Below are 57,326 nucleotides of genomic sequence, written 5' to 3' on the forward strand. Positions count from 1 at the left end.
GGCGTCCGAGCGGGCCGAGGCGTCCTCGAGCGGACCGGGGTCCTTCGCCATCGCTTTCCTCGACGCCCTCGCCGCGATCGAGCCCGCCGACCTCGAGGGCCGGGTCGCGGCGTGAGCGGGCACGACCTCTCGCTGCACCTCGTGACCGACCACCGGATGCCGTTCGCCGAGGTCGCGGACGTCGTCGACGCTGCCGCGAGCGCCGGAGCCGGAGTGGTGCAGTTCCGCGACAAGACGGCGAGCGGCCGCGACCTCTTCGATCGTGTCCTGGCCCTCGCCGACGTGATCTCCGGACGCGCGACCTTCGTCGTCGACGATCGTGTGGACGTCGCGCTCGCGGCCCGGGCGATGGGCGCGCGCGTCGACGGCGTCCACCTCGGTCAGAGCGACCTGCCGGTCGTGGCCGCGCGTCGGCTGCTCGGCCCCGAGGCCCTGATCGGGTGGACCGCCCACACCCCCGCGCACGTGGCGGCCGCGGCCGAACTGCCTGCGGGCACCGTGGACTACCTCGGGGTCGGGGTCATCCGCGCCACCGCGACCAAGCCCGACCACCCGCAGCCCCTCGGGATCGGCGGTTTCGCCGGGCTGGCGGCATCCACCCCTCTCCCGTGCATCGCGATCGGCGGGGTCGAGGTCGACGACGTCGCGGCGCTCCGGCGGGCCGGGGCGGCGGGAGTCGCCGTCGTCTCGGCTGTGAGCGGCGCGGACGACCCGGCGGCGGCGACGCGCGCGCTGCGCGAGGCGTGGGCATGATCCCCCGCGTGCTGAGCATCGCCGGGACGGACCCGACCGGGGGTGCCGGCATCCAGGCCGATCTGAAGGCGATCTCCGCATTCGGCGGCTACGGGATGGCGGTCGTCACCGCCCTCGTCGCGCAGAACACCCGGGGGGTCCGCCAGGTGCACGTGCCGCCGACGGCCTTCCTGGCCGCACAGCTTCGCGCGGTGAGCGACGATGTCGAGATCGACGCGGTGAAGATCGGGATGCTGGGGTCGGCCGACGTCGTCGCGGTCGTGACCGCGTGGCTCGCCGAGGCGCGCCCGCCGGTGATCGTGCTCGATCCCGTCATGATCGCCACGAGCGGAGACCGTCTGCTCGACCCCGACGCCGAAGCGGCCGTGCGCGACCTGTGCCGTCTCGCCGACCTCGTCACCCCGAACCTGCCCGAGCTCGCTGTGCTCGTCGACGACTCCGTCGCTCCCGACTGGGAGGTCGCGGTCGCGCAGGCGCGGACACTCGCGACCCGCGCGGACACCGCGGTGCTGCTGAAGGGCGGGCACCTGTCGGGTCCGGACAGCCCGGATGCCATCGTCGACGCCACGGGCGTGCACCCGGTGCCGGGCCGCCGGGTCGACACCCCGCACACGCACGGCACCGGATGCTCGCTGTCGTCCGCGATGGCGACCCTCGCCGGACAGGGCCTCGCGTGGCCCGCGGCGCTCGCACGCGCCAAGCGATGGCTCACCGGCGCCCTCGAACACGCCGCCGACCTCCACGTGGGGCGCGGCAACGGCCCGATCGACCACTTCCACGAGTTGCGGCCCCACCTCGACCTCGGCACGTCGTGGAGCGCCCAGCGGTGGGCGGCCACCGCAACGGTGCGCGCGGACGTCGACGCCTGCGCGTTCGTGCTGGGTCTGGCATCCGGCGACCTGGAACGCTCCGTCTTCGATCGGTACCTGGGCCAGGACCTGCTCTACCTCCGCGAGTACGCCCGTGTGCTCGCGCACGCCGCGGCACTGGCCCCGACGACCGAGGAGCAGCGCTTCTGGGCGACCGCGTCGGCGTCGTGCCTCGCCGAGGAAGCAGCACTCCACGAGAGGCACGTGGATGCCACCGGCCTCGCTCCCGCACCCGCCACCACCGCCTACACCGACCACCTGCACGCCGTCGCGGCTCGAGGTTCCTACGCGGTGCTCGTCGCGGCGGTGCTGCCGTGCTTCGCGCTGTACACCGACATCGGCGCGCGCTGGCGCGGCGGGTTCGCGCCCGACCACCCCTACGCCGATTGGCTCACGGCGTACGGCGACGAGGCGTTCGCGGCGTCGTCCGCCACGGCCGCGGACATCGCGGATGCCGCCGCCCGGACGGCGTCCCCCGCCGTCCGCGCCGCGATGGCCGAGGCCCACGACCGGTCGATGACGCTGGAGCTGGCGTTCTTCGAAGCACCGCTGCGGGGCGACGGAGGTGTGCCGAACTCCTGAGTCTCGGCGTCGACGACGCCTCTCAACGCATCGCGAGGGCCGCGAGCGGCTCAGATATCCGGAGTCCGGCCCGACCTGCGGCGGAGCGGATCAGCCGCTCTTGCGGCGGAACTCCCGCTTCGTGACGGCTCCGTGGGTGCCCTGCACGGCCGAGTGACCGTCCAGGTGAGCCTGACCCGACCGCTGCTGCCCGTTCTTCTTGGCCAGGGCTTCCTTGAACTTCCGCTTCATCTCGTCGGCTGCCGTGGCATCCGGGGTCTCGTCCGTACTCATGTGCCCACCCTAGGCACGTCCGCACAGTGGCGCGCCGCCCGATGTGCCCCACCCGGGTGAGACGGGCGCGGTGCGGGTGAGCGGGGCATCCGCGCGCTCACTTCACTTCCTCGTCGGCGGCGTCGACCGTCGGCGCTTCGGGAGCGTCCTTCGCCGGCCCGATGCCCACGGGGACACCCGCCTCCGGATGATGGAGGTCGAACGCCGGTCGCTCGCTGCGGATGCGCGGGATCGCGGTGAAGTTGTGCCTGGGCGGCGGGCACGACGTCGCCCACTCCAGGGACGCGCCGTACCCCCAGGGGTCGTCCACCGTGATCGCGACGCCGCGACGGGCCGTCAGCCACACGTTGAGCAGGAACGGCAGCATCGATGCGCCGAGGATCATCGCGCCGACGGTGGAGAGCTGGTTCTGCCAGGTGAACAGATCCTGCGACGAGTAATCGGCGTAGCGCCTGGGCATCCCCTCCACACCGAGCCAGTGCTGGATGAGGAAGGTCATGTGGAACCCGACGAACAGCATCCAGAAATGCACTTTCGCGAGGCGCTCGTTCAGCATGCGGCCCGTCCACTTCGGCCACCAGAAGTAGAACCCGGCGAACATCGCGAACACCACCGTCCCGAACACCACGTAGTGGAAATGGGCGACGACGAAATACGTGTCGTGCAAGTGGAAGTCCAACGGGGGCGACGCCAGGATGATCCCGGTCAATCCACCGAAGACGAAGGTCACCAGGAACCCGATGACGAACATCATGGGCGACTCGAAGGTGACCGATCCTCGCCACATCGTGCCGATCCAGTTGAAGATCTTCACACCCGTGGGCACCGCGATCAGCATCGTCATGAGGGCGAAGAACGGCAACAGCACCCCACCGGTCGCGTACATGTGATGCGCCCAGACGGCGACCGACAGGGCCGCGATCGCGATGGTGGCGTAGACGAGCGTCTTGTACCCGAAGATCGGCTTGCGACTGAACACCGGCACGACCTCGCTGATGATGCCGAAGAACGGCAGCGCGATGATGTACACCTCGGGGTGCCCGAAGAACCAGAACAGGTGCTGCCACAGCAGCACACCGCCCGCCTCCGGCAGGAAGATCTGCGCTCCGAGCACACGGTCGGCGGCGGCGGCGAACAGGGCGGCGGCCAGCACTGGGAAGGCCAGGAGCACCAGGATGCTGGTGATGAGGACGGTCCAGGTGAAGATCGGCATCCGCCACATCGTCATGCCGGGGGCGCGCATCGTCAGCACCGTCGTGATGAAGTTGACGGCACCCAGGATCGTGCCGAAACCGCTGATGCCGAGACCGAGGAACCAGAGATTGCCCCCGACCCCCGGATGGAACGTCGCATTCGCAAGCGGTTGGTAGGCCGTCCACCCGAATCCGGCCGACCCCTGGGGCGTGAGGAAACCCGAAACGGCGATGGTCGAGCCGAAGAGGAACAGCCAGTACGCGAAGGCGTTCAAACGCGGGAACGCCACGTCGGGCGCCCCGATCTGCAGCGGCAGCAGCGCGTTGGCGAAGCCCGCGAACAACGGCGTCGCGAACATGAGCAGCATGATCGTGCCGTGCATCGTGAACAGCTGGTTGTACTGCTCTTTGGTCGGGACGATCTGCATCCCGGGCTCGAAGAGCTCCGCGCGGATGATGAGCGCCATCAGGCCGCCGAGCATGAAGAACAGCAGCGCCGCGATGATGTACAGGAACCCGATCGTCTTGTGGTCGGTCGAGGTGATCCAGCGGACGACGACGTTGCCCTTCGCCTCGACGCGGCTGCGGTTCAGCAGCGCAGCCTGCGCCGCCGGCATGGTCGCCGGACGCGTTCCAGCCCTTTCGGTGGTCTCGCGGGTGGTCGCCATTCGGAGCCTCTTTCGTCCGGTGCAGGACGGGCGGAGGCGAGGGAGGGAGATTCGCCGAAGACCCGTGCCCGGACGTTAGGAACCGCGCACGCTCACCGGCGACGCCCTTGCCGCGAAGGGGGCCATACGGTATCGACTGCGCGGACCGGCCGCGCGGTCGTCAGACGTGGCGCACGCGCTGCTGCAGCCGGGTGCGGATGTCGAACAGCTCGGTGCCGCCGACCTCGCGCGCACCCGGGATGCCGCGGAGCAGCAGCGTCGTGAGGGCGCTGCGCTGCACCAGCACGACCGGGGTGCCGCGGACCTTGCCGAGGACGGTGACCGCGTCGAGGATCGCGTCGTCGGGCAGCACGACCATCGCGCCGCTGAACCGGACGCCGGCGGCCCGGGCGATGACGCGAGCGCGCGAGACGAGCTGCGTCACCGGCGCACCGATGACGTTCGGCCCGGAGATCTCGCCGCGGCGCACGCCCACCGGCCCGCCGAAGTCCTCGCTGAGCATCGCGTACAGCCCGCTCGGACCGAGCACGAGGTGGTCGATCTTCTGCTCCGGATCGACGCCGTCGCGGTCGGCGAAGACGTCGTGCCAGACGGTGTACCCCATGCCGAGGTCGGAGACGAGGCGCGCGGTCTCCTCCTCGGCGAGCGCATCGGCGAGGATGTGCCGGATCTCGGGCGGTGCCGACCGCACGAGCGCGGGGTCGTAGGGGTCGGCGACCTCGACACCGCGACCCACCCACTCGCGGATCAGCGAAAGGTACCGTTCCCGCCGCCACCCGCCGGGGTGACCGTAGGCGCGCGCCCGGGGCCGGGTGTCGGGACGGGGAGCGGCGGATGCCGTGGCCCCACCCCACTCGGACGACGCGTGTCCGCGCCCGCGGTCGTAGGCGGCGCGGGCCTCGGGGGTGCCGACCAGCTCCCACGCACGCTGCACCTGCACGAACATCGCGGCGTCGCCGCCGGTGTCCGGGTGGGTCTCGCGCAGGCGGACGCGGTAGGCGCGCCGCAGGCCCTCGTCGTCGACGTCGACGTCGACGCGGAGCACCTCGTACGCCGAAAGCGACATGGGACTGTCGAACACGCCTTGATCCGTTCCGCCGCTCGGGCGCGGCATCCCTCAGGTTATCGGCCGCCGTCTGTGCGGACACCGGGATCGGCCCGAGGTTTCGCTGACCGCGGCGCGCCTCCGGCACAACCCGGCCCCACCACCCCACCCGGCACCCATCGGCCGATTCCGCAGGAGTTGTGCGGGACCGGCCCCTCCGCACAACTCCGGCACAACCGCACAATGCGCCGCATCCGCGCGGGTGGATGCCGATTCCGCAGGAGTTGTGCCCGGGGTCAGTTCCGCTCGTTCCGGCGGGCGTAGGCGGCGGCATCCCGACTGGAGAGGGCGAGAAGCACGAGGATGTCGAGGCTCACCGTGACGAGGGTCGTGCTCACCGTGATCTCCTCGCCCAGCTCCCACCACCCGACGAACGCGGCGACGATCGAGACCGTCGACACGAGCATCACGACCACGCGGGCGAGGTTGCTGCCACGCAGCAGCAGGATGCCGAACACCGCCTGCACGAGGGCGACGGCGCCGACGATGCCCAGGAACAGACCGGCGTCCACGCCCAGGTCGGACATCGTCAGCGTCGAGGATTCGTCGGCATCGCCGTCGGCGGCGGCGGAGAGCACCTGCAGCCACGGAGGAAGATCGAACGCGACGGTCAGGCCCCACACGATCCCCGCCACCGCGCGCAGCAGCACCAGCAGTCCCCCGGCGACCGTCGCCGCCGGCCGGCGCATCGCCGGGTCGTGGACGACCGGGGCGGCGAGCGGTTCGAACGCGACCCTCTTCTGCGGATGCCTCTCGCTCATGGCCGCACCTCCCCCGCGGAGCTCCCGGTCACGGCATCCGTCCGCTCCGCGGGGGTGAGGGCGGCGACGCCGCGGGTGTCCAGGATCGGCAGGTCGCCGTCGGTGGTGATGCTGTCGCCGCCGCCGTTGCGCGAGTGATAGCCGGTGGAGAAGTCGCGGATGACGTCGACGACGACGCCGGGGACGGTCTGCACCGTCGCGACGATGTGGTCGCGCTCGATGTCGGTGTCGGCGTCGATGCGGTGCGTGACCTGCAGCGTGAACAGGGACAGTCCCACGGCCCGGTCGAACGTTCCCGCGGCGAGCCAGTCGACGCGACGGCCGCCGGGGAGGAGCCATCCGTCCGGACACTTCCACAGACGCACGTGGTGGCGCTGCGCGGGAGAGCCGGCGACCTCCTGCTGGTAGGCGAGGTCCTGCATCCGTCCGAACAGGAACAGCGGGCTCACCGGCGCCGTCGGGTAGCTGCGCCGAGTGAGGGTCGACGCCACGATGCGCCACGAGGAGACGAGGCCGACGGGGTCGGCGGGGATCCAGCCGGCGGCCGCCATGGCGGCCTCGACCTGCGCGCGCTCACCCTGGAACGCCAGGTTCACCGGGTCGCCGAGCAGGCCGTCCGACGTGCGGGTGCGTCCCATGAAGTAGTCGGGCACGTAGATCGCGGTCAGGATGCGATGCAGCCGCGGCAGCACGAGGTAGGCGAGCAGACCCCAGAAGACGATCGCCATGACGATGCCGCCCCAGCCGATCGTGAAGGTCTGCGTGAAGCTGAGGTACGCGAGCCACACGGCGGCGAGACCGGCGAAGACGAAGAAGAACCCGTCGAGCAGTCGCCCGATCGACCAGCGCCTCCGTCCGCTCATCGCACTGTCACCACAGCGAGGGTTCGGGGTCGTGGGCGAACGCCTCGGCGACGCGGTGCGGAGGCAGGTCGGTGCGGTGTGCGGGCGACCACGACGGCGAACGGTCCTTGTCGACCAGCTGCGCGCGGATGCCCTCGGCCATGTCGGGCTGCGTCGTCGCGAACCACATCACGAGCCCGTACTCCTGCGCGAGTGCCGCGCGCAGGGACGGCAGTGCCCGCGCGCGACGGACGGCCTCGAGCGTGACGGACACCGCGGTCGGGGCTGACGCCTCGAGGAGATCGGCGGTCGCGTGCGCCTCCGGCTCCGCACGCCGGCGCAGCCGGTCCAGGATGCCGTCGAGGTCGTCGGCGGAGAAGGCGTCGTCGATCCACGGACGCCAGGTCTCGAGCTTCGATCTCTCGGGGCTCTCGTCGAACAGCAGCACGAGCTCCGTCGGGCTGGACGGGTCGGCCCGGTACTCCAGCGCCTCGTGGAGGGCCGCCAGGTGCGCGACGGGCACGAGGTGGTCGGCGAATCCGGCGTACAGTGCGTCGGCGGCATCCATCGTCGCGCCGGTGAGGCCCAGGTATTCGCCTACGCGGCCCGGTGCGCGCCCCAGCAGCCAGGATCCGCCCACGTCCGGAGTGAAGCCGATGCGCGTCTCGGGCATCGCGAGCTGCGAGCGCTCGGTGACGATGCGGATGCGCGCGTGGCCGGCGAGTCCGACGCCGCCGCCCATCGTCACGCCGTCGGCGATCGCGACGATCGGCTTCGGGTAGGTGGCGATGCGGTGGTTGAGGGCATACTCCTCGCGGAAGAAGGTGTGCACCTCGTCGATGCGGCCCGCCACGACGAAGTCGTAGAGCGCCCTGACGTCACCGCCGGCGCAGAACCCGCGCTCCCCGGCACCGTCGAGCAGCACGAGATCGACGTCGGAGTCGTGCTCCCACCGGTCCAGGGCGACGGCGAGCCGGCGGATCATGCCGAGATCGAGCGCGTTGATCGCGCGGGGACGGTTGAGGGTCAGGTGGCCCACACCCCGCCAGGCTCGCGCGATGACCTCGTCGTCGTCGGATCGCTGTGCGTTCACGCTGCCACGTTACACAGGCCGCGAGATGTGTTTTCGGCCCCGGATCGGGGAGGATGGGGAGAACGCCCGCCGAACGAGAGGTACTCGATGCCCCAAGGACAGGTGCTGGAATTCTCCGGGCTGACCAAGCGCTTCGGCGCGGTGTCGGCCGTCGACGGCCTGACCGCGCGCGTGGAGCCGGGGCTGGTGACCGGATTCCTCGGCCCGAACGGCGCCGGGAAGACGACCTCGCTGCGCATGCTCCTCGGGCTGGTGCGGCCCACGTCCGGCTCGGCGACGATCGGCGGGCGCCCGTACGCCGAGATCGCGCAGCCCCTGCAGACCGTCGGCGCCGCGCTCGAGGCATCCAGCTTCCACCCGGGGCGCTCGGCCGCGAACCATCTCAAGGCGTACGCCCGCGCGGCCCGTCTGCCCCTCTCCCGCGTGGACGAGGTGCTCGGACTCGTGGGCCTCGCCGATGTCGCCGGTCGCCGCGTCGGCGGATACTCGCTCGGCATGCGGCAGCGCCTCGGGCTCGCGACCGCTCTGCTGGGCGACCCCGGCGTGCTCGTGCTCGACGAACCGTCGAACGGCCTCGACCCCGAAGGCATCCGGTGGATGCGCTCGCTGCTGCGTCACCTCGCGGAAGAGGGCCGCACGGTGCTCATCTCGTCGCACCTGCTCGCGGAGGTGCAGCAGACCGTCGACGCGCTGCTGATCATCTCGCGCGGACGCCTGGTCTTCCAGGGCGGCACGGAAGACCTCGCCGACCCCGACGAGTTCTCCACCGTCGTCGACTCCCCCGACCGCGACGCCCTCTCCCGACTGCTCGACGAGCGGGGCATCGAGTACCAGCTGCTGCGCAACGGCTTCACCATCCGGCACCACGAACCCGTCGAGATCGGGGCGCTGGCCGCCGGTGCCGGCATCTCGCTCTCGCACCTGCAGAGCAAGGGCGCGAGCCTCGAGGACATCTTCCTCGAGCTCGTCAGCGGCGTCCGCACGCACGCCAGCGCCGCGGGTCCGGTCATGACTGCCGGCACGGCGACGGCGGTGGAGGAAGCTCCGGATGCCGAGACCACGGGGCCCGAGCCCGAGCCCGCCGGCCTCGCGCCCGCGACCGACCCGGCACCCTCGACGGACCTCGTCCCCGTCCTCCCCGCCCCGCGGGGCGCCGCCCCGCCGGCAGCGCCCGACGACGACCCCGGCCCCCGGCCGTCGTACGCGGTGGCCTCGACCGGCGTCATCGACATCGTGCCCGTCGCCGACGCGCCGGACGACGACTCCCGCGCCGAGAACACGGAGGTGTCGCGGTGAGCCTGGTGGCATCCACTCGCTCCGAGTACACGAAGCAGTTCAGCACCGCCGGGTGGTGGGTGCTGGCCGTGGTGCTCGTCGTCTACGTCGGCTTCACGGCGGGTGTGCTCGCGCTGGCGTTCGGGGGCGTGGCATCCGGAGCCCTCCCCGGGGCCCAGGGCACGGTGCCATCGACCGACAGCCTGGCGCCGCTCGTCTACAGTTCGGCGAGCGCCGTCGGATACGTCTTCCCGCTGCTGGCGGGCACGCTCATGGTGACCACCGAGTTCCGGCACAAGACCCTCACCCCGACGTTCCTCGCGACACCGCGCCGCGGTGTGGTGCTCGGCGGCAAGTTCGTGATCGGCGTCCTCGTCGGACTCCTCTACGGCGTCGTCGGCTCGATCGCCGCGATCGGGGCGGGCGCCGGGGTGTTCGCGGCGTTCGGTCTCGACACGCAGCTGACGTCGTCCGACACGTGGGTGCTCGTGGGCCGGATGCTGCTGGCCTTCGCGCTGTGGGCCGTCGTCGGGATCGGTGTCGGCACCGTCGTACGCAATCAGGTGGCGGCGATCGTGATCGTGCTGGCGGTGACCCTGTTCGTCGAGCCGATCGTGCGCACGATCGCCGGCGTCGTCGACGGCCTCGACGCGGTGGCGCGCTGGTTCCCCAGCGCCGCGAGCGATGCGCTCGTGGGTCAGACGATCTTCGGCGCCGTGGGTGCCGGTGGTTCGGAGCCGCTCAAGTGGTGGCTCGGGGGCCTCGTCCTCCTCGGCTACGCCGTGGTACTGGTGGCGATCGGCCTCGTCACGACCTGGCGGCGCGACGTCGACTGACGCGTCAGGAGACCAGGTCGGCGACGTCCTCGGGCTCGGATGCCACCTCGAGACGCAGCGCCTTCAGCAGCGCCACACCGTGCTTGGTGGTCAGGACGAGGCGTTCGAACTCGTCATGTCCGCTCAGGTCGATCACGACGCTGGACTTGCGGCGACGGATGATCACGAAGTCGTTGCCGCCCGCGGACTTCCATGTGCCGGCTGCGACCGCGACGGGGAGGTTGGTGCCGGGGTTGGGGACGCCGCGCAGCCACGTCCACGCGTCATCGGTCAGCTGCACACGGTCGATCGTCTCGCGCGGCACGACGATGTTGCGCTTGCGGAACGACAGGGCACGCTCGGTCGGCGAGAGCACGACCTCGAGCTGCGTCGAGTCGAGCAGCAGGGTCACCATGGCATCCATCCTGCCAGCGCAGCCGGGCGGGCACGGTCCGCATCGCTTACGAGAGCGCAACGATCGGTCGATGGCGCCGCCGCGTCCGCGTGCGTGACCGGCGGCCCCGATGTCGGGGCGGAGGGATAGCCTGGAGCGATGAGCACGGGCAGCGCTGCGCCGCAGGCCGCACCGGCCCGGGGCGTCTCGATCGACGACCTCCTGGCGCGCGTGCGCGACGGGCACCGGCCCGACGTCGACGAGACCGAGCGACTGCTGCAGGCTCCGATCGACGTGCTGTCGCGTGCGGCCGGCCTCCTGCGCGACGAAGGGCTGGAGCGCGCCGGCCGCCCGCACGTCATCACCTACTCGCGCAAGGTGTTCGTTCCGCTCACGACCCTGTGCCGCGATCGCTGCCACTACTGCATCTTCGTCGACACCCCCGGACAGCTGAACCTGCTGCGCAAGCCCGCGTACATGAGCCCCGAGCAGGTGCTGACGGTCGTGCGCCAGGGACAGGCGCTCGGCTGCAAGGAGGCGCTGCTGACCCTCGGCGACCGCCCCGAGGAGCGCTGGCCCGAGGCGCGGGCCTGGCTCGACGAGCACGGCTTCGCCTCGACGATCGAGTACGTGGCGCACATCGCACGCCTCATCACCGCCGAGACCGGCATGCTCGTGCACGCCAACCCCGGTGTGATGCACCCCGACGAGCTGGCGACGCTGCGCCCGGTGTCGCCGTCGATGGGCATGATGCTCGAGACCACCTCACGGCGCCTCTACGAGGAGCCCGGTCAGGTGCACTTCGGCTCCCCCGACAAAGACCCCGACCTGCGTCTGCGCGTCATCGACGACGCGGGGGTCGCCGGCATCCCGTTCACCACCGGCATCCTGGTCGGCATCGGCGAGACCGTGCGCGACCGCGCCGAGTCGCTCGTCGCCCTGCGCGACCTCGACGACCGGCACGGCCACGTGCAAGAGGTCATCGTGCAGAACTTCCGCGCGAAGCCCCGCACGGCCATGCAGGGCGCTCCGGATGCCGACATGCACGAGTACCTCGCGGCGGTCGCCGTCGCACGGCTCGTGCTCGGCCCCGACATGCGGATCCAGGTGCCGCCGAACCTGTCCGACCCGCGCGAGCTCGGACTGCTGATCGCGGCCGGGATCGACGACTGGGGCGGGGTGTCGCCGCTGACGGCCGACCACGTCAACCCCGAACGCCCGTGGCCGCACATCGACGACCTCGCCGCCCAGACCGCGGCGCACGGCTTCACCCTCCGCGAGCGGCTCACCGCCCACCCCGAGTACGTCCGCGACGCAGCGGCGTGGATCGACCCCGCGCTGCACGCGCCTCTGCGGGCGTTGGCGGATGCCACGGGCCTCGCGGCCGACGTGATCCCCGGGGGCGCGCGCGAGGCGGCCGCGGCGCCCGCGACGGGAGGAACCCCGGTCCCCGCGGCATCCTCCGCTCGCCGCGCGTCCTCGTCTTCCACGCCAGACCCGGGTGTGCGCCGCCTCGCCGACGCCGCAGCCTCCGACCCGCTGGCGCTCGACGACGCCGACTGGACGCGGCTGCTGCGCGCCACCGGCGCCGAGCTGGACGCCCTCACCGCGGCGGCGGACGACGCGCGCCGCTACACCGTCGGCGAGCCCGTCACCCTCGTGCGCAACCGCAACCTCACCTCGACCGGCTTCCGACGTGCGGGACGCACCGGCACCGGCGAGTTCGACCTCGCGGACGCCACGGCGATCGCCGCGGATGCCGCGGCGCTCGGGGCCACCGAGATCTGCATCCAGGGCGCCCTTCCCGCGAGCGAGGATCCGTCGGGGTATCTCGACCTCGTGCGGGCCGTGAAGCGCGGGGCTCCCGGCATCCACGTGCACGCCTACCGCCCGCTCGACGTGCGCGATCTGGCCGACCGCGCGGGCCTGGGCCTGGCCGGCGCGCTCACGGCGATGGCCGACGCGGGCGTCGACACCGTTCCGGGCACGGGCGTGAAGGTGCTCAGCGAGCGTGTGCGCGGGCTCGTCGCCCCGGACGACCTCGAGATCGACCGCTGGGTCGAGAGCATCACCGCCGCCCATCGCGCCGGATTCCGCTCCACGTCGGTGCTGTTCTACGGCCACGTCGAGACCGCGGAGGAGCGGATCGCCCACCTGCGGCGGCTGCGCGCGATCCAGTCCGAGACGCAGGGCTTCGCCGAGTTCGTTCCGATCCCGCTTCCGGGCGGAGACGTCCCGCTCGTGGCCGGACGTGCGCCGCTCGACGAGCACCGCGCCATGGTGGCCGTGTCGCGACTGCTGCTGTCGGGGTCGATCGCGCACGTCCAGATCCCCTGGACGCGCGTCGGCCGCGAAAGCGCGGCGGTGCTCCTGCGCGCGGGCGGCGACGACCTCGGCGGCACGCTCTACGACGGCGCCGTGCTGCCGGACGCCGGGATCGAGCAGGGGCTGGAGCTGCCGGTCGCGGCTGCCGAGCGCATCGCGCGGAGCCTGATGCGCCCGTTCCGTCTGCGCACCACCGACTACGGCGTGGTGTCGGCGGGAGTCGCCGCGTGAGCGTGGTCGACGTCGTCGTCGTCGGCGCGGGATTCGCGGGGCTCGGCATGGCCGGGGCCCTGCGTCGCGCCGGGCGCGACGACGTCGTCGTCATCGAGCGCGCGGGCGACGTCGGCGGCACGTGGCGCGACAACACCTACCCCGGCGTCGCGTGCGACGTGCCCGCCCACCTCTACAGCTACGCCGCGCACCCGCACGCGGGCTGGTCGCAGACGTTCGCGCAGGGCCACGAGATCCAGCAGTACCTGCGCGACGTGGCCGCGGGCGTCAGCGACCGCCTCCGACTGCACACCCCGCTCGTGGGTGCCGAGTGGGATGCCGACGCCTCGCTGTGGCGCATCGACACCGGTGCCGAAGTCCTCCGGGCCCGCTCCCTCGTCCTCGCGTGCGGACGACTGACCGAACCCCACGTGCCGGCGATCGTCGGCCTCGAGTCCTTCCCCGGGCCGTTGTTCCATTCCGCGCGGTGGGATCACGACGTCGATCTCGCCGGTGCGCGGGTGGCCGTCGTCGGCACCGGGGCGAGCGCGGTGCAGCTCGTGCCCGAGCTGGCGCAGCGCGCCGCCCACGTGACGCTGTTCCAGCGCACCGCGGCGTGGATCGTGCCGCGCGGCGGCGGCGAGATCCCGCCCGCCGAACGCGACCGCCTCGCTCGGAACCCCGGCGCGCTCGCTCGCCTGCGCGCCGAGCTGTACGCCGAAGGCGAGGCGCGGTTCGCCTCGCGCTCCGGCGATGCCGCCGCCTCCGCAGCCGCCCGCGACGCCGCGCTCGCGCACCTGCACGCCCAGGTCGCCGACCCGGATCTGCGCGCGGCGCTGACGCCCGATTACGCCTTCGGCTGCAAGCGCGTGCTGCTCTCGGACACGTTCTACCCCGCCGTGGCATCCGACCGGGTCACCCTCGAGCCCAGCGCCCTCGACCGGGTCGACGGGTCGACGCTGACCGCCGCGAGCGGGCAGCAGCACGAGGCCGACGTGCTCGTGCTGGCGACGGGTTTCGCCTCGACGCAGCAGCCGTACGCCGACCTCGTGCGCGGCGAAGACGGAACGCTCGCCGACCACTGGTCCGAGGGCATGACATCGTTCGGGTCGACCGTGGTCGCCGGGTTCCCCAACTTCTTCGTCCTCAACGGCCCCAACGCGAGCCTCGGGCACAACTCGGCGGTCCTCATGATCGAGGAGCAGGCGGCCTACGTCGTCCGCGCCCTCGCCGAGCGCGACCGCCGCCCCGATCGCGTTCTGCGCGTGCGCCCCGAGGCCGAGGCGGCCTACACCGACGAGATCGCCGCCGCCGCGGCATCCACCCCCTGGATGACCGGCGGATGCCGCAACTGGTACGTCGACGAGCGGTCGGGGCGGCTGACGCTGCTGTGGCCCGGCACCGTCCAGGCGTTCCACGAGAGACTGACCGGTACCGACGGGTCGGAGTTCGAGCCCGCGCACACCCCCGTGCGCGGCTGACGCATCGCCCCGCGCGGCTCACACAGAAGGAGAGTCATGAGCGTTCCGCTGAGATTCGGATACAAGGCCTCGAGCGAGCAGTTCGGGCCGAACGAGCTGCTCGAGTTCGGCGTGCTCGCCGAGGAGATGGGCTTCGACTCGGTCTTCCTCTCCGACCACCTGCAGCCCTGGCGGCACGAGGGCGGTCACGCCCCCAACGCCCTCCCGTGGCTCGGCGCCCTCGGGGCCCGCACCGAGCGCGTGATGCTCGGAACCTCGGTGCTGACACCGACGTTCCGCTACCACCCGGGGGTCATCGCTCAGGTGTTCGCGACGCTCGGTGTGATGTTCCCCGGCCGCGTCGCGCTCGGTGTCGGAACCGGCGAAGCGCTCAACGAGGTCACCCTGGGTCTGGAGTGGCCCGAGCCGCCCGAGCGCTTCCAGCGTCTGAAAGAGGCGATCACCCTCATCGACAAGCTGTGGACCGAAGACCGGGTCACCTTCGAGGGCACCTACTACTCGGTGAAGGATGCCACGATCTACGACCGCCCCGAGCAGAAGGTGCCGATCTACATCGGCGCCTCCGGTCCCGCAGCCACGCGTCTGGCCGGCCGAATCGCCGAGGGCTACATCACCACGAGCGGCAAGGATCCGTCTCTCTACACGGAGAAGCTGCTCCCGGCCCTCGACGACGGCCTCGCGAAGGAGGGGCGGACACGCGACGACATCGACACGCTCATGGAGGTGAAGGTCTCGTACCACCCGGATCACGAGACCGCGCTCGAGAAGACCCGCTTCTGGGCCCCGCTCGCGCTCACCCCCGAAGAGAAGATGAGCGTGCACGACCCGCTCGAGATGCAGCGCCTGGCCGACGAGCTGCCCATCGAGCGCGCGGCATCCCGGTTCATCGTGTCGACCGACCCCGACGAGCACGTCGAGCGCATCGCGCACTACGTCGATCTCGGCTTCCGCCACCTCGTGTTCCACGACCCGGGCGACGACCAGGAGGAGTTCCTGCGCACGTACGGCGCCGAGATCCTGCCACGGCTGCGGGCACGGTTCGCCTGAGGGCGGGGCTCGCACGGGTCGGCGCTGCCCGCCGGTGCGGGCAGCCCGCCGGCGCGGGCAGCCCGACGGTGCGAACAGCCCGCCGGTGCGGACAGCCCGCCGGCGCGGACCGAACTCCGGAGAAATCGCGCCGTTATGCCGTATCTGCGCCGAAACCGCTAGCCCCAGCCGGAAATCTCCGGAGTTCGGCACACAATGGAGGCGATGAGCACTCCTGAGAACCGCGACGGCTGGACCGTCGTCGTGCCGGTGAAGCCCGCCGCGCTCGGCAAGACGCGGCTGACCGCCGTGAGTGCCGACCGCGAGGCCCTCGCGCGCGCGATCGCACTCGACACCATCGCGGCCGCCGCCGCGACCCCCCACGTCTCGCGCGTGCTCGTCGTGACCGATGACGCCGAGGTCTCGGCGCTGGTGTCACGGTGGCCCGCCGTCGACGTGATCGCCGAGGGCGACGTTCGCGGCCTCGACGCCGCGATCGCGCTGGGTGCCGACGCCGCCGGCCAGGGCGCACCCCGGGCGGCGCTGCTGGGCGATGTTCCGGCGTTGACGCCGCACGACCTCGACATCGCGCTCGAACTGGCGGGCGCGGTCGAGCGGGGCCTGGTCCCGGATGCCGAGGGCACCGGCTCCACCCTCATCACCGCGCGCCCGGGCGCCGTGTGGGTGTCGGCCTTCGGTGCCGACTCCGCCGCCCGCCATCGGCTGCTGGGGTGCACCGACCTCACGGTTGCGCGGGGGTCGACGCTGCGGCGCGACGTCGACACGGCCGCGCAACTCGCCGAGGCCGTGGCCTTGGGTGTGGGGCCGCGGACGGCGGCGGTGTTGGCGGCTGCGGCGGCCTGACGCGTCACGCCCCGAGCGCCGCCTCCGCGATCGCGGCCGAGGCATCCTCGTCCCGCATCCACAGCGGCGCGACCACCGCGCGGATCCCCGAAGCCTCCACCTCCGCAGCCGCGGCCGCATCCTCCTCGGCGAGCAGCCAGGCGTCGAGCACCCCCTCGGCCGACCGCGCACCGTAGTGCCGGGCGACGGCCGCCGCCGACGTCTCGACGCCGATCGCCGTCAGGCACACGTCGGCCATGCCGCGCACGACCCGCCCGCCGATGATCGGCGACACACCGACCACCCGCGCCGTCGTGGATCGCAGGGCCTCCCGGATGCCGGGAACCGCGAGGATCGGCCCGATCGAGACGACCGGGTTCGACGGGGCGAGCAGCACCACGTCGGCCTGCGCGATCGCCTCGACGACCCCCGGCGCGGGCCTGGCATCCAGGATTCCGGGGTTCTCGAACCGCGTCGGGATCAGGGTCGCGCGGTAACGGGTCCACCACTCCTGGAAGTGGAGGCGCCGACCGTCCTCGACGTGCACGTGCGTGTCGACCTCGCTGTCGGTCATCGGGAGCAGCCGGATGCCGAGCGGCCAGCGCTGCGCCATCCGACCGAGGACCTCGGTCGGGGTGAGGCCGTCGCGGAGCCACCCGGTGCGCGCGAGGTGGGTGCCCAGGTCGAGGTCGCCGAGCGTGAACCACGGCCAGCCCGCGCCCCACGCCTGCAGTTCCTCGTTCACCCGCTCGGTGTCACCCTCCCGACCCCAGCCGCGCACGGTGTCATTGACCCCGGCGAGCGCGTAGGTGATCGAGTCGACGTCGGGCTGCAGCCGCACCCCGGAGAGCCACAGGTCGTCCCCCGTGTTCACCACGACAGTCGCATCCGGCGCCCCGAGTCGGCGCAGAGCGGCGCGCACACCGAGGGTGAACTTCGATCCGCCGACACCGCCGGCGAGCACGACGACGCGAGGCTGGAGATTTTGCATCCCTCCAGTCTTCCACTGGGCCGAGGCAATGCGGATGCCACAGCGCCCACCGCAGGGCCGCGCACAACTCCTGCACCTCGAACGCCCGCGCCCCCACCGGCCGCGGAATGCCGCCGTCCGACTCCAGCCCGGCCCCGTTCTTCAGGAGTCGTGCTCGGCGAGACGCAGGCCCGGACGGCCGTCGCCTGCCTACTGCGCGAGCAGCGTCGGGTCTGCCGCTCCGGCCGCCGCCTTCGCCGCCGCGGGTAGCGCGTCGACGATCTGCTCCAGCGCGAGGTCGTCGTGGGCGGCCGTGAGGAACCAGGCCTCGAACACGCTCGGGGGCAGAGAGACACCGGCATCCAGCATCGCGTGGAAGAACGGGGCGTACCGCCACGACTGCTGCGTCAGCGCCGTGGCGTAGTCGCGCGGCACCTCCGCGAGGAACGCGACGCCGAAGAGCGAGCCCGCCCGCGGGACGGTGTGCACGATCCCCTCCGCGGTCAGGGCTGCGTCGAGGGCGTCGGCGACACGGGATGCCGACGCATCGACCGCCGCGTACACCTCGGGCGTCGCCAGCCGCAGCGTCGCCAGGCCCGCGGCGACCGACAGCGGGTTCCCCGACAGCGTCCCGGCCTGATACACCGGCCCGAGCGGAGCGAGCTGGTCCATGACGTCGGCGCGGCCGCCGAGGGCCGCGAGCGGCATCCCTCCGCCGACGACCTTGCCGAACGTGAGGATGTCGGGCAGGTACGTCTCACCCTGCGAGGCCTGCAGCCCCCAGAAGCCGGCGGGGTGCACGCGGAAGCCGGTGAGCACCTCGTCCATGATCAGCAGCGCACCGTGGCTGTGCGCGATGTCGGCGAGCGCAGCGTTGAAGCCGGGGAGCGGCGGGACGACGCCCATGTTCGCGGATGCCGCTTCCACGATGATCGCGGCGATGTTCTCGCCGTGCACCTCGAACGCCTCGCGGACGGCGTCGAGGTCGTTGTACGGCAGCACGAGCGTCTGCGCGGCGATCGGTGCCGGCACTCCGGCGGATCCGGGGAGCGCGAGCGTCGCGACGCCGGAGCCCGCAGCGGCCAGCAGCCCGTCGGAGTGCCCGTGGTAGTGGCCGGCGAACTTGATCAGCAGGTCGCGGCCGGTGACGCCACGGGCAAGGCGGATGGCCGTCATCGTCGCCTCGGTGCCGGTGGAGACCAGGCGCACCTTCTCGACCGGCGCCAGGTCGCCGACCCGCACGCGATTCGCGATGAGGTCGGCGAGCTCGACCTCGGCTCCCGTGGGCGCACCGAACGACAGACCCCGGGATGCCGCCGACTGCACGGCCCCGACCACTTCGGGGTGCGCGTGACCGAGCAGGGCCGGACCCCACGAGGCCACGAGGTCGACGTACTCGCGACCCGCGGCATCCGTGATCCGGGCACCGGCGGCGGACTGGACGAACCGCGGCGTGCCGCCGACGGACCCGTACGCGCGCACGGGCGAGTTCACACCGCCCGGAATGACGTCTTTCGCGCGAGCGAACCACTGATCGTTGAGGTCTGACATGGGTTGCTCATCCTTTCGATGTGCACAACGCAGGAAAATCGGATGCCACTCGGCGCCGCCCGCTCTGCCCACCCCATTTTTCCGGAGTTGTGCAGCATCCGGCTTCGCAGGTCGGTGCGAATCTCCTTCGTCGTGTCCGCGAGAGAAGGAGCGGGACGGCGGGCAGACCGGTTTACAGGTCGGCGCGCAGCCAGTGCGCGGCCTCGAGGGCCCAGTACGTCAGGATCGCGTCCGCGCCGGCACGGCGGATGCCGAGCAGACTCTCCAGCACGGCGCCTCGGCGGTCGATCCAGCCGTGGGCGGCGGCGGCCTCGACCATCGCGTACTCCCCCGACACCTGATACGCCCACACCGGCACATCGACGGCGGTGCGCACGTCGGCGAGCACGTCGAGATACGGCAGCGCCGGCTTCACCATGACGACGTCGGCACCCTCCTCGACATCGAGCAGCGCCTCCCGCACGCCCTCGCGGCCGTTGCCGGGGTCGAGCTGGTACGAGCGGCGGTCGCCCTTCAGCTGCGAGTCGACGGCCTCGCGGAACGGGCCGTAGAACGCCCCCGCGTACTTGGCCGAGTAGGCCAGGAGCAGGGTGTCGGTGAAGCCCTCGGCATCCAGCGCCTGACGCACCGCTGCGACCTGGCCGTCCATCATGCCCGACAGCCCGAGCATGGCCGACCCCGCTCGCGCCTGCGCCAGACCCATCGCCGTGTAGCGTTCGAGGGTCGCGTCGTTGTCGACGGCCCCGTCGGCCTGAAGGACGCCGCAGTGCCCGTGATCGGTGAACTCGTCCAGGCACAGATCGGTCTGCACGACCAGCGCATCGCCGATCTCGGACACCACCGCCTCGGTCGCGACGTTCAGGATGCCATTCGGATCGTCGGCACCCGAGCCCACCGCGTCGCGTTTCTCGGGGACGCCGAACAGCATCACGCCGCCGATGCGGGCGGCTGCGGCCTCGGCGACGGTGCGGCGCAGCGAATCGAGGGAGTGCTGCACGACCCCGGGCATCGCGCCGATCGGCACCTGCTCGGAGATGCCCTCGCGCACGAACAGCGGCAGCACCAACTGCGACGGAACGAGATGCGTCTCGCGAGCGAGACGACGGATGGCGGGCGTGCGGCGAAGGCGTCGCGGGCGGTGCTCGGGGAAGCTCATGCGGGGGTCTCGGACTCCGGGGAGAGGGTGAAACGGGCGACGGCATCGATCAACGAATCGACGGTCTGCCGCTCGGCGACGACGTCGACGTTCAGGCCCGCGCGCTTGGCGTCTTTGGCGGTGCGCGGTCCGATGGCGGCGATGACGGTGGATGCCGGGATCTCGGGGAACTGTTCGACCACCTGCTCCGCGACCGATCCGCTGGTGACGAGGATGGCGTTGATGCGGCCCGAGTGCACGTCGGCGGCGATCTTCTCGGTGACGGGGACACCGACCGTGCGATACGCCACGACGCTGCGGACGTGGTGTCCGGCCTCGATGAGCAGACGCGTGAGCACCGGCTTGGCGATCTCGCTCCGCAGCGTCAACACGCTCCGCGGCTCCGCCTCGAGGTCGATCATCTGCTCGGCCATGCCCTGCGCCGAGTTGTCGCGGTCGGGCACGAGATCGACGCGATACCCCACGGCCTGCATGGCGGCGGCGGTCGTCTCACCGACGGCGGCGACCTTCGTGGTGGTGGGGATCACCGCGCGGTACGCGTACAGCACGTCGACGGTGGTCGCGCTGGTGAGGGTGAGCCAGTCGAACGCGCCGTTGGCGAGATCGGTGAGCGCCTGCTCGAGGGTCGCCTGGTCGTTCGTGGGAGCGAAGTTGATCAGCGGGGCGATGACCGGGACGGCCCCGCGCTGACGAAGGCTGGCGGCGACGCCGTCGCCCCAGGGACCACCGCGGGGCACGAGAACGCGCCGGCCGGCGAGCGGCTTGTCTGGGGTCGGCGTGTGCCGATGGCCTTCATTCATGTGGTCGACTCTCGTGGTACCAGGTCGGCCGCCCCACGTTCGAGCAACCGACGCGCGGCTTCTTGGCCCGCTCGCGTCGCACGCGCGATGGGTCCCCCGTCGTCGGCAGCATTCGCACCGTTGCCACTGCCAGGTTCCCCACCATACCCCGGCTCCACGCGCACGGTCCGATCGATACCGATCCGATGCGAGCCGTCGAGTGCGTAGACGATGGCCCGCAGGCGCAGGTCGCCGTCGGTGAGGGCCGCGTGCGTGGCCACGGGTGCGTGGCATCCCGCGTCCAGCACCGAGAGGACGGTGCGCTCGGCGGTGATGGCCACACGGGTGTCGACGTCGTCGAGCGCCGCGAGCGCGGCGAGGATCCCGGGGTCGATGTCGGTGCGGGTCTCGATCGCCAGTGACCCTTGTCCGGGCGCGGTCGGCCACTCCGCGAGCCCCAGGTGCTCGGCCCGCAACCCCCCGAGGTCTCCGCCGAGCCGCGAGATTCCCGCGGCCGCGAGGATCACGGCATCCAGTTCCCCGTCCCGCACGCGCGCCAGACGCGAGTCGACGTTGCCGCGGATGTCGTGGATGTCGAGCCCGGGGTTGTGTCGCAGGGCCTGCGCGATGCGCCGCGGCGATCCGGTCCCGACCTTCGCCCCCGCGGGCAGCGTCGAAAGCGGCGTGCCGTCACGGGTCACCACGACATCGCGGGCGTCCTCACGCGGCGGCGTGGCCGCGATGACCAGTCCCTCGGGCTGCAGCGTCGGAAGGTCCTTGAGGGAGTGCACGAGGAAGTCGCAGCGGTCCGCCGCGAGCGCCTCGCGCAGACCGTTCGCGAAGACCCCGCGGCCGCCGAGCTGCGACAGCGATGCGCGGTTGACGTCGCCCTCGGAGACGATGGGCACGAGTTCGACCGGGCGCCCGGATGCCTCGGCCACCGCGTCGGCGACCATCTGCGACTGCGCCACCGCCAGCGCGCTGCGCCGCGTACCCAGGCGCAGGGCGGCGCTCACTGGAGGATCTCGGGGATCTCGTCGAGGGTGACGCGACGGCCCGTGTAGAACGGCACCTCTTCACGGACGTGGCGGCGGGCCTCGGTGTACCGGAGGTCGCGCATCATGTCGACGAGGTCGGTCAGGTCGTCGGACTCCATCGGCAGCAGCCATTCGTAGTCACCGAGGGCGAAGGATGCCACGGTGTTGGCGATGACGCCCCTGTACTGCGAGCCCTTCTTGCCGTGCTCGACGAGCATCTCGCGACGCTCCGCCTCGGGCAGCAGGTACCACTCGTAGCTGCGGACGAACGGGTACAGGCAGAGCCAGTCCTTCGCCTCGATGCCGCGGAGGAAGCCCGGCACGTGCGAGCGGTTGAACTCGGCGTCACGGTGCACGCCCATCGCGTTCCATGTCGGCAGGAGATTCTTCAGCAGCTCGGTGCGGCGCAGGCGCCGCAGGTCGCGCTGGAGGGCCTGCGGGTCTTCGCCGTACAGCCACACCATCAGGTCGGCATCGGCGCGCAGGCCGCTGACGTCGTAGAAACCGCGGATCGTGACGCCGTCCGCCTCGATGAGCGCCGTGAGATCGGCCAACTCGGTGGCGTCGGCGGCGACGACGGGGTTCTCGGGATCGCGGCGGAGCACCGCCCACAGGGTGTACACGGAGGAGGAGTCGTCCTGGGCCATGCCTCAAGTCTCGCGCTGCGGGCGCGGGCCGCCAAACCCGTTGACTCGCCGGTGGACCACCGCGAACCCGCGGCCGGCCCGGCCGGTGCGCGGGGCGGCGATCCGTTGCGCTCAGCGGCGTCTCGGAGCCCGCGTTCGCCGGTGCGCGTTGGTACTGTGCCACGACGGCATCGGGGGATGCCGGTCGGAAGGGTTGCCCGATGTGGCTGTACCAACTCCCCATGCCGGTGGGGTTGACTCTGTTCACCCTGCTCGTGGTGGGCGGTTCCTGCGGGATCCTGCTCCTGCTGCGTCGATGGGTGAGCAGGGTGGCTCCCCAGGGCGACGAGTGGGACCGCGTGCTCAGCTATGCCGTCGGCGCCTACGGGGTGTTCTACGGCGTGACCCTCGCCCTCATCGCCGCCGCCGCGTACGGCAACTTCACCGAGGTCGACGGCATCGTGCTGCAGGAGTCCTCGTCGCTGGCCTCGCTCTACCGCACCGCGACGTTGCTCCCCGAACCGCAGTCCACCGAGCTGCAGGAGCAGATCATCGCCTACACGCGCAATGTCATCGACGTGGACTGGCCGATGCAGCAACGACTCGAGATCCCGTTGGAGACGGATGCGAACATCTCGGCGATGCAGCAGGCCATCGGGGGCGTGCAGCCGACCAGCCCCGCCGAGATCCTCGCCGTGCAGCAGTCGCTCGACCAGTTCCAGCTCCTCGTGGAGAGTCGGCGGGACCGCATCGCACTGACCCACCTCGCACTGCCGGGCGTGCTGTGGATCGTGCTCAGCGTCGGAGCCGTCCTGAACGCCGTGCTCATCGCGCTCATCGAGGTGCGCAATCTCCGGGTGCACCTGTTGATGGCGGGCATGCTGGCGCTTTTCGTCGCTCTGCTGCTGTACGCGATCGCCGGCTTCGACCACGCATACGCCGGGCCGATCGCCGTGACGCCCGAGTACTTCCACGATCTGCTGGACGGTCTTTTCGCGAAAGCGCCGTAGTTCACGCGGCGGCCTGCGGCGCCCGGATTCCGTGGGCGCGGCGTCTGGCGCGCGGCGGCTCAGCGGGTGTAGGCCCGAACCAGGGCCCAGACCGTGAACCCGACCGCGGCTGCGACGCCCGCGACGACGGCCGCCGCCGCGCCCGGATTGCGCCGGGCCGATTCGCGCGCCTCGGCCACGCGCGCGTCGAGGGCCTCGCTCACGCGGCGCGGCACGTTCGCCTTCACCTCGATGGCCGCAAGGGCGGCCTTCAGCTCGGCGCGCGCCTCCTCGACGGGGTCGGTGATGCCCAGCGGCACCGCCGTGCGCGGCACGGGAACGGGGCGCTCAATACTCATCGCCAGCCTCCTTCACGATGCGGACGTCCTGGGCGATGGCCTGACCCGGATTCTCGCCGCTGGACAGCTTCTTGAAGCGCAGGTATCCCAGGAGCGCGAGAATCGCGGTGATCACGATCATCACGCCGAAGACCACGAGCGCCGACAGCCACACGGGCCACCACGACGACAAACCGGCGATCACGAAGGTGAAGAACACCGGGACCGCCCAGAAGACGACGATCAGCGCGCCGACGAACCATCCCGCACCGATGCCGGCGTCCTTGGCCGTCCGCTTCGCCCACGCCTTCGCGCCGTTGATCTCCGCGACGACGAGGTTGCGCACGAGCTCGGGGATGTCGCCGATGAGCGTGAACAGGCTGTCGTCGGCGCGGTCACGGAAACCGCGGGGAGTCGTCATGCGTCAGCTCTCCGACGGCGTGGAGCTGCTCTTGGTCGCGTCCGCGCCCTTCTCGGAGCTCTTCGCTTCGTCGACGGAGTCCTCGACGGCGTCGACGACCTCGGCAGCCGAGGCCTTCGCGGCGCGGCCGGCGCGCTGAGCGCGCTCCGAGACGGTGCCGGACTGGGAGACGGCACCGGTGACCGACTTCGCGCCCTTCCACACCACTCCGGGAACGGAGCTGAGGGCCGAGACGCCGAACGCCTTCACCTTCTCGACCTGTCCCTGGACGACGGGCTGGTCCCAGACCCTCTCGGCCTGCGCCTTGATCTGCTCGTACCGTTCGCGGCCCGCGCGTGCTCCGAGCACGTAGCCCGCCACGAGTCCGACGACGAGTGCTGCTTTGCCCCTCATGGGGTCTCCTCACGCTCGATCAGTGCTGGTCGAGTCTCACGATAGCGATGTATTCCGGTTCCGGCATCCGCCCTTGACATCCCCGTGACATCCCTCGACCATCGCGCGTCGCGTCGTCAGCCGCGCCGCCAGAGGGCGGCGCTGCGCACGCGATCCGCCTCCGCCCGCGCGTCCGGAATCACCTGCGCGAGACCCGTTCCCGACAGCCAGGCGCCCGTGGCCCCGAGTCCGGGCACCGCGCGCACCGCGCCGCGCGCCGCGGCCGTCTGCGCGGCCCGCCCGATGGCGGCCCCCGGCTGCGACTGGACGTAGCGCACCCGGTGCCACGCGCGCAGGGCCGACGCGTCGAGAGTCACCCCGAGGAGGGCCGACGCCTCGGACAGAGCCAGGGCGGCAGCCGCCTCGTCGTCGAGCGGTGCGGTCGCCGGCTCCTCTCCCTGCGCTCCGAACGACAGCCGGAGCACGTGGATGCCGGGCTCAGTGGCATCCCGTACCCACTCCCACTTCGCGGTCGAGTGCGTGAGCGCTTTGGCCACGTGGCTGCCCGGCACGGTGAGGACGCCCGTTCCGCGCGGGAAGGCGTCGAGGACCGGAGCGTGGACGACGAGGGTCACGACCTCGACGACCGGCGCGACCGGGTCGGCCGCGTCCAGGGTCGGGACGACGGGGGAGAGGAGCGCACGCGCCTCCCCCTCGGGCAGCGCGACGATGACCGCGTCGGCCGAGAGGGACTCCTCATCGGCGGAGGTTCGAACGCTCCAGCCTTCGTCGGCGCGGGTCAGCGCCTCCACCGACACGTCGGTGCGCACCTCCACGCCCAGGTCCCGGAGTCGGGCGACGAGCGCGTCGACCAGGCGCCACATCCCGCCGGCGATGCCCTCGACCGCGCCGCCGGGTGCGGCGGCCCGCGCTGGCCTCGCCACCGCCGGCGGGATGTCGGATGCCGGAGCGTCCGGCGGAGCGAGCGTCGGTCGCGCCGCGCGCAGTTCGGCGACGGCACCGCCCAGCGAGCCGGTACGGGTCAGAGCGGCGTTCAGCCCGGGGGCGGCCAGGTCGACGTCGATGTCATCGGGACGAGCAGAGTAGACGCCGCTGGTGACGGGGGCGACGAGTCGGTCGAGCACACGAGAGCCCATGCGCGAGCGCACGAGCGCGCCGAGGCTGCGCTGGTGCCCGATCGTCAACGGCGGGCGCAGCCGATCGACATAGGCACGCCACGCTCCCGCCCAGCCGATGACGCGTCGCACCTCCGGTGCCCAGGGGTTGTCCGGGATGCCGAGGACCCCGCCCTTCGGCAGAGGCGCCGCCCCGACCCCGGGAACACCCGACACCCACGCTCCCGCGCGGTGGGGGGAAACGATCCGGTCGGTGAGCCCGAGCTCTTCGAGGAGCTCGCGCACGACTCCCCCTCGGGTCGCGAAGCTTTCGGCCCCGACGTCGAGGGTGAGCCCGCCGACCTCGGCCGCGCGCACGACGCCTCCGAAGGATCCGGAGGCCTCGAGCACGGTCACTCGCATGCCGACCTTCGCGCACTCCAGCGCTGACACGAGTCCCGAGACCCCACCACCGGCGACGACGACGTGGCTCTCGTGGGCGTGCTCGGCGAGCCGCTCCAGGGCGTCGCTCATTCCGACTCCCCATGCGCGTGCGCGACGATGCGAGTGAGAACGGCGGGGTCGGTGTCCGGCGGCACGCCGTGTCCGAGGTTCAGGATGTGAGCGCGGGCCGCGCGGCCCCGCGTCAGGACGTCGTCGACGTGTGCGGCCAGCACCGGCCAGGGCGCACCGAGGAGCGCCGGGTCGATGTTGCCCTGCAGCGTCGTGTCGGGCCCGACGATCGCCGCGGCCTCGTCGAGGGGCATCCGCCAGTCCACGCCCACCGCGTCGGCGATACCGCCGAGGCGCATGTCGCCGAGGAACGGGCCGGTGCCCACGCCGAAGTGGATCCGCGGCACCTGCACTCCCTCGAGCGCCGTCCGCGAGTGCGGGGCGACGAACTCGAGGAACGCGGCGCGCGAGAGCGAACCGGCCCACGAGTCGAAGAGTTGCACGGCCTGCGCTCCCCCGTCGATCTGCGCCTCCAGGAACGCCCGCGACACCTCGGCCAGCCACCCGGCCAGTCGGTGCCACGACGCGGGGTCGGCATGCATCATGCCGCGAGCGCGCAGGTGCTCCTTGGAGGGCCCGCCCTCCACGAGGTACGCCGCGAGCGTGAACGGTGCGCCGGCGAAGCCGATGAGCGGGACGCCGTCCCCGAGTTCGGCGGTCACCAGCCGGACCGCCTCGCGCACCGGTTCGGCCGCCGCCGCCACCTCGGCGGGATCGATCGAGGTCACCCGTTCCACGTCGGCGGCGGTGCGCACCGGCTCGGCGAACACCGGTCCGCGCCCGGGCTCGATCTCGACGTCGACACCGGCCAGCCGCAGCGGCACCACGATGTCGCTGAAGAAGATCGCGGCATCCACCCCGTGGCGGCGGATCGGCTGCAGCGTGATCTCGGCCGCGAGATCGGGGGTCAGGCAGGCGTCGAGCATGCGGGTGCCCACCCGCAGATCGCGGTACTCCGGCAGGGAGCGCCCGGCCTGGCGCATGAACCACACCGGCTGCCGCTCGGGACGGTCGCCGCGAAGGGCACGGAGAAGGGGCGCGTCGGGGGTGGCCATGGCATCCATCCTTCCACTCGGCCCCCTTCTCGCCCGCGGGGAGGACACCGGATGCCTCGACGTCGAGAGGCGGCCCGGAATACCCCGCAGGGGCCGGGCGTAGAATATTCATGTGCTGCTCTGCGTGAGCGCGAGTCACAAGACCGCGACCTTCGACCTCCTCGAGCGGCTCAGCGTACCCACCACACCCGTCGCCCCCCTGATCGCCGCGCATGACGAGTGCGTGCAGGGAGCGGTCGTCGTGGCCACCTGCAACCGCTTCGAGGCCTACGTCGACATGGACGAGCCCGTCACGGCCGCCGTCGCGGTGGGCGTGGAGGCCACGCTGAGCGCCATCGAGGCGGCCACCGGCGTGCCCGCGAGCGAGCTCGAGGGCTCGTACACCGTCCTGGGCGGCGGCGATGTCGCCGAGCATCTGTTCTCGGTGGCATCCGGTTTGGAATCCGTCGTCGTCGGCGAGGGCGAGATCGCTGGTCAGGTGCGCCGCGCGCTCACCGAGTCCCGGCAACTGGGCACCACCTCCGGAGAGCTCGAGCGGCTGTTCCAGCGCGCGTCCGAGGCTCAGCGCGGAGTGAAGAACGCCACCGCGATCGGCCGCGCCGGCCGCTCGCTGGTGCGCCTCGGCCTCGAGCTCGCCGACAGCCGCATCGCCGACTGGTCGACGCAGCGCGTGCTGCTGGTCGGCACGGGCGCGTACGCCGCCGCGACCGTCGCCGCTCTCCGCGACCAGGGCGCCGAAGACATCTCCGTCCACTCCCCCTCGGGCCGTGCCGCGAAGTTCGCCGCGAAACACGGCTTGCGTGCGGTGTCGGCCGAGACCTTCCCGACCGCTGTCGCGCACGCCGACCTCGTCATCACGTGCACGACGAGCGAGAACCACGTCGTCAGCGCCGCCACGTTCGCCGCAGGACGCACCGCGGCCGAATCCGCCGCCGACGAGACCTCGCGCGGCTGCCCCGTCGAGCACACCGGCCGCCGGCTCGTGATCGACCTCGGACTGCCCCGCAACGTCGACCCTGATGTGGCCACCGTGCCCGGTGTCGACCTTCTCGACCTCGAGACCATCCGCCTCCACGCTCCGCTCGAAGAGTTGCAGGCCACGGATGCCGCGCGCGACCTCGTCCGCGACGCCGCCCGCCGCTTCACCTCGGTGGGTGAGCGCAAGAACATCACGCCCGCCGTCGTGGCGCTGCGCGCCCATGTGTTCGGCGTGCTCGACGCCGAAGTCGCCCGTGTCCGCGCGCGCGGTGACGAGGGCGGGCAGACCGAGCAGGCGCTGCGGCACCTCGTCGGCGTGCTGCTGCACACACCGACCACACGCGCGCACGAGCTCGCCGAGACCGGCCGCGCCGACGAATACGTCTCGGCGCTGTCGGCCCTGTTCGGCATCGAGGTGTCGGATCCCGATACCCCCGCCGCGCGCATCGCCGACGCGGGTTGACCGCATCTCCGCCCCGTTCCCGTCCCTGCGCTCTCGCCGCCCCCGCGTGACCCGCGCGAGAATGAGGGCATGAGCCTGCGCATCACCGACGACCCGGCCGCCGACGACCTGCTCTCGACGAACCCCCTCGCGCTGCTGATCGGCATGCTGCTCGACCAGCAGGTGGCGATGGAGACCGCGTTCGCGGGACCGCTGAAGATCCAGCAGCGCGTGGGAGCGATGGATGCCACGACCCTCGCGCACGAAGACCCCGAGGCCTTCGCGGCGGCGTTCTCGCAGACGCCGGCGGTGCATCGCTTCCCCGGATCCATGGCGAAGCGCGTGCAGTCGCTGTGCGCCGCGATCGCGGAGGACTGGGGCGGGGATGCCGCCGAGCTCTGGACACGGGACGACCCGGACGGCGCGACGGTTCTGAAGCGGCTGAAGGCTCTTCCCGGCTTCGGCGAGCAGAAGGCCAAGATCTTCCTGGCCCTGCTCGGCAAGCAGTACGGCTACGACGGTGCGGGGTGGCGCGAGGCGTCGGCACCGTACGGCGAGGACGGCTCGTTCCGCTCGGTCGCCGACATCACGAGCCCGGAGTCGCTGGCAAAGGTGCGCGAGTACAAGAAGGCCGCGAAAGCCGCCGGGAAAGCGGGCGGCTGACCCCTCCTACACCATGTGAGTGAAAAAGGAGAGTTCTCTCATCTTTCTTTCGCGCCCCGAGAGCCGTGGTTAGGGTTTCAGGGTTCGTTGCAGGTTTATTCGCGATCGAAGGGTGGGCTCTCGTGAAGTTCGCAATGGGTTCCGACACGCTGGGTGTGCTGGGTAAGGCCACCTCGGGGTCGAGTGATGAGCTGTCACTGCTGGTGCGTCAGCTGTTCGAGGCGGCCGAGCCGCTCGAGGGACAGTTCCAGGGCGCGGGTCGTGCCGCGTTCGACCGCTTCAAGTCGCGCACCGACGCGATCTCGGCCGAGTTGAAGCTGGCCCTCGACGGCGTCTTGGGCGGTATCTCGGGCATGGACCGTTCCTTCCAGGAGGGTGAGTCGTCCATGGTCGACCAGACCACGAGCCTCGAAGCCGGATCCTCGTTCGACGCCGCGCGCTTCGGTAGCCGCTGAGAATCGGAGAGGACTGACTCATGGTGAACCAGGGAGACCGCCGCGACTACTCGATCGCGGCCTCGCAGAACGCCCAGGACAACTTCAACCGCGTCGCCGCGCAGCTCGAGTCGTTGATCGACCAGCGCGACCGCGACGTGCAGGCCGCGATGGCCGACTACTCCGCCGACGGTGTGTCCGAGGACTACCGCGGCAAAGAAGTTCGCTGGAAGAACGCCGCCGCCGAGGTGCGGGGCATCATCCAGACCCTGCGCTCGTCGCTCGAGCGCAACGACGAGTCCGCCCAGACCGCGCTGAGCAAGGCTCGCGCGGCCGTGGAGTCGATCGGCTGACGATCGCCACACGGTGCCGGACGCGATGAGCGTCCGGCACCGATGGTTCCGTGCGCGTGGGGTGTGCGTCGCGCGTGATCGTCGAGATATGAAGGGGTGCTGTCGATGACGAGCTGGCGTATCGAGCCGTCCGGTGTGGTTGCCGTGCTGCAAGACGTCAACGTGGATGCCGAAGCCCTCGGCGCCGCGCTGAACACGCTCAGTCCCGCTCTCGAGGGAGCAGTGACCGCGACCCAGTCGGGAGCGATCTCCGAGGCGGTGCAGGCCTACTTCCAGCAGGAGGAGGGCCCGCGCATCCAAGGGATGAGCGCCCGCATCGGCGCGGCAGCGCAAGGCGTCGTGTCGGCCACCGAAGCCTACATCGCGGGTGACACCGAGATGGCGGCGAACGCCCAGACGGCGGCCGTCCACGCCGTGTACCCGCCTTCTCTTCCGCACGGGGTGATGTGATGCCGGATCCGATCGACTACGAGGCCATTCCGGGTGCCGACATCAACCCGGATGCCATCGAAGAGAACGCTCGCACGATCAGCACCGTCTCGGGTCAGGTGTCCGAGCACGGCTCCAACGTGCACTTCAAGTGGCAGGGCATGGCCGGGGTGTACGAGGCCCCGGAGTCACCCACACTCCTGGGGTTGATGGCGCCGGTGTCGTCGCAGGCGACGCAGGTCAGCGACAACCTCGCCGAGGTGTCGGCCGCGCTCACGGCGTTCGCCGCTGATGTGCGTCCGATCAAGGCAGAGCTGGATTCGCTGCGCGCGCAGGCGAAAGCATTCGTGGACTCCGTGCAAGGCGGCGTGCAGGTGCGCGAGATCAACCCCGCGTGGACGGCCGCGCAGTCGCCCTACGGCGGCGCGACCGCGACGCCGACCTATCAGGGTTCGTGGGGCTCGTCGACAACGACGTCATCGAGCGCTGCGACGCCGGAGATGTACCGCACGGTCACCAAGGAGTGGCACGAGTCGCAGGAACACGTCGACCGCAACAACGAACTGCTGTCCGCGGTCAACGCTCAGCAGATCAAGCTGTGGGAAGCAGAGCGTGCATGCGCGAACCGCATCCGGGCGCTCTACGGAGCTGCACCGCTGCACGCTGCGACATCCGAGGACGACGCGCTGGGCTACGGCATCGCCGAGATCCCGGAGGGCACCGAGATGCCCTGGGGTGCTGAGGTCGAGCGCACCGAGGGGTGCGGTGAGGCGACGGCGAAGTTCGTCTTCAAGGATTTCCTGTGGGAGGGCATCGCCGTCGGCGGCATCTGGGGCACCGTGCAGGGCCTCGGGACTCTCGTGCTCGGCTACAACCCCGAGACGGGTGACTTCTTCTCCGGCGACGCGTACGGGGCGGCGTGGGGCAACCTCGGCATGCTGCTGTTCGCGGGCGCCGCGAACACCGGCGTGCTCGCCCCCATCTTCCAGACCGACTCCCTGATGCAGAACATGGGCATGGACGGCTTCCTTCCGCAGGAGGTGCGCGACTTCAAGGCGCAGGCCGATGAAGCCGCCATCAACACCGGCAAGGCGCTCATCGCGTGGGACAAGTGGCAGGACGACCCGGGCACCGCGCTCGGCGAGTCGGTCTTCAACGTCGGCACCGCGCTGATTCCCGTGGGCGGCGCGGCCGTGGCCGGTGTGAAGACCGCGTCGACGGCGGCATCCGTGGTGTCGAAGATGGCCAAGGTCGTGGACTTCGTCGATCCGGCGGCCCTCGCGATGAACGGCGCGATGCGCCTCGGCGGTGCGGGGCTGAACAGTCTCGACGGCATCATCGGTCGCCTCGGTTCGAACGCCACCGACGGCTTCCACCTCAACACCCCCGACATGCCGTTCGTCGCCGACGACGCGGCCTCGGCACTGCGCGCGCTCGACGACGCCGGGGTAGATCTCGACACCGTGACGGCGCGCGTCGAGGACGGCGTCCCCGTGTACGAGTTCCCGCCGACGGATGCCATCCCCTCGGGCCGCATCGAAATGCCCGCCGGATCTTTCGACGGCGTGGGCGGTGGCGACGTGCCCGTGCGCACGGACGCGGGGACGGATGCCGGTGTCACGGCACCCGTGCGCGAGCCCGATCTCATCGGCGCCGGTGGCGTCCGCGGCGAGACGGGTCCCGGTCCGGTGAACCCGATCGTCGAGGACGCCCCCGTCCGCACCGAGACCGGTGGAGCGGGTGAGTCGACGGTCGTGCGCGACCCCTCGACGGAGACCGGCGGCGGCAGCAACCACGCGGGTGGTGAGGGCGGCGGTCACGGTGGCTCCGACACGGGCAACGGCGGTGGCCCGGGCCGCGGCGACGACGCCGGACGCGGCGACGCGGGCCGAGGCGACGACACGACCAACGTCGGCCGCGGCGACGGCGGGTCCGGAGACGACGGCGCGGGTGCGGATCGCGGGGACGACGGAGCCGCCCCCCGTGGACAAGACGGCCAGTCCGACCCGCACAGCACCACGAACGGCGGGGCAGCCGACACTCCGAACGTACCGCCCCACACCGGCCTCGACATGCCGCCTGCGCACACGGGCGCGGATGCACCTCCGCTTCCCCTCGACAAGCTCGACGCGATCAACGACGAATTCCGGCTCCCCTCGGGAGCAGTCGACCCCGCGCGCATGGACGAATGGGCCATGCGGGTTTCCGACGCCTACCCCGCGCTCACTCCGGACCAGGCCAAGGCGATCTACTGGTACACCACGAACGAGGGCTACGACGCGATCAATCCGTACCTGCGAAACTACGGGGACGCGCCGCAGAACGTCGACCTTCTGGAGAGCAGGATCGCAGACTTGACGCAGGGGCTCGCCAACCTTCCCGCGGAGGCAACGCCCGGGCACTACTTCTCCCGCGGAGTCACCATGACCCAGAACCTCCTCGATCAGTTCGAGACAGGGCGGACGTGGAGCGACCCGTCATTCATGAGCACGACGACGGACCCGGGTGTCGCACGCGACTTCGCACTGCAGGCGCTGAGCAAGGGCGAGACACCGGGGATCATCACCATCGACGGCATTACGCCCTCGTCGGTCTCCCCGCTCTCGAGGTACGCCAACGAAGCCGAATTGCTGTACCAGCGCAGCACAACCTTCGACGTCCTCAGCAAGTTCCAAGACGGCAACGGCATCTGGCATGTTCATCTGCGGGAGGTGCGTGAGTGACGGATCCCGGTATCCCGAGCGAAGCGGAGCTCTGGGCACAGCTCGAACGGCACGTCGCGAAGACGCGGGGATCCGTCGGCATCGAAAAGATGCTGGGCGGCCGGTCCAACAACGCTCAGGGTCGATGGACGCGGGCGGCTGTGGACTTCCTGCAGTCCGTCGCCGCGGTGACTCAGGTGGAGAACCGTGGCGACGTGGAGTTCCGCATCGGCGGTGACGACGGTGTGGACGTCCTCATCGATATCTCCGAAGTCCAGGTGCGGAGCGAGGAAGGGCGCCTGTCCACCATCTTGTCGAGGTCGGCGGCCGCGGTCGTCCTCGGTGAATGGGCCCACACGAGGTGGGGCGACAGGTGGACCGCGACCCTGAATTCGTTGGTGGAGCCCCGGCGCGTCATCCACATCGATGAAGGCGAATTCTTCCCCGGGCTCAAGCACGTCGCTCAGAACCCTTCGGGAACGGGCCCGTATCTCTCGGCCTCCTCCGACGCGATGGCCCGGCGCGGGGGACAAGCGGAAGACGTCGGCGACGACGGCGTCGCGCATGCTGTCCTGCAATTGATCGCACAGACGGAGACCCCACGATGAGTACCGCACCCGGTTTGGCCGACGCCCTCGGGGCGCTCCCGCGTTACCGCGGACTGTGTTGGAGGGGTTTCCCTCGGGAGATCACCGCACCGATCCCCCTCGATACGGTGCTCCCCGCGACACGCGACGTCCGACTTGCCACCGGCAATCTGGGCAGCGTCGGTGCGATTGTGATCGTGAGCGCGACTGGCCGGGACGTTGCTCCGCTCTCCGCGTTCCCGCAGGACGAAGAGATCGCCTTCCTGCCCGGCACGACACTGGTCCCCCTCGGTCCCCGGCACATCATCGACGGCATCCCCGTCCAGGTGATCGGGGAGTCCGTCCCGGCCTCCGACCTGGTGGTACCCACGGATGAAGTGCTGGAGGGAGCGATCCGGATCGCCCGGGGTCTGGGCCCGGTGGCCCTGGACCGAGCCACCCGGTTCGGCTGGCGCCCTCAGGGCGATGTCTGAGATCCGACGACGCGATTTCGGCAGGGAGCAACAGGCGCGAGCTGCCGAAACGATCCGCGCCACGGGCACCTGGGTCCGAACGAGCGACGGGTGGTTCGCCTCGACATCGACGATGGCCCCCGGCGAACGAACGGCCGACGTCTTTCTCTACGACCGCGAGGGACTCGGCTATCGAGCCGTGCCGACAGCCGAGGTCGCACAGGTGGAGTACGTCGAAGCCGAGGGACTTTACGAAGGGCACTGGATCCCGCTGGTGTCCACCTGGAAGCAGGATGGAACCCGGGTGCACGGGCCCGTGCCGAGGTCGAGCGCCGACTACTCGGCCGTCCTCTACGTCTACAGCAGCCCGGACTGGCATGCGCTCGTGGCGTTGCCCCGTGCGGAGGTGCACGACGATCGCGGCGGCAACGGCGGTGTCTCGTTCCTGGTGCCGATGTCTGACCTCAGCGACTACCGGGAGAAGGTGATCCTCCTGTGATCGACCCCCGCAACGAGCGGGCACGCGCGCAGCAGCGCGACGAAACGCTCGTGACGATCCGCGCCGAAGGCCTCGGCGGATACCGCTGGTTCGAGGATGCGACCAACGCCACAGACATCGTCGCGATCCAGCGCACGGAGAGCGGCTGGGTGGTCTTCGCAACGGATGAGCGCGCCACCGTAGAGGGCCGCCGCGAGTTCACGGCGGAGGAGCCGGCGCTGGAGCACTTCCTCTCGCGCCTCCGCTCGAGCAACAGCGTCGCCGCGTGGCGCGAGAAGGTTCGCCGGGAGAACGCGCCCCGCTACTTCGTCCGTGAGTTGCGCGTCGACGGTCAGCTGATCCCCGCGCGCCTGTTCCGGCGACGTGAGACCGACCTGGGCCCCGTGGACGAATTCCTCGTGGACGTTGACCGCTGGGGCCCCCGATACGCGCGGAGTCCTGGATCACGGCATCCGCTTTCCCCTGGATTCCGACCTCGAGGAGATCTCGGATGCCGCCGCGAGCGAGATCTCCGCGATGGTCGCGCGGCGCGAATACATCCCGCTGACCGGGCGGTAAGCCGGTAATTCTGCCGTCCCGCGGGTTATTCACGCAAGGGAGGGCCCGAACGGGCGGCGCCATCGCGTCCCGCCTAGGGTGGAAGGTCGAGGGAGGGGGCCCGATGACGAGCACGCACGATCCGTTGCGCCTGGCCGACGTCGATCCGCTGGTCTTCACCGAGCGCGCCCGCGCGGGGCAGATCGTCGGAGCCGTGGCGCTCGACATCGTCATGCCCGTGGCGCTGCTCGCGGCCGGGATCATCGTCATCGTCGCCGGCCCGCCTGCTGCGGGCTGGTTCCTCGTGGTCGCGGCGCTCGCGCTGCTCGCCGTGGCCGTGTGGCTCCTCGGACGCTCCGGCCGCACGCTCGGCGCCGCCACCGTCGACGCACGGATCGTGCGCCGCACGACCGGTGCGGCCGCGGGCTCATCGGCGCTCGGAGCACTGGTCACCGGCAAGCTCGGGATGTTCGATCTCCGGAAGGGTCGAGATCCCTTCGCCCCGGCGATCGCGGCGTTCCAGTTTCCCGACGCCGCCCCGACCGCCGGGCCGAGCCGCGCCCGTCGCGGCCTGGTGCCGACGCTGCTGCTCGACTCCGGCGAGCGACTCACGCTCGACACCGCGCTCGTGCTGGGGCGCGACCCGTCGGCACCGCCCGACGCCCCGGCAGAGGTGTACCGCTGGGCCGACATGTCGCGCACGCTGTCGAAGTCGCACGTGCGGCTCGAATGGGACGGGCGGCAGATGTGGGTCACCGACCTCGGCTCCACGAACGGCACCTTCGTCCGCGGCGCCGGCGCCTCGACTCCGCTTCTCCCCCACCAGCGCACACCTGTGCCCACCGATGTCGTCCTCGAGATCGGTGACCGCACCCTGACCGTTCGGGATGCCGCATGAGCACCGTCGCACACCCCCTCCTGGATGCCGCCGGCCCCGGCTGGGCGGGCACCGAGACGCGCGCGCCGATCGTCGCCCTGACGACGGCGATGAGCGACTTCCTGCACAAGACCGCGAGCCAAGGGCTGCGGCCGATCATCGTGTCGAGCGAGTTCTCCCGCATGACGCAGCCGCTCGCGCAGGTGCTGTCGGCGGTGCAGGGGCAGTGGGTCGTGCGCACGCGGAACGACGGGTTCTACGACGCGCGCACTGGCATCCGTCTCGACGCTCCCGCGGACGCGCTCACCGCCGAGGCGCCGACCGCTGAGAACGTGCATCCGCTCTACGTCCGCGCGCAGGTGGCATCCACTCTGCAGGTCGTGGCGACGGTCTCGACACGGCACCGGGTCACGCGTCCCGTGCGGCTCGGGGGCGTTGCCGAGGCCGCGGTCGCCCTGTTCTCCGGGGCCGAGCCGGCGGCGTTCGGCGCGGTCGAACCGCTGCTCGCGCCCTGGGACCGCGACGACCTCACCGAGCGGTCGCGACGGCGGATCCCGCTCGACAGTCACTGGGTCGCGGTCGGCGCAGGCGACCGGGCCGCGCTGGCAACCGTGCAGGTCGGCCGCACGAGCGAGGGCCTGGAGGAGACGACGCGCGTGTGGGCCGCGGTGCCGGGGGTCGGCCGCGAATCCGGCGCCACCGCGACCGCGGAGGCTCGCGAACTCCTCGCGCGCGCGGCGACGGTGGGACTCCCCCTCATCGGCATCTCGTTCGCCGCGATCGGCGCGCCCGACCTGGCGCGCCGGGCCACGGCATCCCCTCAGCCCGAACCGCTCGCGCTTCTCATCGGACCGGTCGGTATCCGCGCGCTGGGCATCGACGCGAAGCGCTGGATCGACGAGGTGGGCGGCACCACGGTCGGCAGCCCGAGACTTCCCGGTGTTCTGCTGCCTCTCGGCTCGGTCGACGGCGGGGGGTGGGGGCGCCTGAACGATGTGCTGGCGACCCTCGACCCCGAACGCCTCGGCGAGCTCCTGAACCTCGCCCCGCACGTGCGCGCGCAGCTGCGCGTCTCGGAAGGAGTGCGCTGATGCCCGATCAGCGGGACACCGTTCTCATCGAGCAAGCGAAGATCCAGCGCATGCGCCTGGGATCGGCGCTCGTGTACGGGCACATCGGCGAACGCCGCACCGTCAACGACCACATGAAGCGCCTGATGGGCTCGATCATCGTGGCCGCGATCGCATGCGCCGCGTGCGTCGGCGTCTCGTTCGTCTCGCAACTGCTGACCGAGCGTGCCGAACAGGCCAACGCAACCGTTCAGACCCCCACCGGAGCCGTGACCCCGTGAGCATCTACACCCGTCTGACCGTCGCGGGATCCGAACGCCGCGCCGAGGTCGTCGTGCCGAGCGGCGAACCCGTGGGCGCCGCGATCCCGCGCCTCCTCGACCTCCTCGGCGAGACGGCCGGCACGGTGGCGCGTCCGCTCGCCGTCATCGCGCCCGACGGCGAGCAGATCGACATCGCCCTCACTCCGCAGCAGCTCGACCTCGCCGACGGCACTCTCGTGCGCCTGGTCCGGCTGGATGCCGCGCCCCCGCCGCCCGTCGTGATCGATGTCACGGATGCCGCGGCGGACGCGCACGACGCCCGCCCCGACCGGTGGGACGACCGCGCGCGCATGATCGCGGGGGGCACGGGTATCGCCGCGGCCTTCGCGATCGCCGGGTGGCTGTCGCCCTGGTCATCACCGACGCTCGCGGCCTTCGCGCTGCTCGGGGTCGCCGTGCTCCTCGCGGCGATCGCGACGGGTCTGGGGCTCGGCGGACTCCGTCGGCTGTCGACGTGCGTGTCGGCGGCCGCGGCCGGTCTCGCCGTGCCGGTGGGCAGTGCGACCGCGGGCGCGCTGGCATCCGGTCCCCCGGCTCTGCTCGCGGGTGTCGCCGCAACCATCGCCACGGCGTCGACCGTCGCCCTGCTCGGCGTCGGGATCGCGCACCGCCGCCGCGGTGCCGCGTCCGGCGGGGCATTGGGCGCCGTTCTCGCGTCGCTGCTCCTGGGCCTTCTGCTGGCGGGGGTGGATGCCATCGCGGCCTCGGCCATCGCGGGCGTCGTCGCTGCGTTCGCCACCGGCCCGCTGCCCTGGATCGCCCTCTCCGCGGCAGGGCTGACCGACCTCGACCAGCGCGCGGCCGACGGGGCACCGCCCGCCCGTCCCCGCGCCTTCGCCGCGATCGACGAGGCGTACGTCGCCCTGACGTGGAGCGTGGCGGCCGTGGCATCCATCCTCGCCGTCACGGGGGTCGTGCTCGCGCTGTCGGGCACGATCTGGACCGAGCTGCTCGCCCTCGCGTTCTTCCTCGTCGCGGCGCTGCGCACCCGCGCGTTCCCCCTGCGATGGCAGGGCTGGCTGCTGTGGGCTGCGGCGGGCGTGATCTGCGCCGCCGCGCTGACGGTGCTGCTGGTGGGCGGCCTCGGCTGGATCGGGGCGGGGGTGGCCGTCGTCGTGGCCGCGCTCATCGCGACGATGGTGCTGGCGCGTCCGCGTCCGCACGTGCGGGCGCGTCTGCGCGGGCTCGGCAACATCGTCGAGACGCTCGCCGTGGTGTCGCTGATCCCCCTCCTGGTGGGCGCGCTCGGGATCTACGCGGAGCTGCTCGGCATGTTCGGCGGCGGATCGTGACCGTGCTGGACGTGCGGGCCCTGTCGACCGCGGTGTTCGGCAGCGGCGCGAACGCGCGTGTCGAACTCACCTCGTGGGATTCCGCGATCCGCGGTGGTCTGTCGACGACGCGCCGCGTCGGCGTCATGGCGCTGTCGCCGGGTGCGGGGACGAGCACCGTCGCGCACCAGGTCGTCCGCGCGGTCGCCGCGCGCCGCAGCGAACCGGTGCTCGCGGTGGACGTCTCCGCCGGAACGCCCGGACTCGCCGCGCGCCTCGGTGCCGAGCCGGTGCCGCCCGACGACACCCGCGCGGCGGCCCGCACGACGGCCGAGGCGCTGACGGGCCTCGAGGTGCGCGACGGCGTGGTGGCGCTGCGCCCGCGCGACACCGACGACGCCGTCGGGGCGTGGCTCGGCGAGGCGGCGCCGATCACCCGCTTCTTCGACGTCTCCGTCACCGACTTCGGGGCGCGGCATCCGCTCGTCGACCTCGCCGCGTGCGCCGCGCTGTGCGACGTGGTGTGCCTCGTGAGCGACGCGAGCCGATCGCCGGCCGAGCACGCGCGCTCGGTCGTCGACGCGGTCGCGGGACTGCCCGAGTCGCCGTCCGTCGTTCTCGCGCTCGTCGACCGCAGGCGGGAGGGCGACGGTGTCGCCCGGGCGTTCGCGGCCGGATCGGCGCATCCCGTCGTGGGCGTGCCGTTCGATCCGGGCCTCGCCGCCGGCGGCCACCCCCGACGGTCGGCGACGCAGCTGGCCGTGGTGCGTCTGGCCGCCGCGCTCGTCGCCGCGACGGGGAGGGCCGCATGACCGTCCGTATCGTCCATCGCCCCGCGCGCATCAGCGAGGCCGTCGAGCCCGCGGCCGATGTGATCCTGGCACCGCCGCCGCCGATCGGCGAGGGCGCGACCGGGTTCCCGCTGCAGTCGCTGCTGCCGATCGTGGGCAGCCTGTCGTCGATCACGATGATCGTGCTGCTGCGCAACAACCCGATCATGGTCGTGGTGGGCGCTGTCATCCTGGTCGTCGCCCTCGTCGGCGGTCTCGGCATGGCGCTCACGCAGCGCGGCAACGCCGCGCGGCAACGCCGCGTGCAGCGCGAGCGCTACCTCGACTACCTGGAGGAGACGCGCGAGGCGGTCCGGCAGACCGCCGACGCACAGCGCAGCGCGGCCCTCGCGCTGCACCCCTCGCCCGGCACCCTCGTCGAGATCGCCGCCGACCCCGCGCGGCGGTGGGAGCGGCGCCCGGGGGATGCCGACTTCCTCCGCGTCCGCATCGGCACCGGCGACCTGCGCGCGGTCGAGGTGGCCCTGCCGCCCGAGCAGAACCCCGTGCAGCCGTTCGACCCGGTGATGCGCGAGTCCGCCGAGCGTATGGTGCGTCTCGCCGGCGTCGCGCAGGGGATGCCGGCCACCGTCGACCTCGAGCGCGGCGGGCAGGTGTCGCTCGTGGGCGCGCGGCCCGACACTCTGCGGGTCGCGCGGGCGCTGGTGGCGCAGATCGCGGCGTTCCACTCCCCCGACGACGTGCACATCGCGGCCGCCATCGCGCCCGCACAGCGGCAGGACTGGGACGGCCTCGACCTGCTGCCCCACCTCTCCGGAGACACCCCGCCCGCCGGCGCGATCACGGCGCGCCGGATGGCCCCGAGCCTGCCCGAGCTGCTGTCGCTCCTGCGTGACGAGCTGCGCGACCGCGTCGCGACGGCTGCCGCCTCTCGCCGTGCGGGCCGCAAGACGAAGCCCGGGCGTCTGGTGATCTTCGTCGACGAGGCCGATCACGCCGCGTCGCCGGTTCCCCGCCTGGATGCCGCCCTCGACCTGACCGCGCTCGGCGTCACCGTCGTGCACCTCGTCGACGACCGCCTCAAGGAACCGACGACGGTCGCCGTCCGCGTGACCGTCGACGGCGGCACCGCGACGATCGAGACCCCGGGGTCGGGTGAAGCGGCGGTCAGTGGCATCCGGATCGATCCCGTCACCCCCGCCGCGCTCGACGTCGTCGCCCGTCCGCTCGCGGGCCTGCGCCTGACGCGCACCTCGGCGCAGGACACCGGGACGGCGCTCGCCCCCGACGTGACGCAGCTGCTCGGCGTCACCGACGTGGATGCCATCGACACCTCGGCCGCGTGGCGCACGCGCAGCGCCGCGGAGTTCCTCCGCGTGCCGATCGGCGTCGACGACCAGGGCGGCCCGGTGTTGCTCGATCTCAAGGAGTCAGCGCAGCTGGGCATGGGCCCGCACGGCATCTGCATCGGCGCGACCGGTTCGGGAAAGAGCGAGCTGCTGCGCACGCTCATCCTGGGCCTGGCGCTGACGCACTCCCCTGACGACCTGAGCATGATCCTCGTCGACTACAAGGGCGGTGCGGCGTTCGCGCCGTTCTCCCGCCTGCCGCACGTCGCGGGCATCATCGACAACCTCGCCGACGACCCGCAGCTGACCGAGCGCGCTCGCGCGAGCATCCAGGGCGAGGTCGTGCGTCGGCAGCGCCTGTTGAAGGATGCCGGGAACGCGGCATCCATCGGTCACTACCGGCAGATGCGGCGCGAACGTCCCGAGCTCCCCGCGCTCCCCCACCTGTTCCTGGTGATCGACGAGTTCGGCGAGTTGCTGACCGCCGAGCCCGACTTCGTGGAGCTGCTGCTGACCATCGGGCGCATCGGCCGCTCGATCGGCGTGCACCTGCTGCTGTCGAGCCAGCGCATCGAGGGCGGACGCCTGCGCGGTCTCGACACCTACCTGTCGTACCGGATCGGTCTGCGGACGTTCTCGGAGTCAGAATCGGCCGTCGTGCTCGACACCCCCGACGCGTTCCACCTGCCGGCGATCCCCGGTTTCGGGTACCTGAAGGTCGACACGTCGGTCTACACGCGGTTCCGCGCGGGATACGTGTCGGGTCCGGTGCCCGACCCGGTCGAGTCCGGTCCGCGGCACGACGATGCCCCGCCCGTGCTGCGTCTGCCCGCGTACGACCTGCCCGATGAGACGCCCGAGGCCGAGCAGCTCGACAGTGCCGAGCCCGAGACGCCGACGACCGGCCGCACGCTCGTCCAGGCGGCGACCTCGCGGCTCGCCCGCGGCATCGCCCGTACGCGTCCGGTGTGGCTGCCGCCGCTCCCGCCCGTACTGACGCTCGGCGGCGTGCTGCCGCAGGCCGACGGCGCCGGAACGCTCCGGGCGCCGATGGGCCTGCTCGACGATCCGTCGAAGCAGACGCAGTCGCCCTGGATGCTCGACCTCATGCGCTCGGGCGGCCACGTCTCGATCACGGGTGCGCCGCAGTCGGGGCGTTCAATGTTCCTGCGGACGCTCGCCGCATCCCTGTCGTTCACGCACTCGCCGCGTCAGGTGAGCATCTACGGCATGGACCTCACGGGCGGGGGTCTCGCTCGCATCGAGCCCTTCCCGCACGTCGGTGGTGTCGCCACGCGCGGCAACCGCGAGCGACTGACGCGCCTGCTCGAGGAGCTCACCGGCATGCTCGCCGTCCGCGAGCGCGTGTTCCGCGACCACGGTCTCGACTCGCTCGCCGACATGCGCCGCCAGCACGCCGACGGGCGCCTGCCCGATCTGCCGAGCGCCGACGTCGTGCTGCTCGTCGACGGACTCGGGGCGCTGCGGCAGGACTTCGAAGACCTCGAGGCGCCCCTCGCGCAACTGCTCGAACGCGGCGGCAGCTTCGGCATCCACGTCGTCGTCGCCCTCTCGCGCTGGAACGAGCTGCGCATGAACCTGCAGGGGCTCATCGGCACGCGCCTGGAGCTCAAGCTCAACGACCCGGCCGACTCGCAGATCGCGCGGAAGCTCTCGCAGACGCTTCGCGCCGACGAGCCCGGCCGCGTGCTGACCGACGAGAAGCTCTTCGCGCAGATCGCGCTGCCGCTGCTCGAAGAGGTCGACGACGGCGACACCGGTGAGGCCCTCGAGCAGCTCGCGCGTGAAAGCGCGGCCCGCTGGGGCGGCCAGGGCGCGGCGCCCATCCGCCTGCTGCCCGAGGTGCTTTCGCCGGCCGAGCTGCCCGACGCGATCGACGAACCGGATGCCGTGCCCCTGGGCCTGCGCCAGGACACGATGCAGCCGGTGTCGCTCGACCTCGTCACGCGCGACCCGCACCTGCTCGTGCTCGGCGACAGCCGCTGCGGCAAGACGACGCTGCTGCGCGGAATCGTGCAGGGGGCGATCGACCGGCACTCGGCGGAGGAGCTGGTCGTCGCCCTGATGGACGCGCGCGGCGAGCTGGCGGCGGAGGTTCCGGATGCCTACCTCGGCGGGCACGCATCGTCGGGTCGGCAGGCGCGGCTGCTGGCCGAGTCGATCGCGGTCGAACTCGAGAAGCGCGCGAACGATCGCGACGCGGGGCCGCGGATCCTCGTGATCGCGGACGACTTCGACATCCTCGCCGCCGGCGGCACCGAGCCGCTGCGGCCGCTGCTGCCGTACCTCGCGTCGGCGCGCGACCTGCGCCTGAACGTCGTGGTAAGCCGCCCCGTCGCGGGTGCGTCGCGCGCGATGTTCGACGTGGCGTTGCAGGGCATCCGCGACACCGGCGGCACCGCGCTGATCATGTCGGGCGACCGCTCCGAGGGCGCGCTGCTGCCCAAGCTCTACGCCGAACCGATGATCGCCGGCCGCGGTCGTCTGGCCCGTCGCGGCGAGCGTCCGACCCTGGTGCAGGTGGCGAACTTCGCCACGAGCGAGGGTGAGGCGGAGGGTGCTTCGCCGGTCGGCGCTCCGGCGGAGGCGGTGCCTTCGGTGGATGCCGATGACGCGGCGTCCGTGGATGAGACGACGCGCGAGGTCGTTCCCTCGGCGGTGTCGGTCGCTTCGCCGGCCGTTGAGGCGCCCGCACCGGTTCCCGCAGCGCCGTCGGCGTCTTCGGACGCCGAGGAGCGACCCCTGACCCGACGGAGGAGAGGCAACCGTGCCCCGTAGCAGCGTCGCGTTCACACGCGAACCCGTCGATATCGACGCCCTGGCCTCCGCCGTCTCGGCGGTGCTCACGCCCGACGAACTCGCCGCGACGCCGGTGGAGATCCGGCCCCTGGACGACGGCGCCGCCGCTCAGGTGCTCATGCTCGACCGGGTCGTGCTGACCGTGCTGAGGCCCCGGCTCACTCCTGCGCCCGCGGAGCTTTCGCGCGTGTACGGCGCGGTCGAGGTCGCGCCGGACGCGCGGTGGTCGAGCGAGTGCTTCACGACCTGGGAGCCCGAAGGACTCATCGGCGTGCGGCTGCTGGAAGCCGCCGCTGTGGCGCGGGGCGGGGTCGCAGCGCACCTGGGCTGAGCTTCACCAGCGTGCCCCTCGCTGAACGCGAGGGGAGATGTCGGGCTGCGGTTCGGAGAATCGACCTTCATTCGGTCGCTTCAGCAACGGCCCGACCCGAAAGGCACAGCCATGTCTCCGACACCCGATCAGAACTCCGCTATTACCCCCCCCCCCCCCCCGCTGATCTGAATCGCCGCACGATCCTGCAGGGCGCGGCCTGGACCATCCCCGCCATCGCCGTCGCCACCGTTGCGCCCGTTGCCGCCGCAGCGTCCAACGACGCCGTCCTCGCCTTCAATCAGTCGACGTACACCGGGGTCGCGTGCGGCACCATCACCGGCGCCTACGTCACCGTCACCGTCGGCGGCACTCCCACTGCCGGCCGCTCCGTCACCACGACGTTGAGCGGCGGGTACACGTTCGCCGACGGATCGACCACGAACACGCAGGTCAGCGATAGCAGCGGCCGCGTGAATCTGCCGGCGATCGATGTGCCCTCTCAGGGCAGCGACGGCTCACTTACGGCCATCTCCTCCGGCGCCACCCAGGCCACTGCAACGGTGACCGCAACAGCGGCTGCCAGCAAGCTGGTCGGGTTAAGCGCGAACAACAACGCCTTCCCCGCGCTCCCCGCCGGGATCACCGCCGGCGAAGTCGCGTGGGGAAGCCAGGGAAGCAACTCCTACGCGTTCTTCGTCGGCAGCGACGGCTACCTCTACCGATCCGCCAACCAAGGCGCCTGGACCAAGACCTCCCCCGCCGGAGTCACCCACATCAGCAGCACCAACGCGGGCAGCCTCATCTACAGCACCGGTACCACCGTCGGCAGCAGCGCGAACAACAATGCCTTCCCCGCGCTCCCCGCCGGCATCACCGCCGGCGAGGTCGCAATCGGCACCCAAGGCGCCAACGTCTATGCGTTCTTCGTCGGCAGCGACGGCTACCTCTACCGGTCCGCCAACCAAGGCGCCTGGACCAAGACCTCCTCCGGCGGGGTCACCCACATCAGCGGCACCGAAGCCGGCAGCATTGTTTACAGCACCGGCACCACCGTCGGTAACAGCGCGAACAACAACGCCTATCCCGCGCTCCCCGCCGGTATCACCGCCGGCGAAGTCGCATACGGGAGCCAGGGAAGCAACTCCTACGCGTTCTTCGTCGGCAGCGACGGCTACCTCTACCGATCCGCCAACCAAGGCGCCTGGACCAAGACCTCCCCCGCCGGAGTCACCCACATCAGCAGCACCAACGCGGGCAGCCTCATCTACAGCACCGGTACCACCGTCGGCAGCAGCGCGAACAACAATGCCTTCCCCGCGCTCCCCGCCGGCATCACCGCCGGCGAGGTCGCAATCGGCACCCAAGGCGCCAACGTCTATGCGTTCTTCGTCGGCAGCGACGGCTACCTCTACCGGTCCGCCAACCAAGGCGCCTGGACCAAGACCTCCCCCGCCGGAATCACCCACATCAGCGACACCGACGGCGGCAGCCTCATCTACTCCCTCGCGTCGACCTGCTGATCTGAGGCCTCGGACCGCCCGGGCCGCTCGACACCCACTCAGGGTTCGCACGAAACATTCAGTCGGCCGGTTGACGCGGCCTTAGGTTCGGGGGCGCGATCGGTGCAGTGGGGCCGATTTCTCTCGCCCCACTGCACGATCTGCGCCCCAAACTGCGACCTGCCCCGAGCCCCCTGCGCCTTCTAACCCAGCGCCGGCGTCCGCGGCGGCACCGTCCGCCGCGGACGCAGCGCCTCGAACGCGGCGGCCATCGCCAGCAACGCCGCGTCGTCGTACGCGCGACCCGCGAACGTCAGGCCGCTCGGCATCCCGATGTCCGGCAGCGTCCCCAGCGGCACTGTCACCGTCGGCACCCCGCAGTGGCGGATCGCGAGGTTGCCCGTCGCGACCCACACGCCGTTGCGCCACGCGATGTCGGCCGACGCGGGATTCACGTCGGCGTCCGACGGCGCCACATCCGTGAGCGTCGGGAAGACGACGGCGGCGAAGCCGTTGGCATCCATCCACTCCTCAAGATCGCGGCGGCGGGTCTCCTCGAGACCCCGCAGACCGGCAGCGAGCTCGGGGATCTCGGTGAACGAAGCGACAGGGTGCTCGCGGACGTGCGCCGGGTAGAGAGCGATGTCGTCGTCGAAGCCCGTGTACCGGTCGGGCAGCGCGCCCGCGGGGTGCGGGAAGATCTCGGCCCCGTCGACCGACGCCAGACCCGGATGCCCGTTGGCGCGGAGGAAGTCGTCCCACGCCCACGCCGAGAGGTCGACGATCTCGCGGTCGAGGAACTCCTCCGACACCAGCCCCCGCGTCCGGATCGTCGGCGCACCGGGACGATCCCCCTCGTAGGTGCTCACGAGCGGGAAATCGCAGTCGACCACGATGGCGCCGGCCGCCTCCAGGTCGGCCCGAGCGACCGCCCACAGATCGAGGAGCGACGGCCGCGGCTCGATTCGCTCACCGGTCGGCCCACCGACCCCGCGGGAACCCGTCCCGGTGAGCGGATCAGCGCCGACGAACATGCGCGGGATGCCGATGCGCTTGCCCCGCAACGACGGTCGGCCGGCGAGCTCCGCGAACGACGGCGGCCGCACCTCCTCGACCGCGGGGAGGGACACCCACGGCTGCGCACGCCAGAAGTCGCCGCGCGTCTCGGGGTCGTCGGCAACGATCACGTCGAGCACCGCGAGCAGGTCGGCCATCGAGCGGGTGTGCGGCACGACGACGTCCATCGTCGGCACGAGCGGCCAGTTGCCGCGCACCGAGATCAGGCCGCGCGACGGCGTGTAGGCGCACAGGCCGTTGCACGCCGCGGGGGCGCGGCCGCTCGACCACGTCTCCTCGCCCAGCCCGAACACGCCGAACGACGCGGCGGTCGCCGTGCCTGAGCCGTTCGAGGACCCCGACGCGAACGCCGACGTCAGGTAGTCGGCGTTGTACGGGCTCTCGGCGCGGCCGTACAGCCCGCGCTGCATGCCGCCGTTCGCCATTGGCGGCATGTTCGTCAGGCCCAGGCAGATGGCCCCGGCCTCACGCAGCCGCGCGATCGTGAACGCGTCGCCCTTCGCGACGAGGTCGGCGAACGCCGGACTCCCCGCGGCGACCGTGAGGCCGCGCACCATGTAGCTGTCCTTCGCCGTGTATGGGATGCCGTCGAGCAGCCCCCGCGACTGGCCCGCGGCCCGGCGCGCATCCGATGCCTCCGCCTCGGCGAGCGCGTCGGGGTTCCGCACGACGACGGCGTTGAGCTTCGTCTCGGTGTCGGGTCCGTCGTACGCGTCGATGCGCGCGAGGTGCGCCTCGACGAGCTCGACGGCGGTCGTGCGGCCCTCGGCGAGAGCGGCGGCGAGGCTGGCGATGGAGGCCTCGACGACGTCGATCACGCCGTCACCTCCGGCTGCTGCTGGGTGATGCAGTGGATGCCACCGCCGCGCGCGAAGATCTCGCGGGCGTCGACGGTCACGACCCGGCGACCCGGGTAGACCTCCTCCAGGATGCCGCGAGCTGTGGCATCCGCTTCGTCCTCGCCGAAGCCGCACGCGATGACGCCGCCGTTGACGACGAGGTGGTTGACGTAACTCCAGTCGACGTCGCCCTCGGCGTCGCGGACGGTGGCCGGTGCGGGCAGATCGACGATCCGGAGCGCGCGGCCCGAGGCATCCGTCTGCGTCTGGAGGAACGCGCGCAGCTCCGCCGAGACGGCGTGGTCGGGGTGCGCGGGGTTCCGCTGGTCGTGGAGGAGCACCACGCCGGGCGACGGCAGCGTCGCGACGATGTCGACGTGCCCGCTCGTGCCGAAGTCGCCGTAGTCGCGGGTGAGTCCGCGCGGGAGCCACACGGCGTGCGTGGCACCGAGGGTACGGAGCATCTCGGCCTCGACCCGCGCACGGTCGGCGTACGGGTTGCGCCGCGGGTCGAGCTGCACCGTCTCGGTGAGCAGCACCGTCCCCTCGCCGTCGACGTGGATGCCGCCGCCCTCGTTGACCAGGGTCGACGACACGAGCTCGGCCCCGGTGGCCTCGGCGATGATCCGGGCGTGCTCGGCGGCCTTCGCCCACACCGCCCAGTCGTGATCGCCCCAGCCGTTGAAGATCCAGTCCACCGCGCCGAGGGCGCCCGGCCGCTCGGGGTCGACGACGAACGTCGGACCCGAGTCCCGCAGCCAGAACTCGTCCACGGGTGCCTCGACGATCTCGATCCCGCCGCCGAGCATCCGTCGGGCACGGGTCAGCTCGCTCGGGTCGACGAGCATCGACACCGGCTCGAAGTCGGCGACGGCGTGGGCGACCGCGGCCCACGCGGCGTAGCCCGCTTCCCGCTCGGCATCCGTTTCTCCCAGGGTCGGACCCTCGCTCGGGAACGCCATCCACGTGCGGGTGTGCGGGGCGGTCTCGCTCGGCATGCGCCAGGTCATCGGGGTTCCTCTCGTACGGCGGTGAAGGTCTCGCATCCTGCCACCATCGTCATCACGGGTCGGGCGGAGAGAAGGGATGCCGTGCCCGCGGCGAACGGGTCGGTGTCGATCACCACGAGATCGGCCGCAAAGCCCGGGGCCAGTCGTCCGCGCCACTCGGCGTCGCCGACCGAGGCTGCGGCATCCCGGGTCGCGTGCGCGATCGCGCGATCCAGGGGCAGCGCGTACTGCGGGTGGATCGCCGGCACCGACGGATCGAGCGCCGAGGCGCGCGTCGCAGCGACATACATGTTCGCGAGCGCGTCGTGCGGGGCCGTGGGGGCGTCGGTCGAAAAGGCCAGGAGCGTTCCCGCCGCCTCGTACTCGGGCCAGGCGAATGCCCGCTCCACCCGCTCGTCGCCGAGCATCGCGGCCCAGTTCGCGAAGATCGCCGGGTCGGCGTGAACGGGCTGGAGGGATGCCGTGACCCCGAGCCGCGCCATGCGCTCGGCCGTACCGGGCGCGGCGTACTCCAGGTGTTCGAGGCGGTGGCGACGGGGGATGTCGCCGTTCGCCTCGATCGCCCGCTCGATCGCGGTGAGCGCGGCGTCGCTCGCCGCGTCGCCGATCGCGTGCATCGCGATCTGGAGACCCGCGGCGTCGGCCGCCGCGACGATCGGGGCGAGGTCGGCGAGCGGCCAGATCGGCTCGGCGTTCGAGCCGTCGGCGTAGGGGGCGCCCATCGCCGCGGTGCACGCGTCGATGACGCCGTCGAGGATGAGTTTCACGCCCACGACTCGCAGCCAGGGCGAGGCGGGGCGGGCCGCGAGCTCGACGACCCGGTCGAGCTGCGCGAGGTTGCGGTCGAGGTCGCCGGTGTTCTCGAGCAGCCAATGCGCCGACACGCGCAGCGGCAGCTCTCCGCCGTGACGCTCGATGGCCCGCTCGAACGCGGCGAGCGCGTGCTCATCGAACGCCATGTCGACCACGCCCGTCACCCCGGCAGCCGAGTACGCGGCCAGCACCCGTTCCACGGCCTCGTCGCGGTCGGCATCCGTCATCGAGGCATCGCGCTGGCCCCAGGCGTACTGCACCGCCGCGGTCTCGAACAGCATGCCGTTCGGCTCGCCGTGCTCGTCGCGGCCGATGGCGCCCCCGAGCGGATCGGGGATGTCGCGGGTGATGCCGAGCTCCGCGAGAGCGGCGGTGTTCACCCAACAGGAGTGGTAGTCGTTGGCATCCAGGTACACCGGCACGTCGGCCACGACGGCGTCGATCATCGCCGCAGTGGGGGCTCCGCCCGGCACGGAGTCGAAGAGCCAGCCGCGACCGCGCAGCACCGGGGCGTCGGGGTCGGCGGCGCGCGCCTCCCGCAGCAGCTCCTGGATGTCGCCGAGCGTGCGCGCATCGGTGAGAGCGACCTGGCCGAGCGAGGCACCCAGCATGAGCAGGTGCGTGTGCGCATCGGTAAACCCGGGCAGCACGAGCGCGCCGTCGAGGTCGACCGTGGCGCCTCCACCGGTCTCGGCGGCATCGCCGATCGCGACGATGCGTTCCCCCTCGACTGCCACCGCGTGCGTCCACTGCGCGTCGGGATCGGCATCGGCGGTGAAGATACGGCCGCCGCGGTAGACCGTGCGGGTCATGCGGCCACCCCCGCCCCCTGACGCTCGAGGCGCCGCGAGAGAAGACCGATGATGCCGGCGGGCACGGCGAGCACGAAGCTCGCGATCGCGAGGGCGATCGTGAAGCCCTGGTAGCCGAGCGCCTCGACGAGGTTCGCCCCGATCACGGGAGTGAGCGCGGAGCCGACGAGGTAGGTGGCCAGGAGCGGGCCCGACCAGCGCCCGTCGGCGTCGAGGGCGGCCGACGTCGAGATGAAGAAGGCGAAGACCAGCGCGTAGACGGTGTTCCAGACGATGAAGACGACCACGAAGAGCGTGGGGTCGGAGATCGTGCCCTGGACGATCTTCAGGATGCCACCGAGCACGAGAAGAACGACCAGAGGGATGCCACGGCCCCAGCGGTCACCGACGATCATGAGTCCGATCGAGGCGAGCAGACCGCCCGCGGTGGCGCCGGAGAGCGCGATGCCGAGTCCCTCGGGCGTGAGCCCGGTCTGATCGGCGCCCATGACACCGGCCATGGCCCACAGCGAGTCCTCGCTCGCGGCCCACAGGGCGAAGACGACCAGCAGCGTCATGCCCGCGATCGTGACCGTGCGCGAAGGCTTCGGCGCGGTGCGCCGCGTCGCCGCCGACGATTCCTGGCGCACGGCGGCTTCGGCGTGCACCGGGGCGGCGGGAGCGCCCGGCAGCCACATCACGAGCACGAGAGCGACGAGGCTGAACACCGCCATCGACCCGAACACGTCGATCGGGGCGAGCCCGATCATCGGCACGACCGCGAGGACGACGGTGATGATGCCGCGGTTGGCCAGGCCGTAGAAGCCGGCGACCCGGTCGGGATTGCGGAACGCCGCGATCGCGGCGCCCGAGGCGGCGACCGCCCCACCCGCGCCGACCCCACCGACGAGGAGACCCGGGAGGAGCAGAACCGGGACGAGAGCGGCGAGGCCGAAGCCGGCGACGGCGAGCAGCAGACCCGCGCGAGCGACCGTTCGGCGCGAGCGCCCGGCGCACAGCGGGGCCACGGCGAGACCCGTGAGGGCGGTGAGCAGCAGGACACCGGTGACGAGCCAGCTCGCGGTGAGCACGTCGGCGCCCAGGCCCTCCTGCACGGCGATGATCATGTACGGCGAGAGGTTGACGCCGAGGTACCCGGCGATGCCGACGATGAACGTCGAGCTCGCGGTGGGAAGGCGCAGCGGAACGCGGGTCGAGCCAGTGGCGGCGACGGCGGCGGTGTCGCGGGTGGTGGAAGACACGGGAGACCTTTCGGGGGCGCCGGCGGACCGGCGGTGCGGGGTGGGCCCCGGTCGGAATCGTCGTTGATCGCGACCGGATGAGGCCGAGGCTACGGACCGAGTGTTTCGGTTCCGGCGTCGATGGTGTTTCAGGAACATTAAACGTTTAAGTTCCGGGCAGCGCAAGACCCGGTCGAACCGTCGGGTAGCGTCGGCACACGTGACCCCTCGAAAGCCGACGCTCCACGACGTGGCCGCGTCCGCGGGCGTCTCCATCGCGGCGGCGTCCTTCGCGCTGCGCGACAAGCCGGGGGTCTCGCCCGAGACGCGCGACCGCGTGCTCGCCGTCGCCCGCGAGCTGAACTACACCGTGAACGTTCCGGCGCGCAGCCTGCGCACGGCCCGCTACGGCGCCGTCGGCCTCTACCTCCCGCCCGGGTCGACGCGGCTGCCGTACTACACCGAGTTCGCCTTCGGCGTGGTGGATGCCGCCGACCGCCTCGGACTCTCCGTCATCCTGCTCCCCCACCGGGGCCCCGGCGACGCCTCCGCGCCCACCGCGTTCGTCGACGGCTACGTCGTCGTCGATGCGACGACCGAGGATGCCGGCATCCGCGCGATCCTCGACACGGGGCGTCCCGTCGTCAGCGGCGAGCACATGGTCGGCGGCGACGACCGGGTCAGCGCGAGCGTCGTCTCCGACCACGCGAGCGCGATGACCCGCCTCCTCGACCACCTCTCCGATGCCGGGGCGCGGCGCATCGGCGCGGTGCTGCCCCCGGAGGGCACGGCGTGGAGTCACGACATCGCGCGCGCATACGACGCGTGGATCGCCGGGCGCGGCGGTCTTCCGATCTCGCGACGCATCGCGTTCGTCCCCACCACCGACGAGGTCGCCGACGCCGTCACCGACGTGCTCGCGACAGAGTACGTGGACGCACTCGTCGTCGTGCCGAGCGGATCCGCTGCCCCCGCGCTCGATGCCGTCGCGCGCGCCGGGCGCCGCATCGGCGACGATCTGCTCCTCGCCGCGTACGTCGACGAACCCATGCACGCCCTGCTCGCCCCGAGCGTGACGTCGTTCGACCTCGAACCCCGCGATTTCGGCGCGGCCTGCGTGGCGCTCCTGGCGGAGGTGTGGGATGCCGACGGCCTCGACGACCGTGTCCGGGTCACGCAACCGCGGCTCGTCGTGCGGGCGAGTACGACGCGAGTCCGCCCGACCTAAAGTGAACACCGTGCAGGTGAGGTTCTTCGGCGGCCTTTCCGTGTCGTCGGGCGCGGACGAGGGAACCGTCCCCGGACGCGGGCAACAGGCGCTGCTGCTGCGCCTCGCCGTCGACGCCGGAACCGCGGTCGGCTATCGCGCTCTTGCCGACGACGTGTGGCCGTCGGACACCCCCGAAGACCCGCGCGCGGCGCTGCAGTCGCTCGCTTCCCGGTTGCGGCGCACCCTGCCCGAGGGACTGCTCGCGTCGGTCCCCGGCGGCTACCGGCTCGATCTCCCCCGAGAAGAGGTCGACATCACCCGCTTCCAGGACCTCGTCGCCGACGCCCGCCGGCACGGCGACGCGGGGCTCGCACGTGAGGCGCTCGCGCTGTGGACCGGAGACCCCTGGACACCGCACGACGGCTTCGACTGGCTGGTGCGCGACCTGTGGCAGGACCGCGGGCACGCCGAACGCCTCGCCGCCGCCGCACCGATCACCGCCCCTGCACCGGCCACCACGACACCGGCACCCGTGCCCGCCGCGATCGCCGAGCTCGTCGGGCGGGCGACCGAGCTGGACGCGATCCGTGACCGCCTCGCCACCGACCGGCTGGTCACCCTGATCGGACCGGGCGGCGCCGGCAAGACGACGCTCGCGCTCGAAAGCGTGCGCGGCGCCCCCGACGCCCTCGTCGCCGAACTCGCCCCGGCCGCGCCGGGTGAGGTGTGGGCGGCTCTCGCGGGAGCGGTGGGGCACGGCATCCGCCTGACCGAGACCTCGGGGGGCGCACCGATGAGCTCCCGCGAGCGCGTGCTCGACGCCGTCTCCGGTCGCGACGTCGTCGTCGTGCTCGACAACTGCGAACACGTGATCCTCGAAGCCGCCGAGGTGGCGCACACGCTGCTCGGGAGCACTCCGGGCCTGCGGATCCTCGCGACGAGTCGAGAACCGTTGGGGATCGTCGGCGAGGCGTTCGTGGACCTCGGGCCTCTGCCCGCCCTCGACGCCGACGAGCTGTTCGCCCGACGCGTGCGGTCGGCCCGCGGCACCCCTCCGTCCCCCGAGGAACGCGGGGTCGCGGAGAGCATCGTGCAGCGGCTCGACGGTCTCCCCCTGGCGATCGAACTCGCCGCGGCCCGCGCCCGGACGCTCACGCTCACCGAGATCGACGCCGGGTTGAGCGACCGCTTCGCGTTGCTGTCGCACGGGCCGCGCCTGAGCCCCGACCGGCACCGCACCCTGCGGGCACTGATCGACTGGAGCTGGGACACCCTCACCGACGCCGAGAGAGTCGCCCTGAAGGCCGCGGCGGTGTTCCCCGACGGGGTCGGCAGCGGCGATGCCGCCGTCGTGGCCCAGGCCTTCGACGTGGATGCCACGGTCTTCGACGCCCTCGTGGACCGCTCGCTGCTCGTCCGGCGCGACGGGCGCTTCCGCCTGCTCGAGACGGTGCGCGAGTACGGACTCGACCGGCTGCGCGCCGAGGGCGCGCAGACCGCCTTCCGCGAGCGCGCGGCCGACGTGCTGACGACACTCGCGACCGCACAGGAGACTCGGATGCGCGGGCCCGGGCTGCGTGCCGGGCTCGCGTGGTTCGACGCCAACGAAGAGAACCTCTCGTCCGCCCTGCGCACCTGCGCGACGGGACGTGACCGACGTGCCGGCCGCCGCCTGCTGCGAGCCCTGCTGTGGCCGTGGGCGGTGCGCGAACGCACCGACGAGCTGCGCCCCGCCCTGGCGACCTTTGCCGACCCGGAGGCGCCGCTCGACGACGAGCCGAGCGTTGTGATCGAGGCGCTGGCACTGTTCTCGACGTCCTTCCCCGAATTCGGCCGGGCCGTCGAGACCGATGCGGCTGCGTTCGCCGCGCGCCGTGCGCAGCTCGAGGCGGCAGCGGCACGGCATCCATCCGAGGTGAGTGTCCTCGCGGCCCCGCTCCTCCGTCTCGCCGAAACGGTGCTGCACGCCCAGGACGCCCACACGGGGCGCGCGTGGCACGTCGACGTCTCGGCGACCGACATCGACTCCGCGCCACCGTGGTCACAGGCGACGTTGCACATGATGCGCGCCGGCGCCGCGCAGAACGCCGGCGACACCGACGCGCTGGGACGCGAGAGCGAGAGGGCGCTGCGGCTGTTCACCGAGGTGGGGGATCCGTGGGGCACCGGCATCGCCAGCCAGCTGCGCTCGGAATGGCTCGTGCTCGCGGGCCGGCTCGAGGAGGCGCTCGCCATGAGCGACCACGCCGCCGAGATCGTGGCCGGACTGTCCTCGGCATCCGACCTCCTGCAGCAACGCGCGCAGGCCGTCGGCATCCTGCTCCGACTCGATCGACTCGATGAGGCCCGCACGCGTATCGCGGAGATGGAGGCGGTCGCCGCCAGCGACGGGTCTGTGCGCGCCCTGACGCAGGTGCAGATGGCGGCGACCCAAGTCGAGGTCGCCGCCGGGAACGGTGAGGCCGCGCTGCGCCGGGCCGATCTGATCGACCTCGATCCGGGATTTCCCGAGCAGGTCACCGCCTGGTGCGCGGCGCAGCGGGCGGAGGCGCTGCTGCTGCTCGGACGAAACGACCAGGCGCGGGAGGCTCTGCGCGCGGCCGTGCCGCTGGCCGTGCGATCGCGCGACCACCCGATCGTCGCCGCGGTCCTGGTGTCCGTCGCGGGGTGGAACGCCGCGGAGGGACGCCCCGGCGCGGCCCGAGAAGCACTCGCGCGCGCCGACGCCGTCCGCGGTGCCGCCGACGAGCGCGCCCCGTTCCGCCGATGGGTCGAGGAACGCCTCGGCGCGGACACCGGAGGAGTTCCGGCGTCCGCGCCCGGCATCCCGCCGGCCGACGTCGGCCAGGTGGATGCCGACGTGCTCGCGGCCCTGCTCGACTAGGCCTTGCGCATGTAGGCGCGGACCGTGAGCGGCGCGAACACCGCCACGATGACGGCCGCGCCGACGAGCGACAGGACCGCGTCGGAGCCGAGCGTTCCGCTGTTGACCAGGTCGCGCACCGCGGTGACCAGATGCGACACCGGATTGATGTCGACGAACCACTGCAGCCACGACGGCATCGTGTTCGCGGGCACGAACGCGTTCGACAGGAACGTCAACGGGAACAGGATCAGGATCGATACGCCCTGCACGCTCGACGCGGTCCGGGCGATCACGCCGAAGAAGGCGAAGATCCAGCTGATCGCCCATGAGCACACGATCACGAGGATGCCCGCGAGCACGACCGAGCCGAAGCCGCCTTCGGGCCGGAACCCCATGATGTACCCCATGGTGAACGTCAGCGTCGTGGCGATCGCGTAGCGGACGGTATCGGCCAGCAGCGCCCCCGACAGCGGCGAGATGCGCGCGATCGGCAGCGACCGGAACCGGTCGAACACGCCCTTGTCCATGTCTTCGCGCAACTGCACGCCCGTCACGACCGAGGTCGTGATGACCGTCTGGACGAGGATGCCGGGGATGACGATCGGCAGGTAGCTCGCGACGTCGCCGGCGATCGCGCCGCCGAAGATGTACGTGAACATCAGGGTGAACAGGATCGGCTGCACCGTGACGTCGATGAGCTGTTCGGGCGTGCGACGGATCTTCAGCAGACCGCGCCACGCCATGGTGACGGTGTTGCGGACCGTCTGACCGAGCCCCGCGGTACGGGGCAGGTCGCGCGGGATCGCGATCGTGGTCATGCGCGGACTCCTTCCAGGTCGGCGGCGCTCTCGCGCGCCGCATCGTCGTCGGCCGGCAGTCCGCTGCCGGTGAGGGTGAGGAAGACCTCGTCGAGCGTGGGCTGCTGCACACTGAACTCGCTCAGGTGCACCCCCGCGTCGCGGAAGGCCACGAGCAGATCGGTGACCTGGTCCGGATCGGACATCGGCACCGTGAGGCGTGCCGCCTCCGGGGACACGATGGCCGTGGCATCCAGGACCCGTCCGATCGTGGCGCGCGCGACCTCGAGATCGGAGCCCGGCTGCAGCCGCAGGATCAGGGACGCCTGACCGACGGATGCCTTGAGCTCGAGCGCCGTGCCCTCGGCGACGACGCGTCCGCGGTCGATCACGGCGATGCGGTCGGCGAGCTGGTCGGCCTCGTCGAGGTACTGCGTGGTGAGGACGACCGTGGAGCCGGTCGACACAAGGCGGCGGATCGTGTCCCACATCTGTCCGCGAGTGCGGGGGTCCAGGCCCGTGGTCGGCTCGTCGAGGAAGATGAGCGGCGGTTGGGCGATGAGCGATGCCGCGAGGTCGAGTCGCCGGCGCATGCCGCCGGAGAACTTCGCGAGCGGCCGGGAGGCGGCCTCGGTGAGGCCGAACTCCTCGAGGAGCTCCGTCGCCTTGCGGCGGGCATCGGCGCGGGAGAGCCCGAGCAGGCGCGCGAAGATGACGAGGTTCTCGGTGGCCGAGAGCTTCTCGTCGACGGAGGCGAACTGCCCGGTGAGGCCGATGAGCTGCCGCACGACGTGCGCGTCCTTCACGACGTCGTGGCCGAAGATCTCGGCCCGCCCGCCGTCGGGACGCAGCAGCGTCGTGAG

The 57,326-nt window shown here is 71.8% G+C and carries 54 protein-coding genes (2 of these 54 running past the window's edge); 30 read left to right on the forward strand and 24 right to left on the reverse strand.

Translation table 11 applies throughout. The features are described from left to right. The 3 genes in view from thiM to LL239_RS01365 are tightly spaced (each overlapping or abutting the next) and all read left to right on the forward strand, a layout consistent with a single transcriptional unit that may run on beyond the window. On the forward strand, positions 1–115 hold the 3' portion of the coding sequence (gene thiM / locus LL239_RS01355; protein WP_228161638.1) for a hydroxyethylthiazole kinase. It extends 668 nt beyond the left edge of the window; 115 of the gene's 783 nt are visible here — the last part of the coding sequence; its start codon lies beyond the left edge, outside the window; it ends in the stop codon at positions 113–115. Further along, positions 112–753, forward strand: a complete 642-nt coding sequence (gene thiE / locus LL239_RS01360) for a thiamine phosphate synthase (RefSeq protein WP_228161639.1) — start codon at positions 112–114, stop codon at positions 751–753. Before thiM ends, thiE begins: the two co-directional genes overlap by 4 nt. After that, a complete protein-coding gene (locus tag LL239_RS01365; RefSeq protein ID WP_228161640.1) occupies positions 750–2,204 on the forward strand; it encodes a bifunctional hydroxymethylpyrimidine kinase/phosphomethylpyrimidine kinase in 1,455 nt (484 codons plus the stop codon). Before thiE ends, LL239_RS01365 begins: the two co-directional genes overlap by 4 nt. Positions 2,205–2,294: 90 nt before the next feature. Here LL239_RS01365 and LL239_RS01370 read toward each other — a convergent pair whose 3' ends face one another. The 6 genes from LL239_RS01370 to LL239_RS01395 all read right to left on the reverse strand — a co-directional run bounded on the left by LL239_RS01370 (position 2,295) and on the right by LL239_RS01395 (position 8,139). After that, the gene (locus LL239_RS01370) at positions 2,295–2,477 is read right to left on the reverse strand and encodes a DUF5302 domain-containing protein (RefSeq protein WP_228161641.1); all 183 of its coding nucleotides are present in this window, start codon (positions 2,475–2,477) and stop codon (positions 2,295–2,297) included. Between the two features lie 97 nt (positions 2,478–2,574). Further along, on the reverse strand, positions 2,575–4,338 hold the full coding sequence (ctaD, locus tag LL239_RS01375; protein ID WP_374197603.1) for an aa3-type cytochrome oxidase subunit I: 1,764 nt from the start codon (positions 4,336–4,338) through the stop codon (positions 2,575–2,577). 160 nt (positions 4,339–4,498) lie between these two features. Then, positions 4,499–5,419 carry a DnaJ domain-containing protein gene (locus tag LL239_RS01380; RefSeq protein ID WP_228161642.1) on the reverse strand — a complete coding sequence of 307 codons (921 nt, stop codon included), beginning with the start codon at positions 5,417–5,419 and terminating at the stop codon, positions 4,499–4,501. Positions 5,420–5,679: 260 nt separating this feature from the next. Continuing rightward, complete coding sequence (locus tag LL239_RS01385) at positions 5,680–6,204, reverse strand: hypothetical protein (protein WP_228161643.1); 525 nt, start codon at positions 6,202–6,204, stop codon at positions 5,680–5,682. Beyond that, entirely contained in the window at positions 6,201–7,067 is an 867-nt protein-coding gene (locus LL239_RS01390; protein WP_228161644.1) for an LssY C-terminal domain-containing protein, read from the reverse strand. Before LL239_RS01390 ends, LL239_RS01385 begins: the two co-directional genes overlap by 4 nt. A 7-nt stretch (positions 7,068–7,074) precedes the next feature. After that, entirely contained in the window at positions 7,075–8,139 is a 1,065-nt protein-coding gene (locus tag LL239_RS01395; protein WP_228161645.1) for an enoyl-CoA hydratase/isomerase family protein, read from the reverse strand. Between the two features lie 87 nt (positions 8,140–8,226). Between LL239_RS01395 and LL239_RS01400 the strand changes: the two genes are divergently transcribed. Together LL239_RS01400 and LL239_RS01405 are read left to right on the forward strand one after the other, a co-directional pair. Then, positions 8,227–9,435: an ABC transporter ATP-binding protein gene (locus tag LL239_RS01400; RefSeq protein WP_228161646.1), complete on the forward strand. Its 1,209-nt coding sequence runs from the start codon at positions 8,227–8,229 to the stop codon at positions 9,433–9,435. Between the two features lie 5 nt (positions 9,436–9,440). Next, on the forward strand, positions 9,441–10,250 hold the full coding sequence (locus LL239_RS01405) for an ABC transporter permease (RefSeq protein ID WP_228161647.1): 810 nt from the start codon (positions 9,441–9,443) through the stop codon (positions 10,248–10,250). 4 nt (positions 10,251–10,254) lie between these two features. Here the strand turns inward: LL239_RS01405 and LL239_RS01410 are convergent, their stop codons facing one another. After that, positions 10,255–10,644, reverse strand: a complete 390-nt coding sequence (locus LL239_RS01410) for a hypothetical protein (RefSeq protein ID WP_228161648.1) — start codon at positions 10,642–10,644, stop codon at positions 10,255–10,257. Positions 10,645–10,782: 138 nt separating this feature from the next. Between LL239_RS01410 and cofG the strand changes: the two genes are divergently transcribed. The 4 genes from cofG (at position 10,783) to cofC (ending at position 16,529) form a co-directional block, all read left to right on the forward strand. Further along, entirely contained in the window at positions 10,783–13,179 is a 2,397-nt protein-coding gene (cofG, locus tag LL239_RS01415) for a 7,8-didemethyl-8-hydroxy-5-deazariboflavin synthase CofG (RefSeq protein ID WP_228161649.1), read from the forward strand. Continuing rightward, positions 13,176–14,639 (forward strand): flavin-containing monooxygenase, encoded by a 1,464-nt coding sequence (locus tag LL239_RS01420; protein ID WP_228161650.1) that lies wholly within the window; start codon positions 13,176–13,178, stop codon positions 14,637–14,639. Before cofG ends, LL239_RS01420 begins: the two co-directional genes overlap by 4 nt. 36 nt (positions 14,640–14,675) lie before the next feature. Beyond that, complete coding sequence (fgd, locus tag LL239_RS01425; protein ID WP_228161651.1) at positions 14,676–15,686, forward strand: glucose-6-phosphate dehydrogenase (coenzyme-F420); 1,011 nt, start codon at positions 14,676–14,678, stop codon at positions 15,684–15,686. Between the two features lie 204 nt (positions 15,687–15,890). Then, the gene (gene cofC, locus LL239_RS01430; RefSeq protein WP_228161652.1) at positions 15,891–16,529 is read left to right on the forward strand and encodes a 2-phospho-L-lactate guanylyltransferase; all 639 of its coding nucleotides are present in this window, start codon (positions 15,891–15,893) and stop codon (positions 16,527–16,529) included. Between the two features lie 4 nt (positions 16,530–16,533). Here the strand turns inward: cofC and cofD are convergent, their stop codons facing one another. The 6 genes from cofD to hemQ form a co-directional block, all read right to left on the reverse strand. Further along, entirely contained in the window at positions 16,534–17,499 is a 966-nt protein-coding gene (gene cofD / locus LL239_RS01435; protein ID WP_228161653.1) for a 2-phospho-L-lactate transferase, read from the reverse strand. Positions 17,500–17,688: 189 nt separating this feature from the next. Then, entirely contained in the window at positions 17,689–19,029 is a 1,341-nt protein-coding gene (gene hemL / locus LL239_RS01440; RefSeq protein WP_228161654.1) for a glutamate-1-semialdehyde 2,1-aminomutase, read from the reverse strand. A gap of 172 nt (positions 19,030–19,201) precedes the next feature. Continuing rightward, positions 19,202–20,185 (reverse strand): porphobilinogen synthase, encoded by a 984-nt coding sequence (gene hemB, locus LL239_RS01445; RefSeq protein WP_228161655.1) that lies wholly within the window; start codon positions 20,183–20,185, stop codon positions 19,202–19,204. Beyond that, complete coding sequence (locus tag LL239_RS01450) at positions 20,182–20,985, reverse strand: uroporphyrinogen-III synthase (RefSeq protein ID WP_228161656.1); 804 nt, start codon at positions 20,983–20,985, stop codon at positions 20,182–20,184. Before LL239_RS01450 ends, hemB begins: the two co-directional genes overlap by 4 nt. Continuing rightward, positions 20,982–21,980 carry a hydroxymethylbilane synthase gene (gene hemC / locus LL239_RS01455; RefSeq protein ID WP_228161657.1) on the reverse strand — a complete coding sequence of 333 codons (999 nt, stop codon included), beginning with the start codon at positions 21,978–21,980 and terminating at the stop codon, positions 20,982–20,984. Before hemC ends, LL239_RS01450 begins: the two co-directional genes overlap by 4 nt. Further along, entirely contained in the window at positions 21,977–22,648 is a 672-nt protein-coding gene (hemQ, locus tag LL239_RS01460; protein WP_228161658.1) for a hydrogen peroxide-dependent heme synthase, read from the reverse strand. The genes hemC and hemQ overlap by 4 nt, the downstream gene beginning before the upstream one ends. A 200-nt stretch (positions 22,649–22,848) precedes the next feature. On the opposite strand from hemQ, the gene LL239_RS01465 reads away from it, so the two are divergent. Next, positions 22,849–23,637, forward strand: coding sequence for a bestrophin-like domain (locus LL239_RS01465; RefSeq protein ID WP_228161659.1), 789 nt, complete (start codon positions 22,849–22,851; stop codon positions 23,635–23,637). A 59-nt stretch (positions 23,638–23,696) separates the two neighbouring features. On the opposite strand, the gene LL239_RS01470 is transcribed toward LL239_RS01465, so the two are convergent. From LL239_RS01470 to hemE, 5 genes are all read right to left on the reverse strand, one after another. Continuing rightward, positions 23,697–23,975, reverse strand: a complete 279-nt coding sequence (locus LL239_RS01470) for a hypothetical protein (protein WP_228161660.1) — start codon at positions 23,973–23,975, stop codon at positions 23,697–23,699. Then, positions 23,965–24,375, reverse strand: a complete 411-nt coding sequence (locus LL239_RS01475) for a phage holin family protein (RefSeq protein ID WP_228161661.1) — start codon at positions 24,373–24,375, stop codon at positions 23,965–23,967. Before LL239_RS01475 ends, LL239_RS01470 begins: the two co-directional genes overlap by 11 nt. Positions 24,376–24,378: 3 nt before the next feature. Next, positions 24,379–24,768, reverse strand: coding sequence for a hypothetical protein (locus tag LL239_RS01480; protein ID WP_228161662.1), 390 nt, complete (start codon positions 24,766–24,768; stop codon positions 24,379–24,381). A gap of 116 nt (positions 24,769–24,884) precedes the next feature. After that, complete coding sequence (gene hemG, locus LL239_RS01485; RefSeq protein WP_228161663.1) at positions 24,885–26,396, reverse strand: protoporphyrinogen oxidase; 1,512 nt, start codon at positions 26,394–26,396, stop codon at positions 24,885–24,887. Further along, entirely contained in the window at positions 26,393–27,430 is a 1,038-nt protein-coding gene (hemE, locus tag LL239_RS01490; protein ID WP_228161664.1) for a uroporphyrinogen decarboxylase, read from the reverse strand. Before hemE ends, hemG begins: the two co-directional genes overlap by 4 nt. A gap of 112 nt (positions 27,431–27,542) precedes the next feature. Between hemE and LL239_RS01495 the strand changes: the two genes are divergently transcribed. From LL239_RS01495 to LL239_RS01580, 18 genes are all read left to right on the forward strand, one after another. Beyond that, a complete protein-coding gene (locus tag LL239_RS01495; protein WP_228161665.1) occupies positions 27,543–28,871 on the forward strand; it encodes a glutamyl-tRNA reductase in 1,329 nt (442 codons plus the stop codon). A 69-nt stretch (positions 28,872–28,940) separates the two neighbouring features. Then, positions 28,941–29,513, forward strand: a complete 573-nt coding sequence (locus tag LL239_RS01500) for an HhH-GPD-type base excision DNA repair protein (protein WP_228161666.1) — start codon at positions 28,941–28,943, stop codon at positions 29,511–29,513. 122 nt (positions 29,514–29,635) lie between these two features. Then, positions 29,636–29,968 (forward strand): hypothetical protein, encoded by a 333-nt coding sequence (locus LL239_RS01505; RefSeq protein WP_228161667.1) that lies wholly within the window; start codon positions 29,636–29,638, stop codon positions 29,966–29,968. Between the two features lie 20 nt (positions 29,969–29,988). After that, positions 29,989–30,300 carry a pore-forming ESAT-6 family protein gene (locus LL239_RS01510; RefSeq protein ID WP_228161668.1) on the forward strand — a complete coding sequence of 104 codons (312 nt, stop codon included), beginning with the start codon at positions 29,989–29,991 and terminating at the stop codon, positions 30,298–30,300. Positions 30,301–30,405: 105 nt separating this feature from the next. Further along, a complete protein-coding gene (locus LL239_RS01515) occupies positions 30,406–30,750 on the forward strand; it encodes a DUF6507 family protein (protein ID WP_228161669.1) in 345 nt (114 codons plus the stop codon). After that, complete coding sequence (locus LL239_RS01520; RefSeq protein ID WP_228161670.1) at positions 30,750–33,452, forward strand: ADP-ribosyltransferase; 2,703 nt, start codon at positions 30,750–30,752, stop codon at positions 33,450–33,452. The genes LL239_RS01515 and LL239_RS01520 overlap by 1 nt, the downstream gene beginning before the upstream one ends. Next, positions 33,449–34,039: a hypothetical protein gene (locus tag LL239_RS01525; protein WP_228161671.1), complete on the forward strand. Its 591-nt coding sequence runs from the start codon at positions 33,449–33,451 to the stop codon at positions 34,037–34,039. The genes LL239_RS01520 and LL239_RS01525 overlap by 4 nt, the downstream gene beginning before the upstream one ends. Further along, on the forward strand, positions 34,036–34,491 hold the full coding sequence (locus LL239_RS01530; protein WP_228161672.1) for a hypothetical protein: 456 nt from the start codon (positions 34,036–34,038) through the stop codon (positions 34,489–34,491). Before LL239_RS01525 ends, LL239_RS01530 begins: the two co-directional genes overlap by 4 nt. Before the next feature lie 112 nt (positions 34,492–34,603). After that, positions 34,604–34,969 carry a hypothetical protein gene (locus LL239_RS01535; protein ID WP_228161673.1) on the forward strand — a complete coding sequence of 122 codons (366 nt, stop codon included), beginning with the start codon at positions 34,604–34,606 and terminating at the stop codon, positions 34,967–34,969. Continuing rightward, positions 34,966–35,535: an Imm59 family immunity protein gene (locus LL239_RS01540; RefSeq protein ID WP_228161674.1), complete on the forward strand. Its 570-nt coding sequence runs from the start codon at positions 34,966–34,968 to the stop codon at positions 35,533–35,535. The genes LL239_RS01535 and LL239_RS01540 overlap by 4 nt, the downstream gene beginning before the upstream one ends. 95 nt (positions 35,536–35,630) lie before the next feature. Further along, positions 35,631–36,404, forward strand: a complete 774-nt coding sequence (locus tag LL239_RS01545; protein ID WP_228161675.1) for an FHA domain-containing protein — start codon at positions 35,631–35,633, stop codon at positions 36,402–36,404. Continuing rightward, positions 36,401–37,474 (forward strand): DUF6177 family protein, encoded by a 1,074-nt coding sequence (locus LL239_RS01550; protein WP_228161676.1) that lies wholly within the window; start codon positions 36,401–36,403, stop codon positions 37,472–37,474. Before LL239_RS01545 ends, LL239_RS01550 begins: the two co-directional genes overlap by 4 nt. Continuing rightward, entirely contained in the window at positions 37,474–37,734 is a 261-nt protein-coding gene (locus LL239_RS01555; RefSeq protein WP_228161677.1) for a hypothetical protein, read from the forward strand. The genes LL239_RS01550 and LL239_RS01555 overlap by 1 nt, the downstream gene beginning before the upstream one ends. Then, entirely contained in the window at positions 37,731–39,068 is a 1,338-nt protein-coding gene (locus LL239_RS01560; protein ID WP_228161678.1) for an EsaB/YukD family protein, read from the forward strand. Before LL239_RS01555 ends, LL239_RS01560 begins: the two co-directional genes overlap by 4 nt. After that, positions 39,065–39,859 carry a hypothetical protein gene (locus LL239_RS01565; protein WP_228161679.1) on the forward strand — a complete coding sequence of 265 codons (795 nt, stop codon included), beginning with the start codon at positions 39,065–39,067 and terminating at the stop codon, positions 39,857–39,859. The genes LL239_RS01560 and LL239_RS01565 overlap by 4 nt, the downstream gene beginning before the upstream one ends. Then, on the forward strand, positions 39,856–43,986 hold the full coding sequence (eccCa, locus tag LL239_RS01570; protein WP_228161680.1) for a type VII secretion protein EccCa: 4,131 nt from the start codon (positions 39,856–39,858) through the stop codon (positions 43,984–43,986). Before LL239_RS01565 ends, eccCa begins: the two co-directional genes overlap by 4 nt. Next, positions 43,976–44,338, forward strand: a complete 363-nt coding sequence (locus LL239_RS01575; RefSeq protein ID WP_228161681.1) for a hypothetical protein — start codon at positions 43,976–43,978, stop codon at positions 44,336–44,338. Before eccCa ends, LL239_RS01575 begins: the two co-directional genes overlap by 11 nt. A gap of 11 nt (positions 44,339–44,349) precedes the next feature. Beyond that, positions 44,350–45,840 carry a hypothetical protein gene (locus tag LL239_RS01580; RefSeq protein ID WP_228161682.1) on the forward strand — a complete coding sequence of 497 codons (1,491 nt, stop codon included), beginning with the start codon at positions 44,350–44,352 and terminating at the stop codon, positions 45,838–45,840. Positions 45,841–46,022: 182 nt separating this feature from the next. Here the strand turns inward: LL239_RS01580 and LL239_RS01585 are convergent, their stop codons facing one another. The 4 genes from LL239_RS01585 to LL239_RS01600 are packed head-to-tail and all read right to left on the reverse strand — an operon-like array spanning position 46,023 to position 51,611. Continuing rightward, a complete protein-coding gene (locus LL239_RS01585) occupies positions 46,023–47,714 on the reverse strand; it encodes an amidase (RefSeq protein ID WP_228161683.1) in 1,692 nt (563 codons plus the stop codon). Continuing rightward, positions 47,711–48,745, reverse strand: a complete 1,035-nt coding sequence (locus tag LL239_RS01590) for an agmatine deiminase family protein (protein ID WP_228161684.1) — start codon at positions 48,743–48,745, stop codon at positions 47,711–47,713. Before LL239_RS01590 ends, LL239_RS01585 begins: the two co-directional genes overlap by 4 nt. Continuing rightward, complete coding sequence (locus tag LL239_RS01595) at positions 48,742–50,370, reverse strand: amidohydrolase (RefSeq protein WP_228161685.1); 1,629 nt, start codon at positions 50,368–50,370, stop codon at positions 48,742–48,744. The genes LL239_RS01590 and LL239_RS01595 overlap by 4 nt, the downstream gene beginning before the upstream one ends. After that, entirely contained in the window at positions 50,367–51,611 is a 1,245-nt protein-coding gene (locus LL239_RS01600; RefSeq protein WP_228161686.1) for an MFS transporter, read from the reverse strand. Before LL239_RS01600 ends, LL239_RS01595 begins: the two co-directional genes overlap by 4 nt. Positions 51,612–51,810: 199 nt before the next feature. Here LL239_RS01600 and LL239_RS17950 point away from each other — a divergent pair, with 199 nt between their 5' ends. Continuing rightward, a complete protein-coding gene (locus LL239_RS17950; protein WP_228161687.1) occupies positions 51,811–52,818 on the forward strand; it encodes a LacI family DNA-binding transcriptional regulator in 1,008 nt (335 codons plus the stop codon). A 10-nt stretch (positions 52,819–52,828) separates the two neighbouring features. Further along, positions 52,829–55,684: an ATP-binding protein gene (locus tag LL239_RS01610; protein ID WP_228161688.1), complete on the forward strand. Its 2,856-nt coding sequence runs from the start codon at positions 52,829–52,831 to the stop codon at positions 55,682–55,684. Here LL239_RS01610 and LL239_RS01615 read toward each other — a convergent pair. Together LL239_RS01615 and LL239_RS01620 are read right to left on the reverse strand one after the other, a co-directional pair. Continuing rightward, on the reverse strand, positions 55,681–56,484 hold the full coding sequence (locus LL239_RS01615) for an ABC transporter permease (protein WP_228161689.1): 804 nt from the start codon (positions 56,482–56,484) through the stop codon (positions 55,681–55,683). The genes LL239_RS01610 and LL239_RS01615 overlap by 4 nt on opposite strands. Then, positions 56,481–57,326: the 3' portion of an ATP-binding cassette domain-containing protein gene (locus LL239_RS01620; RefSeq protein ID WP_228161690.1), read on the reverse strand. 165 nt of this gene lie beyond the right edge of the window; the window shows 846 of its 1,011 coding nt (coding positions 166–1,011); its start codon lies off the right edge, out of view; the stop codon is at positions 56,481–56,483. The genes LL239_RS01615 and LL239_RS01620 overlap by 4 nt, the downstream gene beginning before the upstream one ends.

The sequence above is a fragment of the Microbacterium testaceum genome (genome assembly GCF_020781835.1).
GTDB lineage: Bacteria > Actinomycetota > Actinomycetes > Actinomycetales > Microbacteriaceae > Microbacterium > Microbacterium testaceum_H.

What these genes read in the sequence shown, in the direction of transcription:
- LL239_RS01365 (WP_228161640.1), top strand. Translation starts at nt 750, where the DNA reads ATGATCCCCCGCGTGCTGAGCATCGCCGGGACGGACCCGACCGGGGGT.
- LL239_RS01370 (WP_228161641.1), bottom strand. Translation starts at nt 2,477, where the DNA reads ATGAGTACGGACGAGACCCCGGATGCCACGGCAGCCGACGAGATGAAG.
- ctaD (WP_374197603.1), bottom strand. Translation starts at nt 4,338, where the DNA reads ATGGCGACCACCCGCGAGACCACCGAAAGGGCTGGAACGCGTCCGGCG.
- LL239_RS01385 (WP_228161643.1), bottom strand. Translation starts at nt 6,204, where the DNA reads ATGAGCGAGAGGCATCCGCAGAAGAGGGTCGCGTTCGAACCGCTCGCC.
- LL239_RS01390 (WP_228161644.1), bottom strand. Translation starts at nt 7,067, where the DNA reads ATGAGCGGACGGAGGCGCTGGTCGATCGGGCGACTGCTCGACGGGTTC.
- LL239_RS01400 (WP_228161646.1), top strand. Translation starts at nt 8,227, where the DNA reads ATGCCCCAAGGACAGGTGCTGGAATTCTCCGGGCTGACCAAGCGCTTC.
- LL239_RS01410 (WP_228161648.1), bottom strand. Translation starts at nt 10,644, where the DNA reads ATGGTGACCCTGCTGCTCGACTCGACGCAGCTCGAGGTCGTGCTCTCG.
- cofG (WP_228161649.1), top strand. Translation starts at nt 10,783, where the DNA reads ATGAGCACGGGCAGCGCTGCGCCGCAGGCCGCACCGGCCCGGGGCGTC.
- fgd (WP_228161651.1), top strand. Translation starts at nt 14,676, where the DNA reads ATGAGCGTTCCGCTGAGATTCGGATACAAGGCCTCGAGCGAGCAGTTC.
- cofC (WP_228161652.1), top strand. Translation starts at nt 15,891, where the DNA reads ATGAGCACTCCTGAGAACCGCGACGGCTGGACCGTCGTCGTGCCGGTG.
- cofD (WP_228161653.1), bottom strand. Translation starts at nt 17,499, where the DNA reads ATGCAAAATCTCCAGCCTCGCGTCGTCGTGCTCGCCGGCGGTGTCGGC.
- hemL (WP_228161654.1), bottom strand. Translation starts at nt 19,029, where the DNA reads ATGTCAGACCTCAACGATCAGTGGTTCGCTCGCGCGAAAGACGTCATT.
- hemB (WP_228161655.1), bottom strand. Translation starts at nt 20,185, where the DNA reads ATGAGCTTCCCCGAGCACCGCCCGCGACGCCTTCGCCGCACGCCCGCC.
- LL239_RS01450 (WP_228161656.1), bottom strand. Translation starts at nt 20,985, where the DNA reads ATGAATGAAGGCCATCGGCACACGCCGACCCCAGACAAGCCGCTCGCC.
- hemQ (WP_228161658.1), bottom strand. Translation starts at nt 22,648, where the DNA reads ATGGCCCAGGACGACTCCTCCTCCGTGTACACCCTGTGGGCGGTGCTC.
- LL239_RS01465 (WP_228161659.1), top strand. Translation starts at nt 22,849, where the DNA reads ATGTGGCTGTACCAACTCCCCATGCCGGTGGGGTTGACTCTGTTCACC.
- LL239_RS01470 (WP_228161660.1), bottom strand. Translation starts at nt 23,975, where the DNA reads ATGAGTATTGAGCGCCCCGTTCCCGTGCCGCGCACGGCGGTGCCGCTG.
- LL239_RS01475 (WP_228161661.1), bottom strand. Translation starts at nt 24,375, where the DNA reads ATGACGACTCCCCGCGGTTTCCGTGACCGCGCCGACGACAGCCTGTTC.
- LL239_RS01480 (WP_228161662.1), bottom strand. Translation starts at nt 24,768, where the DNA reads ATGAGGGGCAAAGCAGCACTCGTCGTCGGACTCGTGGCGGGCTACGTG.
- hemG (WP_228161663.1), bottom strand. Translation starts at nt 26,396, where the DNA reads ATGAGCGACGCCCTGGAGCGGCTCGCCGAGCACGCCCACGAGAGCCAC.
- hemE (WP_228161664.1), bottom strand. Translation starts at nt 27,430, where the DNA reads ATGGCCACCCCCGACGCGCCCCTTCTCCGTGCCCTTCGCGGCGACCGT.
- LL239_RS01500 (WP_228161666.1), top strand. Translation starts at nt 28,941, where the DNA reads ATGAGCCTGCGCATCACCGACGACCCGGCCGCCGACGACCTGCTCTCG.
- LL239_RS01510 (WP_228161668.1), top strand. Translation starts at nt 29,989, where the DNA reads ATGGTGAACCAGGGAGACCGCCGCGACTACTCGATCGCGGCCTCGCAG.
- LL239_RS01515 (WP_228161669.1), top strand. Translation starts at nt 30,406, where the DNA reads ATGACGAGCTGGCGTATCGAGCCGTCCGGTGTGGTTGCCGTGCTGCAA.
- LL239_RS01520 (WP_228161670.1), top strand. Translation starts at nt 30,750, where the DNA reads ATGCCGGATCCGATCGACTACGAGGCCATTCCGGGTGCCGACATCAAC.
- LL239_RS01530 (WP_228161672.1), top strand. Translation starts at nt 34,036, where the DNA reads ATGAGTACCGCACCCGGTTTGGCCGACGCCCTCGGGGCGCTCCCGCGT.
- LL239_RS01535 (WP_228161673.1), top strand. Translation starts at nt 34,604, where the DNA reads ATGGCCCCCGGCGAACGAACGGCCGACGTCTTTCTCTACGACCGCGAG.
- LL239_RS01545 (WP_228161675.1), top strand. Translation starts at nt 35,631, where the DNA reads ATGACGAGCACGCACGATCCGTTGCGCCTGGCCGACGTCGATCCGCTG.
- LL239_RS01550 (WP_228161676.1), top strand. Translation starts at nt 36,401, where the DNA reads ATGAGCACCGTCGCACACCCCCTCCTGGATGCCGCCGGCCCCGGCTGG.
- LL239_RS01555 (WP_228161677.1), top strand. Translation starts at nt 37,474, where the DNA reads ATGCCCGATCAGCGGGACACCGTTCTCATCGAGCAAGCGAAGATCCAG.
- eccCa (WP_228161680.1), top strand. Translation starts at nt 39,856, where the DNA reads ATGACCGTCCGTATCGTCCATCGCCCCGCGCGCATCAGCGAGGCCGTC.
- LL239_RS01590 (WP_228161684.1), bottom strand. Translation starts at nt 48,745, where the DNA reads ATGACCTGGCGCATGCCGAGCGAGACCGCCCCGCACACCCGCACGTGG.
- LL239_RS01595 (WP_228161685.1), bottom strand. Translation starts at nt 50,370, where the DNA reads ATGACCCGCACGGTCTACCGCGGCGGCCGTATCTTCACCGCCGATGCC.
- LL239_RS01615 (WP_228161689.1), bottom strand. Translation starts at nt 56,484, where the DNA reads ATGACCACGATCGCGATCCCGCGCGACCTGCCCCGTACCGCGGGGCTC.